The organism is Chryseobacterium sp. Leaf394 (assembly GCF_001424105.1).
Lineage (GTDB): Bacteria > Bacteroidota > Bacteroidia > Flavobacteriales > Weeksellaceae > Chryseobacterium.
This window is the reverse complement of the sequence record NZ_LMQH01000012.1, coordinates 1540-59210: the sequence shown is the minus strand read 5'-3', so window position 1 is coordinate 59210 and position 57671 is coordinate 1540. Positions and strand designations below refer to the sequence as shown.

Annotated in this window: 45 protein-coding genes (1 of these 45 running past the window's edge); 23 read left to right on the top strand and 22 right to left on the bottom strand. The window is 37.1% G+C overall.

Annotation, left to right across the window (positions count from 1 at the left end):
• The 9 genes from serS to ASG21_RS15620 form a co-directional block, all read right to left on the bottom strand.
• Positions 1-1218, bottom strand: partial view of a serine--tRNA ligase gene (gene serS, locus ASG21_RS15665; RefSeq protein WP_056083758.1) — the 5' portion only. Its footprint begins 51 nt before the window's first position; 1218 of the gene's 1269 nt are visible here — the first part of the coding sequence; it begins with the start codon at positions 1216-1218; its stop codon lies off the left edge, out of view.
• Between the two features lie 110 nt (positions 1219-1328).
• Entirely contained in the window at positions 1329-1835 is a 507-nt protein-coding gene (locus ASG21_RS15660) for a hypothetical protein (protein ID WP_056082612.1), read from the bottom strand.
• 14 nt (positions 1836-1849) lie between these two features.
• Entirely contained in the window at positions 1850-3097 is a 1248-nt protein-coding gene (locus ASG21_RS15655) for an oligosaccharide flippase family protein (RefSeq protein WP_056082608.1), read from the bottom strand.
• A 1141-nt stretch (positions 3098-4238) separates the two neighbouring features.
• On the bottom strand, positions 4239-5063 hold the full coding sequence (locus ASG21_RS15645) for an FkbM family methyltransferase (RefSeq protein WP_056082601.1): 825 nt from the start codon (positions 5061-5063) through the stop codon (positions 4239-4241).
• Between the two features lie 4 nt (positions 5064-5067).
• Positions 5068-5556 (bottom strand): hypothetical protein, encoded by a 489-nt coding sequence (locus tag ASG21_RS15640; protein WP_056082599.1) that lies wholly within the window; start codon positions 5554-5556, stop codon positions 5068-5070.
• Positions 5557-5708: 152 nt separating this feature from the next.
• Positions 5709-6494 carry a (Fe-S)-binding protein gene (locus tag ASG21_RS15635; protein ID WP_056082597.1) on the bottom strand — a complete coding sequence of 262 codons (786 nt, stop codon included), beginning with the start codon at positions 6492-6494 and terminating at the stop codon, positions 5709-5711.
• 82 nt (positions 6495-6576) lie between these two features.
• On the bottom strand, positions 6577-7902 hold the full coding sequence (locus ASG21_RS15630; protein WP_056082594.1) for a 4Fe-4S dicluster domain-containing protein: 1326 nt from the start codon (positions 7900-7902) through the stop codon (positions 6577-6579).
• 18 nt (positions 7903-7920) lie between these two features.
• Positions 7921-8874: an MlaD family protein gene (locus tag ASG21_RS15625; protein WP_056082591.1), complete on the bottom strand. Its 954-nt coding sequence runs from the start codon at positions 8872-8874 to the stop codon at positions 7921-7923.
• Between the two features lie 124 nt (positions 8875-8998).
• Positions 8999-11131, bottom strand: coding sequence for a peptidylprolyl isomerase (locus tag ASG21_RS15620; RefSeq protein WP_056082589.1), 2133 nt, complete (start codon positions 11129-11131; stop codon positions 8999-9001).
• Positions 11132-11387: 256 nt separating this feature from the next.
• Between ASG21_RS15620 and lon the strand changes: the two genes are divergently transcribed.
• The 6 genes from lon (at position 11388) to prfA (ending at position 22302) form a co-directional block, all read left to right on the top strand.
• Positions 11388-13793: an endopeptidase La gene (gene lon, locus ASG21_RS15615; protein ID WP_056082586.1), complete on the top strand. Its 2406-nt coding sequence runs from the start codon at positions 11388-11390 to the stop codon at positions 13791-13793.
• Between the two features lie 307 nt (positions 13794-14100).
• Complete coding sequence (locus ASG21_RS15610) at positions 14101-15213, top strand: AI-2E family transporter (RefSeq protein ID WP_056082583.1); 1113 nt, start codon at positions 14101-14103, stop codon at positions 15211-15213.
• Positions 15214-15362: 149 nt separating this feature from the next.
• Positions 15363-17429: a T9SS type A sorting domain-containing protein gene (locus ASG21_RS15605; protein WP_056082579.1), complete on the top strand. Its 2067-nt coding sequence runs from the start codon at positions 15363-15365 to the stop codon at positions 17427-17429.
• Positions 17430-17590: 161 nt separating this feature from the next.
• Positions 17591-20428: an alpha-amylase family glycosyl hydrolase gene (locus ASG21_RS15600; protein WP_056082577.1), complete on the top strand. Its 2838-nt coding sequence runs from the start codon at positions 17591-17593 to the stop codon at positions 20426-20428.
• Between the two features lie 110 nt (positions 20429-20538).
• Entirely contained in the window at positions 20539-21135 is a 597-nt protein-coding gene (locus ASG21_RS15595) for a hypothetical protein (protein WP_128414334.1), read from the top strand.
• 81 nt (positions 21136-21216) lie between these two features.
• The gene (gene prfA, locus ASG21_RS15590) at positions 21217-22302 is read left to right on the top strand and encodes a peptide chain release factor 1 (protein ID WP_056082571.1); all 1086 of its coding nucleotides are present in this window, start codon (positions 21217-21219) and stop codon (positions 22300-22302) included.
• A 67-nt stretch (positions 22303-22369) separates the two neighbouring features.
• Here prfA and ASG21_RS15585 read toward each other — a convergent pair whose 3' ends face one another.
• Complete coding sequence (locus ASG21_RS15585; protein WP_056082568.1) at positions 22370-23140, bottom strand: LexA family transcriptional regulator; 771 nt, start codon at positions 23138-23140, stop codon at positions 22370-22372.
• A 61-nt stretch (positions 23141-23201) separates the two neighbouring features.
• On the opposite strand from ASG21_RS15585, the gene dinB reads away from it, so the two are divergent.
• Together dinB and dnaE are read left to right on the top strand one after the other, a co-directional pair.
• Positions 23202-24350, top strand: coding sequence for a DNA polymerase IV (gene dinB, locus ASG21_RS15580; RefSeq protein ID WP_056082565.1), 1149 nt, complete (start codon positions 23202-23204; stop codon positions 24348-24350).
• A 19-nt stretch (positions 24351-24369) separates the two neighbouring features.
• Positions 24370-27438 carry a DNA polymerase III subunit alpha gene (gene dnaE, locus ASG21_RS15575; RefSeq protein WP_056083755.1) on the top strand — a complete coding sequence of 1023 codons (3069 nt, stop codon included), beginning with the start codon at positions 24370-24372 and terminating at the stop codon, positions 27436-27438.
• A gap of 466 nt (positions 27439-27904) precedes the next feature.
• Here the strand turns inward: dnaE and ASG21_RS15570 are convergent, their stop codons facing one another.
• Together ASG21_RS15570 and ASG21_RS15565 are read right to left on the bottom strand one after the other, a co-directional pair.
• Complete coding sequence (locus ASG21_RS15570) at positions 27905-28516, bottom strand: YdeI/OmpD-associated family protein (RefSeq protein ID WP_056082562.1); 612 nt, start codon at positions 28514-28516, stop codon at positions 27905-27907.
• A gap of 173 nt (positions 28517-28689) precedes the next feature.
• Complete coding sequence (locus ASG21_RS15565; protein WP_056082560.1) at positions 28690-29823, bottom strand: serine hydrolase; 1134 nt, start codon at positions 29821-29823, stop codon at positions 28690-28692.
• Positions 29824-29906: 83 nt separating this feature from the next.
• Here ASG21_RS15565 and ASG21_RS15560 point away from each other — a divergent pair, with 83 nt between their 5' ends.
• Positions 29907-31205 (top strand): M48 family metallopeptidase, encoded by a 1299-nt coding sequence (locus ASG21_RS15560; protein ID WP_056082557.1) that lies wholly within the window; start codon positions 29907-29909, stop codon positions 31203-31205.
• Between the two features lie 94 nt (positions 31206-31299).
• Here ASG21_RS15560 and ASG21_RS15555 read toward each other — a convergent pair whose 3' ends face one another.
• The 3 genes from ASG21_RS15555 to ASG21_RS15545 form a co-directional block, all read right to left on the bottom strand.
• The gene (locus ASG21_RS15555; RefSeq protein ID WP_056082553.1) at positions 31300-32823 is read right to left on the bottom strand and encodes a hypothetical protein; all 1524 of its coding nucleotides are present in this window, start codon (positions 32821-32823) and stop codon (positions 31300-31302) included.
• A 479-nt stretch (positions 32824-33302) separates the two neighbouring features.
• Entirely contained in the window at positions 33303-34844 is a 1542-nt protein-coding gene (locus tag ASG21_RS15550) for a glycine--tRNA ligase (RefSeq protein WP_056082548.1), read from the bottom strand.
• Positions 34845-35238: 394 nt separating this feature from the next.
• Entirely contained in the window at positions 35239-35763 is a 525-nt protein-coding gene (locus tag ASG21_RS15545; RefSeq protein ID WP_128414333.1) for a hypothetical protein, read from the bottom strand.
• A 270-nt stretch (positions 35764-36033) separates the two neighbouring features.
• On the opposite strand from ASG21_RS15545, the gene ASG21_RS15540 reads away from it, so the two are divergent.
• From ASG21_RS15540 to ASG21_RS15505, 8 genes are all read left to right on the top strand, one after another.
• Positions 36034-36228, top strand: a complete 195-nt coding sequence (locus ASG21_RS15540) for a DUF4177 domain-containing protein (protein ID WP_056082543.1) — start codon at positions 36034-36036, stop codon at positions 36226-36228.
• A 26-nt stretch (positions 36229-36254) separates the two neighbouring features.
• On the top strand, positions 36255-36950 hold the full coding sequence (locus tag ASG21_RS15535; protein ID WP_056082540.1) for a pseudouridine synthase: 696 nt from the start codon (positions 36255-36257) through the stop codon (positions 36948-36950).
• Between the two features lie 324 nt (positions 36951-37274).
• Positions 37275-38312: a quinone-dependent dihydroorotate dehydrogenase gene (locus ASG21_RS15530; RefSeq protein WP_056082537.1), complete on the top strand. Its 1038-nt coding sequence runs from the start codon at positions 37275-37277 to the stop codon at positions 38310-38312.
• Between the two features lie 191 nt (positions 38313-38503).
• Positions 38504-39133: a hypothetical protein gene (locus tag ASG21_RS15525; RefSeq protein ID WP_056082534.1), complete on the top strand. Its 630-nt coding sequence runs from the start codon at positions 38504-38506 to the stop codon at positions 39131-39133.
• 85 nt (positions 39134-39218) lie between these two features.
• The gene (locus ASG21_RS15520) at positions 39219-41918 is read left to right on the top strand and encodes a hypothetical protein (protein ID WP_056082531.1); all 2700 of its coding nucleotides are present in this window, start codon (positions 39219-39221) and stop codon (positions 41916-41918) included.
• A 53-nt stretch (positions 41919-41971) separates the two neighbouring features.
• Positions 41972-42520, top strand: coding sequence for a hypothetical protein (locus tag ASG21_RS15515; protein ID WP_056082529.1), 549 nt, complete (start codon positions 41972-41974; stop codon positions 42518-42520).
• A 116-nt stretch (positions 42521-42636) separates the two neighbouring features.
• Complete coding sequence (locus tag ASG21_RS15510; protein ID WP_056082526.1) at positions 42637-43521, top strand: tetratricopeptide repeat protein; 885 nt, start codon at positions 42637-42639, stop codon at positions 43519-43521.
• Positions 43476-44105: a LuxR C-terminal-related transcriptional regulator gene (locus ASG21_RS15505; RefSeq protein WP_056082522.1), complete on the top strand. Its 630-nt coding sequence runs from the start codon at positions 43476-43478 to the stop codon at positions 44103-44105. Before ASG21_RS15510 ends, ASG21_RS15505 begins: the two co-directional genes overlap by 46 nt.
• 7 nt (positions 44106-44112) lie before the next feature.
• Here the strand turns inward: ASG21_RS15505 and ASG21_RS15500 are convergent, their stop codons facing one another.
• Positions 44113-45357 carry a DUF445 domain-containing protein gene (locus tag ASG21_RS15500; protein WP_056082519.1) on the bottom strand — a complete coding sequence of 415 codons (1245 nt, stop codon included), beginning with the start codon at positions 45355-45357 and terminating at the stop codon, positions 44113-44115.
• Between the two features lie 321 nt (positions 45358-45678).
• On the opposite strand from ASG21_RS15500, the gene msrB reads away from it, so the two are divergent.
• A complete protein-coding gene (gene msrB, locus ASG21_RS15495) occupies positions 45679-46128 on the top strand; it encodes a peptide-methionine (R)-S-oxide reductase MsrB (protein WP_082482460.1) in 450 nt (149 codons plus the stop codon).
• Positions 46129-46246: 118 nt separating this feature from the next.
• Positions 46247-47005, top strand: a complete 759-nt coding sequence (locus tag ASG21_RS15490) for a murein L,D-transpeptidase catalytic domain family protein (RefSeq protein WP_056082509.1) — start codon at positions 46247-46249, stop codon at positions 47003-47005.
• 124 nt (positions 47006-47129) lie between these two features.
• Here ASG21_RS15490 and ASG21_RS15485 read toward each other — a convergent pair whose 3' ends face one another.
• Both ASG21_RS15485 and rho read right to left on the bottom strand, forming a co-directional pair.
• Complete coding sequence (locus ASG21_RS15485) at positions 47130-47726, bottom strand: superoxide dismutase (RefSeq protein ID WP_056082506.1); 597 nt, start codon at positions 47724-47726, stop codon at positions 47130-47132.
• A 162-nt stretch (positions 47727-47888) separates the two neighbouring features.
• Positions 47889-49718, bottom strand: coding sequence for a transcription termination factor Rho (gene rho, locus ASG21_RS15480; protein ID WP_056082502.1), 1830 nt, complete (start codon positions 49716-49718; stop codon positions 47889-47891).
• Positions 49719-49862: 144 nt separating this feature from the next.
• Between rho and ASG21_RS15475 the strand changes: the two genes are divergently transcribed.
• From ASG21_RS15475 to ASG21_RS15460, 4 genes are all read left to right on the top strand, one after another.
• Entirely contained in the window at positions 49863-50252 is a 390-nt protein-coding gene (locus tag ASG21_RS15475) for a DUF4293 domain-containing protein (protein WP_056082499.1), read from the top strand.
• Positions 50253-50399: 147 nt separating this feature from the next.
• Positions 50400-51323: a M28 family peptidase gene (locus ASG21_RS15470; RefSeq protein WP_056082497.1), complete on the top strand. Its 924-nt coding sequence runs from the start codon at positions 50400-50402 to the stop codon at positions 51321-51323.
• A 51-nt stretch (positions 51324-51374) separates the two neighbouring features.
• Positions 51375-53204, top strand: a complete 1830-nt coding sequence (locus ASG21_RS15465) for an ABC transporter transmembrane domain-containing protein (RefSeq protein WP_056082494.1) — start codon at positions 51375-51377, stop codon at positions 53202-53204.
• A gap of 137 nt (positions 53205-53341) precedes the next feature.
• A complete protein-coding gene (locus ASG21_RS15460; RefSeq protein ID WP_056083753.1) occupies positions 53342-53689 on the top strand; it encodes a DUF1801 domain-containing protein in 348 nt (115 codons plus the stop codon).
• Between the two features lie 182 nt (positions 53690-53871).
• On the opposite strand, the gene ASG21_RS15455 is transcribed toward ASG21_RS15460, so the two are convergent.
• The 4 genes from ASG21_RS15455 to ASG21_RS15435 all read right to left on the bottom strand — a co-directional run.
• Positions 53872-55299 (bottom strand): serine hydrolase, encoded by a 1428-nt coding sequence (locus ASG21_RS15455; RefSeq protein ID WP_056082491.1) that lies wholly within the window; start codon positions 55297-55299, stop codon positions 53872-53874.
• Between the two features lie 195 nt (positions 55300-55494).
• A complete protein-coding gene (locus ASG21_RS15450) occupies positions 55495-55893 on the bottom strand; it encodes a hypothetical protein (RefSeq protein WP_056082487.1) in 399 nt (132 codons plus the stop codon).
• Positions 55894-56125: 232 nt separating this feature from the next.
• Positions 56126-56533 carry a hypothetical protein gene (locus tag ASG21_RS15445; RefSeq protein WP_056082484.1) on the bottom strand — a complete coding sequence of 136 codons (408 nt, stop codon included), beginning with the start codon at positions 56531-56533 and terminating at the stop codon, positions 56126-56128.
• A gap of 440 nt (positions 56534-56973) precedes the next feature.
• A partial coding sequence (locus ASG21_RS15435; protein ID WP_199767887.1) for a tetratricopeptide repeat protein occupies positions 56974-57671 on the bottom strand: 698 nt, incomplete at its 5' end.

Here is a 57671-nt window from a genome sequence, read left to right as displayed (position 1 = left end):
AATTCCTTCTTCAGTCTGATTATTTTCAAGTAAAGCTGCCATAATTCTTGGCAAAGCCATCGCAGAACCGTTTAAAGTATGCACCAGCTGAGACTTTCCATCTGCTTTGTATCTGCACTTCAATCTGTTCGCCTGAAAAGTTTCAAAATTGGAAACTGAACTTACCTCAAGCCATTTTTCCTGAGCCGCGCTCCAGACTTCAAAATCATAAGTCATCGCAGAAGCAAAACCTGTATCACCGCCACAAAGTCTTAAAACTCTGTACGGAAGCTCAAGATCAGTTAAAATTTCTTTGATATGTTCTACCATTTCTTCCAAAACAGCATAGGAATTTTCCGGCTTTTCGATTCTTACAATCTCCACTTTTTCAAACTGATGAAGACGGTTCAGACCTCTTACGTGAGCACCGTAGCTTCCCGCTTCTCTTCTGTAGCACTGTGAAAACGCTGTATTTTTGATTGGAAGATCTTTTTCCTGAAACAAAACATCACGGTAAAGATTCGTTACCGGAACCTCCGCTGTCGGAATGAGGAACAATTTATCTTCGTTGATATAATACATCTGCCCTTCTTTATCGGGCAACTGACCTGTTCCGAAACCTGAAGCCTCGTTCACAACGTGAGGAGGATTCACTTCCATGTATCCTTTATCTACATTTTTATCTAAAAAGTACTGCACCAAAGCTCTCTGCAGTCTTGCACCTTTTCCAAGATAGACAGGAAAGCCTGCTCCGGCAATTTTTACACCCAGTTCAAAATCAATCAGGTTGTATTTTTTTGCCAGTTCCCAGTGCGGAATTGCACCTTCACCTAAGCCTTCCACATCGTGAGACTGATAAATGATTTCGTTATCATCTGCTGATACACCGGCTTTCACCTTCTCGTTCGGAATATTCGGGATCTGATATAAAATGTTCATTAAATCAGTCTCCAAAACGCTGAGTTTGCTTTCCAGTTCTTTGCTCGATTCCTTGTACTGTGCTGTTTTAGATTTCGACGATTCTGCTTCTTCTTTTTTGCCTTCTTTCATTAAAATCCCGATTTCTTTGGCGATTTTGTTCGATTCGGCAAGTTGAGAATCCAGTTCAAACTGAATTTTTTTTCTTTCTTCATCGGCAGCAATGGCTTCGTCTACCAATTCAGGATTTTTGAACTGTCTCTTTTTAAGACCTTCTAAAACGCGTTCCTTATTGTCGCGCAAAAATTGAACCTGTAACATAAATGAGTTGTTGGGTGTTTGAAAATAATGAATGGTCAATATATTTTTACCGAAAATGATGATCATTTTTCGCTTAAAAACCGTTCATCCTGCAATTTATGAAAATTAAATTATTTCGTAATGGTAAATGTATTTCCGGAGGTAGGAGTTTTATTAAAAACTTCATTTTTATTATACAGAACCTTAGATACCTCAAAAAGAGTAGGCGACCACCGGTACTGAATCTCCATGGTGTCTCTCACTTCTGCAAAAGCGGTGTCATTTATTTTCTGGCTCATTTTAAGAGCAATCTGAGAATGGTAAATCCGGTTGTCATTTGCATCAGAAGACAGCAATCTTCTTGTGGCTCCCGCGGTGTACTGAATGGAGTAGGTAGAATCCGCCTGCATTGCCGGACTGGAAAATGTAACCGGCGAATTGTCTGTCTCCCCAAAAACATCGTTCATGGTAATGTTTGAATAGGATCCAACGGCTGTGGGATTCAGAAGGTCCTGTCCCGCAGCATTTTTCATATAAAAAGTGATGATCTGATCAATGTTCTGCAGGCTTTCCTCATCAGTTCTGCAACTCAGAAGCGCCAGTAAAAACAAAGATAATCCCCAAAGATATTTCTTCATTGTACAAAGGTAATTTATTTTAGTTTTCTATAGTAATTCATAAACGAAAACATCAGTAAAAACCCAGTGAAAGTTAATGTAAGGCTCATAGCAATGCTCATCCCGAGAAGGCCGTCTTTAGGTACCAAAAGAAAGGTGAGAAGTGCAAGCACAAGTAAGGAAAGGAAAGAATACAGCGTATTTTTTTTCATTAAACCTACTGCAGCCAATAGATTTCCATAGAGATTCCGCAGCAGCATACTTCCGCAGAACGCGACCAGCAGCATTGAAAATATGAAAGAATTTCCGATGTATTGTTTACCAAAAAATAAGCTTATGATGGCTTCGCTTGCAAAATAGCCAATCAGGCAGATGAGTACAGATAACGGAATAAAAATTTTGTAGTAATTGAGGATATAGTTTTTAAGATAAAGTTTATTTCTAAAATTTTTGGCAATCAGTGAGTAGTCACTCTGCATAAATGAGATGGCTAAAAATGTAATATTGGAAGGAAGTAAAATTGCAACTCTGTAGTGGGCAACCATATTTTCATCTTTTAAAAAGCTCAGAAGTAAAATATCGGCCGAGAAAAATGCTTCAGACAGCAATGCAGTAGTTGACGCATGCACGGCAAAAGACCAGATTTCTTTTGCTTTAAAATGAGATAAAGGCGCTTTAAAGTTGATTGATTTATTTTTAAACCAAAACAAAGATACAAAAGGAGATAAAGCATTTACAAAGAGATATCCCCAAATTCCATAATAATACGACAGAGGTATGGTCATTACCAAGCCAAAAATATTAATAACGTTATTAATGGCTGCAAATTCTTTATTTTTAAAATGTATCCGCTTTTCAGACTGTACATGAGTGAGAAAATAAATGCCGATAAGCCGTACTGTGAAAAACAGGAATATCACCACGATCTGCGAATATTGCTCTACGTAAAAAAATGCTGTAAAGAAAAAAATCAGACTCAAAATAAGCTGGTTGACAAAACCTTTGAGAAAAAGGTAGGCCGACAGTTCTTTTTTTTCATTTTCATCTTCACACAGTGAGCCAAAACGCATTAAGCTTTGGGTGCTGCCAAAACCGGTGAAAGGAACAAATATTGCGAAAACCGAAGCGACAATACTGAGCACCCCAAACTCACTTTCAGGTAAAATTCTGACCATTATGATAGATCCCGCGAAAGCACAGATCTTAGCAATCAACAGAGATAAAAATACATGCTGTCCGTTATTTTTGAAGAAAGCCTGTATAAAATCTTTTAAATTTTTCATGTAATAAAGACTCGGGAGTATTAAATCTGCTTTTCAATTCTAAATTACACAATTCTTTTGTAAACATCGTCAAACATTTGCGCGATTCGTTTGATTGAAAACTTTTCTGCAACATACTGATGCAGATTTTCCGATGAATCTGCCTGAAACCGGCCTTCCAGCATTTTCTTCATTGCTTCGAAAAGTTCATCTTCAGATTTCTCAATAATGATTCCCTGATTTTTCTGAATCATTTCGGGTATTGCACCGACGTTGGTAGCAATGACGGGGGTTCCTGAGGCCAAAGACTCCAGTAAAACACACGAAAAACTTTCGTAATCACTGAAAAGTATAAAGCAATTGGCGCGTCTCATTTTTTCGGTAACATGCTGATGAGAAATTTCCCCGAAAACAGTAATAAATTCTGTTGCATTATTCTCTTTTACGATTGTTTCCAGTCTTTCAAAATTACCGTCGCCGCCAATGCAGAGCTCAAAATTGCCATAATCTTTTCTAAGTTTTAAAGCTGATTTAATAATAGCGTCCGGATTTTTCAGCGGAATGAGATTCGAAATGTGGAGAAAAACAAAAGGCTGCTGATTTTTATTTTGAGGATAAAAAAGATCTGTGTCTACTACGTTTCCAACTACACTGAATGATTTTCCGATGTTTAGGTTCATCATACTCTCTGCGAGAATGTTGCTCACCGGCATTATATCGGAAGCGTGTTTTGCTATGAAGCGCGCAGTCAGTATGTCGGAAAAAGACAGTTTTGATTGGTTAACACGAAGAAAATAAGACCAGTGCTCTGAAATTACAAACGGAATCTGTCTGCGCAATTTTAAATATACAGCAAACAGCATCGGTTTCTGCAAAACATTGGCATGTAAAAGATCTGGTTTCGAAAGAAGCTGAAAACCATTGGAATAGGCTCTCATTCTCCGCGAAAAATTAATGACTGTATTTTTTGATTTTTTATAATAAACGACAATAGTCCGGATGTTATTAATCTTTCTGTCGTCAACTACAAACTTTGTTTTTTGCGAAAAATCTCCAATAGCGTGAAGGATTTCTACGTTATGCATTACCGACACAGCTTCTGCGTGACGCTGTACAAAATNNNTTTTTTTTTTCAAACCTATACATTTCGCTTAGACAGCGGTTAATTAATTCCAAAGACAGCGTTGTACGAATTTTCGCCTGTGCTGAGTTTTTTAATCATTTGATAATCAAAGCTTTTTAAGAACCTCAGTAACTCTTCCTCACTTGAATTGGAGTTCTTCAAGGTTTCGCTGCTGATTTCAATAATGATTTGGGGCTTAAGATTCCGGAGTGTGTCTGTCATTCCCGATAAAGCCTTGAATTCACCGCCTTCGATATCAATTTTTATCAGATCTACCCGGATAATTTTCCTGTCTGATAGGAATTTGTCAACAGTAGTGCCTTCTACAATTTCTCTGGAGGTAAAGTCCCGCAGAAAAGCTGACGCCGTACCGATATTTTTGTTTTCGTCTCTGTATAAAATTTCTACAGGTGAATTATCATTTGAAATTGCCCGATGCTCAGTTACTATATTTTTCAGATTATTATCTTCAATATTTTTTTTCAGCTTCAGAAAATTGGGTGTAAAAGCTTCGAAAGAAAAGACACTGCCGGTATTTCCTACAATTTTTGAGGCATTTAAAGAAAAAAGTCCGATGTTGGCGCCGATGTCCAGAAATGTGTATCCAGGTTTTAAATATTGATAGAGGTAATCAATTTCAGGCTTTTCATAGTCACCAAGAAAATAAATCTGTTGCTGAATCCAGTCTTCCAGGTCAATATTTATATAGATACAATCTCTGTAAATTATTTTTTTCTTCACTTCTCTAAAAAGTTGATACGGAGTAAAAATATGTTTGTGGAAACCAAAATATTTTTCTCTTAAAAAACCGATTTTAAATAGATTTTTTAAAAAAACGGCAAGCAGACCCCGGATCAATTTCATCAGCTTACTTTATGGTAACTGCCCAGCTCCTGTCAAAAGGCAACAGAAAATTCCCTAAAAATTCGAGATAAGTATTTTTGGAAAAATCAAATACTTCGATGTCTTTAGATAATTCACCGTTTCTGATTTTAGTTTTAAAATCCATCAGCTTTAAAGTTTTTACTTCACCGTTTTCTACAAAACTTGCTTTCATTCTGTCAAATAATCCAAGCTGGTATTCGTCATCAATTTCACGCATGATTTTTCCCAAAGCATCGATGCTGCAGCCCGAAGCCATTTCTTTTTCTTCATCTACACAGATCACAATAAACTGGTTTTTTTCTATTTTAAAAGAAGACGAAAGCGGTTTGCCGTGCGCTGCCCACGTTGCAAGAAAATCGTATAGCTTCTCAGTGATTTTTTTAGCTTCAACTGTTGCCAAAGGTCTTGATGCCGGATATATAATAACTCTGTAGTCGTTTGCTTCTACAATGTCTGATTCTTCAATTTTCATAAGTAGATATTTATTTATAAGCTTAATCGCTGCAGGCAATTTACTTTTTAATCTTTGAACTGTAAAATTACGTAATTTTCCTGATTAACCGTTTTGAATAAAAAAAACTCAGGATCGTAATCTTGAGTTTTTATTGTTGAGAGTTTAAATATTTACAGATCTTCAGCTTCCGCCAAAAGTTCTACAATGTCTTTTACTTCTACTTCTGTATTTTTATTGAAATGCTTCACACCATCTGTCATCATCGTGTTGCAGAACGGGCAGCCTGTTGCAATAACTTTTGGCTCGGTTGAAAGCGCTTCCTCCGTACGTTCGATGTTGACGTCTTTATTCCCTTTTTCCGGCTCTTTAAACATTTGCGCGCCACCGGCACCGCAACAGAGACCGTTGGTTTTGCAACGCTTCATTTCCACCAGTTCGGCATCCAGCTTTTCAAGAAGCATTCTTGGTGCTTCATATTCGCCATTCGCTCTTCCCAGATAGCAAGGATCGTGAAAAGTGATTTTTTTACCTTTGAATTTTCCTCCTTCAATTTTCAGGCGCCCTTCTTCCATGAGGCTTTTCAGAAACTGAGTGTGGTGTATAACCTCGTAATTTCCGCCTAATGCAGGATATTCGTTTTTTAGAGTATTAAAACAGTGCGGACAAGCCGTCACGATTTTTTTTACTTCGTAAGCATTCAGAACTTCAATATTCGTCAAAGCCATCATCTGGAAAACGAATTCATTTCCGGCACGTTTTGCAGGATCACCGGTACAGCTTTCTTCCTGACCGAGAACGGCAAATTCAACGCCGATGTTATTTAAAATTTTGCAGAATGCTCTTGTTATTTTTTTGGCTCTGTCGTCAAAACTTCCGGCACATCCTACCCAGAATAGAACTTCGGGAGATTTGCCTTCCATTGCGTAATCGGCCATTGTTTTTATAGTGAAATCCATATAGTTTTAAATTTACCAATATAACAGTGAAACAATTTACCAATAATTGTTACGTTGCTAGATTTTTACATTGTTAAATTAATTAATCATTTGCCCAATTCAATCTGTCTGCCTGATTGTACTGCCAAGGTGCAGCATTGTTTTCGACATTCGTCATCATCAGATTTAATTCCTGTGGTGCGGCAGACTGTTCCATTACCAAAAATCTTCTCATTTCAAAAATGATGGAAAGTGGATCTAAAAGTACAGGACAGGCCTGTGTGCAAGCGTTGCAGGTTGTACATGCCCAAAGTTCTTCTTTCGTAATATAATCGTTCAGTAATTTTTTACCATCGTCCTCAAACTTGCCGTTTTTATCGATATTTCTGCCTACTTCTTCAAGACGGTCTCTTGTTTTCATTAGGATTAACCTTGGAGACAATTTTTTACCAGTAATATTTGCCGGACAGACAGAAGTACAGCGGCCGCATTCTGTACATGCATAAGCATTAAGAAGCTGAACCTGATTTAAATCAAACACATCTTCTGCACCGAATTTAGAGGGAGCTTCTTCTGCACCTTCAGCCGGAGCTGCGTATGGATCAGCATTGGGATCCATCATCAGTTTGATTTCTTTGGTAACTGAATCTAAATTATTAAATTTTCCATACAAATCAAGATTAGCATACCAGGTGCTTGGGAAGGCTAAAATGATGTGTAAGTGTTTAGAATAATAAAGATAATTGGCGAAGAATAAAATTCCGATGAAGTGAAACCACCATGCAATCCGCTCAGTTATGTGCAAAGCTTCCAGGCTGAAATTTCCAAAGAAAGGAAACAGATATCTCGATATTGGAAAACTGCTGTTAAAATGTTGTGCCCCGGAAACCTGATCAGCATAATAATCTGCTCCGTTCATTGTAAAGAAGGCAACCATCAGAACAAATTCTATAATAAGAATCCAGTTGGCGTCATTTTTTGGCCAGCCGAAAAGTTCTTTCATCGTTAATCTTTTCACACCGTAAAAATTTCTACGGATAAAGAAAATGACTACACCTATCACTACCAAAACAGCAAGAACTTCTAAAGTCGCTGTAAAAATTCCGTAAAATGTAGAACCTAAAAGGGTAGAAAAATATCTGTGAGTTCCGAAGATTCCGTCAATAATAATTTCTAGAACTTCTATATTGATGATCACAAAACCTACATACACAAAAAGGTGAAGTATACCTGCTATGGGTCTTTTCACCATTCTGCTCTGTCCCATTGCAACGCGAGCCATGGTTTCCCATCGCTCGCCTTTTCTGTCGCTTCGGTTGATTTCCTTTCCGAGCAGGATGTTTCTGTAAATTTTTTGCAGACTTTTAGCGAAAAGACCAAATCCCGCAATCATTAAAATCACAAATAGGATATTGTCGATATATTGCATGTCAGAAAAGGTTAATAGTTATTCTTTATTTGCGTTTTTGCCAAATACAGAGAAGTTTACATATCTTTTCGGATTGGCTTTAAAGTCTTCCAAAAGTGCATTAAGATTGGTAGATGCAGAATTCAGGTTGTTATAAAGCTGCTCATCTTTCATGATTTTACCCAAACTTCCTTCTCCGCGGTCTATTCCTGATACTACTTTGTTCAACTGACCTACAGTTGCATCAAGATTGGCAATAGTAGCATTCAGTTTCTGTGTGTCGATGCTCTCTGCAAGATTTCCGTATTTGTCTAAAGTCGTTTTACCGCTCTGCATTGTAAGGCTGGCTTCATCTAAAACTTTCTGCAGTTTAGGATCATTGTTTCCAACTAATTTGTTCACGCTTCCCGCAGTGCTTTCAAGTGCACCTACAGTTCTGTTGAGATTATGTAATAAAACTTTGATTTCTTCTCTGTTTTGAGCATTCATTACCTGATTGGCATTCATCATCAAAGAATCAACTCTGTAAAGTACAGTCTGTAACTGATCTTTTACCGGACCAACCTGAGAAGAAAGACTGTTGAGCATTCCAAGCTTATAAGCACCCTGTAAAGTGTCACCGTCTTTTGCGGTAGCACCACCGTATTTCAGATTAAGTTTCATTTCCTTACCAGACATTAAACCCGGTTCGAAAATTTCAATGCTGGAATTTCTTGAAAATTCAAATTCATCATCAACGGTAATCTTCACGACAAAGGTAATCTGTCCGTCTTTTCCGGTGATGGGAATTATTTTGTCTACCTGTCCTACTTTCAGACCGTTAATTGACACAGGGGCAGATTGCGTTAGGCCTTCTACGTTTTCGTATTTAGCGTAAAAAATATTATCAGTCGTAAAAAGACTTCTGCCTTTCATAAACTGAAATAAAAACACAAAACCACCAATCGCCAGAAGTGCGATAAGACCGGCCTTTAATTCTTTGCTGAACTTCACTTTTTAAATTTTTTCTAATGAGCAAATATAATACATTTTGGGTGTTTTAAACTATTGCTCTGTGTTAAGTACAACGAAAGCGACAAAAACTTTGCCGCTTTCAATATAATGATGAAATTAATTTTTATTGTTGCTGCGATCCCAGCTTGTCCCAGATCTCGATTCTGTAGTCATCGATGTCTGCATTATCCTGCAGACTCTTCATCCATGCCTGCCCAAACATCCCTGCATTTCTCTGGCTGATAGATTCTGTAAACTGTTTTACATCACCTGCCTGCTTATTTACAGTTTCAGATTTTTTCACCAAAACGTAAACTCCGGTTCCACCTTCGATAGGATTTGAAACTTTACCTTTCTGAATACCAAATGCTGCACCTGCTACTTTAGGCTCCATAGCTCCTGCCACTGAAGGTTGAAGAATGTTTACCTGAGCAGACTGTTTTGTAACTGCAAACATTTTAGCTACCTGATCAAGGCTTGAAGCTTTACCGATTTTCTCAGCGATCTTTTTAGCAGCCAATTTATTCTGAACGATAGTTTCAATCTGGCTTCTTACAGATTCCGGATCAGCAAGACCTTTATCCTGTTTTCCGTTCAGATAAACTACAATTTTATCTCCTGTTCCTTCTACCGTAAACAATTCAGTATCTCCTTTTTCTCTTTTCCTGTCGAAAGCCCATGTAAGGATTTCAGGATCTTTATCTGTTCCCAAACCTTGAATCTGCCCGTCAAATCTTTTAGCCTGAGCAGCATTGGTGTACTGGAAACTTCCTTTTTTAGCAATATTTACAAAATCATTGAAAGATTTCCCTTCCACCTGCTGAATAAATCTTCTTGAGTTTTTATCCACTAAGTTTTCAGTAGCTTCAGATGCTTTTACAGCTTTTACAAGGTGAGCAATTTTATAGCCCATTGTCCCTGCTTTTTTATCTTCAACATTGATGATGTGGTAACCAAATTCTGTTTCTGCAAGACCGGTAGAACCTTTCGCATTGCCTGCAAGGAAACTCAGGTATCCCGGAGCAAACTGGCTCTGAGGTGTTGTCCAGCCCACGCTTCCGTTTCTTTCTACTGCATTCGGTTCGTCTGATAACTTCAGACCTTCTGCAAATTTTGCAGGATTACCTTTAATTGCAGCAAGTAAGCTGTCTGCAATTTTCTTCGCAGCTTCTTTAGTTCTCGTTGCTGTAGATCTTTCAGCTCCTTTGTAAGAAATCAAGATATGTTTTGAAAGAGTAGAATCTGAAGGTTTTTTATCTAAAACTTTTGAAACTACATAAAAATCCTGCTCTTTGTAAGGACCGAAAGCCTGTCCGACAGCTGCAGTTTCAATTTTGCCCTGAAGCGCCTGCGGAACCTGATTTGCCTGAACATACTGATTGTTGAAAGGTACATCAGAATTTGCCAAAACAAAAAGTGAATCACTTGCTGTGTTTGTAAAGTTTTCTCCACTTTCAGTTCCTGTATATAATCTGTTGATTTCCTTTAGTGCGGCAGCATCATCAGCAGCACTCGGTTTTGCCGGGAAATATACCACACCAAGATTTCTGCTTGGTTCTGTTTTGAACATTACAGGATGTTGGTCGATATAATTTTTTAAATCTTCAGTAGTAACTTTGATTTTGTTTTTTGCAAGATATGATGTGTAATCTACCTTTACGAAATCAATGTCAGCAAGCTGATCTCTCTGCCTCATCAATTCTTCCGCTTCTTTTTTGCCTGTGGTAATTCCTGTCGAGATATTGGCAAACACCTGTCTTGCCATGATTCTGTACTCGATAGATTTTCTGGTTTTCAACCACTGGCTGAATCCCTGAGGGTTTGTATTCTGAAGAGTCTCAATTTCTTTTTTAAGCTCCTGAAGTTTGAAGTTTCCTTTTTCGTCAAAAAGCTGCTGGTTCTGAGCAAACATCTGATCGTACTGAAGCTGGCTCCAGAATAAATCGTCAGTCATTTCAAAGCCCATTTTTTCAAACTGCTGCTTGATCAGTTTAGACTGCACCAATAATTGCCAAGCCTGCTCCTCAAGACCATTCTGTGGCTGACCCTGGTTTTTCGCCTGTTCCTGCAATACAAATAGCTGGTCGTTAAACTCTTCACGGGTTATCTTCTCACCATTTACCTTTCCTAAAACATCAGGATTTTTACCAAAAACCTTCTCGATACTTTCGGGGTTTACTAAAAATGCTAAAAGTGCAAGTGCAATAATCCCCATCAATAGCCAAGGTTTACTCCTAATCTGTCCTAAAATTGCCATTTTATAATATAGTTTTATATAGTCTGCGAAAATACACATTTTTAAGAAATTAGCACAATGTAAGTTGCTTTTTTAGGTTTTAAAATTTATTTTTTATCTAAAAAGGAAATTTTGACCGCTTTTTTTAATTAAAACTAAATGGCATATCAATTGACAATTTATACTTTCCGGAATCTCAGGCCTTGTGATAAAAGCTTTTCTCAGATTCCTGCAAATAACCAATTAAATAGAATGACAATTTGTCATTGAAAATAGTATGACAGAATTTGAAGATATAGATTTTGACGAAATCTTAGGAGGAGGTTTTGATATTGTGACCGAGGGAATCGATATTTCAGACTTTTCCGAAACAGATAAAAATGCTGAACAGAAAGTTTTTCCAATTCTTCCCGTTAGAAATATGGTAATGTTCCCGCAGGTGGTAATCCCTATTACAGCAGGCAGGAAAACATCCATTCAGCTTTTAGAAGAGGCGCAGGCAAACGGTGAATTCATCGGTGTCGTAAGCCAGAAAAATTCTGAAATAGAAAATCCCGAAGAAAAAGATCTTTATACTACGGGAACTTTAGCAAAAATCATTAAGATCATCAAGCTTCCGGAAGGTAATATCACAGCAATTACAAAAGGTTTTCACCGTTTTAAAATAAAGAAAATTGTTGAGCAGCGACCTTACTTCAAGGGCGAAATAACCAGGCTGAAAGATACCAAACCAAAAAATAAAGAAGAGTACGAGGCACTTCTTGAGAATATTAAGCATCTGGCTTTAAAAATTATTGATCTCGATCCCGGTATTCCGAACGCTGCAAGTTTTGCCATAAAAAATATAAACAGTAACGACGATTTACTGAACTTTATCTGTTCCAACGCCAGTTTTTCTTCCGGCGAAAAGCAAAAGCTTCTGGAGGAGAAAAGCCTTTTGGAGCGAGCAAAAAAATGCTACGAGATGATGCATGAAGACTTCAGAAAGCTGGAGCTCAGAAATCAGATCCATCAGAAAACATCTAAAGATCTCGACAAGCAGCAGAGAGAATATTTTCTGAATCAACAGATCAGAACCATTCAGGATGAATTGGGTGGCGGACCCGAAAGCGATGTTGAAGAGCTTTTAAAAAAGGCGAAAGACAAAAAATGGAATCAGGAAGTTGAGGATCATTTTGATAAAGAAATTTCAAGACTTCAGAGACAGAATCCGAATTCTCCCGACTACAATGTTCAGAGGAACTACCTTGATTTCTTTGTAGATCTGCCGTGGGATAACTACTCTAAAGATGTTTTTGATATTGCAAAGGCTGAGAAAATTTTAGATAAAGCCCATTTCGGTCTTGAAGATATCAAGAAAAGAATTTTAGAACACATGGCTGTTCTGAAACTTAAAAACAATATGAAGTCGCCGATTCTTCTTTTGGTTGGCCCTCCGGGAGTTGGTAAAACTTCTTTAGGGAAGTCGATCGCAGATGCTTTAGGCAGAAAATATGTGCGTCTTTCTTTAGGAGGACTTCACGATGAGAGCGAAATCCGCGGTCACAGAAAAACCTATATCGGTGCGATGGCGGGAAGAATTATTCAGTCAATCAAAAAGGCAGGAACTTCAAATCCGGTAATCGTTTTGGATGAAATGGATAAAATTGCGCAAGGTCTTCATGGTGATCCGAGCTCGGCTTTGCTTGAAGTTTTGGATCCTGAACAGAATAATTCTTTCTACGATAATTTCCTTGAGCTAGGTTATGATTTGTCTAAAGTGATGTTCATCGCAACGGCAAATTCATTGTCAACGATTCAGACGCCCCTTTTAGACAGAACCGAAATCATTCAGATTGCCGGCTATACTTTAGAGGAAAAAATTGAGATTGCCAAAAGACATTTAATTAAAAAGCAGCAGGACGAAAATGGTTTGGATTCAAAATCATTCAAACTCGGAAATGCTGAACTGAAACATATCGTAGAAGCTCACACGTCGGAAAGCGGTGTGCGTTCTCTTGAAAAAAGGATTGCAGGGATTGCCCGTTGGGTTGCTCTGCAGACCGCTCTGGTAAAAGAATATGATCCAAAAATCTCCATTGATAAAGTAGATGAAATTTTAGGAGTTCCACGACCGAAAAATATTTCTGAGATCACAGATTCACCGGGAGTAGTGACTGGTCTGGCATGGACAAGCGTGGGCGGAGACATTCTCTTCATCGAAAGTATTCTCAGCAACGGGAAAGGCGCCTTGACGATGACCGGAAATCTGGGAACGGTGATGAAAGAATCTGCAACCATTGCACTGGAGTATATCAAAGCAAAACATGAAGAACTGGGAATTGATGAAGATTTAATTGAAAAGAAAAACGTTCACGTACACGTACCTGAAGGTGCTACACCGAAAGACGGTCCGTCTGCAGGAATTGCGATGCTTTCGTCTATGATTTCTTCGTTTACCAACAAAAAACTTCGACCTCATCTTGCCATGACCGGAGAAATTACCCTTCGTGGAAAAGTGCTTCCTGTGGGCGGAATTAAAGAAAAACTTCTTGCCGCAACAAGAGCGGGAATTAAGGAGGTCATTCTTTGTGAAGCCAACCGCAAAGATGTGAATGAAATCAAACAGGATTACATCAAAAACATGAAGGTGCATTACGTCAACAGAATGGAGGAGGTCATTGATATTGCATTAGAAAAGTAACCAAAGTTTTTTGTAACAAAATTTTGGGCGTATCCCTTTGCATTGCCACGCTCAACGCTGGCAGGGTTCGAAACCCTGCCAGCGTTCCCCACGCTTCATGCAAACGGGTCGGGCTATCCGCTATATCTTTTGCTCGTCGTTCCTCCTTACAAAAGGATGCCGCTTCTATCCCTTACGCAGAATGCAGGCAGTTGAGTTTGGGTTTCAAAATTAAAAATAGAATTTAAATTACATCAGGCACGCTGAAAGGCGTGTTTTTTGTTTATGCCACTTCAGTGTTTGCTTATTCTTAAACACAGATTTCCAAATGAATATACTTCGACTTCCTTTTCTTCAGAAACTCGCACTTGCTGTCATCTCAATTATTGGGATTGGCTATCTTATGAGTCTTGGGCAGAGTATTCTGGCTCCTTTTTTTCTGGCATTTCTGATGGCGATGCTGTTTTTACCATTTGCCACTTTTCTGGAGAGGAGACTGAGGTTTCCGAGGTCATTTTCTACTTTGGCGTCGGTCTTCGTGCTTATTATTTTTTTAGCTGGACTGATCTACTTTTTTTCAACTCAGATTTCAGGGTTTACCAATGATATTCCAAAATTGAGATCCCAGTTCACCAGTGTTTTCGAAGATTTGCAGCAGTGGGTTTCCAGAACTTTTAATGTGAAAATCAAGGAGCAGTTTGACTATATCGATCAGGGTGTGGGGAAAATACTTTCTTCCTCAGGTCTGATTTTAGGCTTTACATTCGGGATTTTCTCAAGCGGTCTGGGGTTTTTAGCTTTTTTCATTCTGTTTTTCATTTTTATTTTAAATTACAGAAGAATTTTAAACCGGTTTATTATTAATGTTTTTAATGAAAAGCATCAGAACAGCGTAATGGAAGCCGTTTTTGAAGTAAGAGTAATGACGAAGCAGTACATTATTGGTTTATTCATTCAAATCATCATCGTTTCTGTACTCACAACTATTTTGCTGAGTATTTTAGATGTAAAATATGCTATTCTCTTAGGGGTTCTCACCGGACTGCTTAATGTAATTCCATACATCGGAATCTGTATTTCACTTTTGATTTCCTGCTTCATTGCGTTTGCCACGGGCACGGTTTCAGACTGTGTTTATACGGCTATCGGTTATGTGATTATTCATGCCATCGACGGAAATATTGTGCTTCCTTTTGTGGTAGGTTCCAAAGTGAAGATCAATGCTTTGTTTTCTTTCATAGGTATAATTATCGGTGAACATTTGTGGGGGATTTCTGGGATGTTGCTCTGTATTCCTGCGATTGCGATCATTAAAATTGTTTTTGAGAGAGTTGAAGGACTTCAGGCATGGGGCAGACTTCTGGGTGAAGATCAGAAACCTGACAAAAAGAAGAGAAAATATAAAATTTCAAAGAACATTACTTTTGAAGAAAAGGATTAAGTTTTTGATTCCCAATAATTTAATTTTAAAATTGAAAATTCTGCGGGTATGATAACATAAACTTCGGTAATGATAAGTCTTTTTTATTTACATGATATAAATTTGCAGAAAATTTAAATCAATTTAGAATAAATAAAAATAAGATTGTTATGTGTGGAAGTTTATACTCATCGGCAGTGAAATTGGGCTTTGCCGTTTTGGTGCTGTTTGTTGCAGGAAATAATGATGTAAATGCCCAACAGTGGGAAAATGTAGGTTCATCGGCAAATGTCTCAGCGGGTGGAAGCAGTTTTAATAATTTAGTGGTAGACAATACAGGTAATTATTATCTTTCCTATTATGATGTTTCGGTTCAGAAAGGATCTGTTCAGAAATTTAACGGAACTGCATGGTCTTACGTTGGCGGAAGTGCTGGAATTACCAATAGTTTTGCGACATACAACTCACTTTCCATTAATACTGCAGGAACTGATCTTTATTACACCAATCAGGGAAGCGGTTTGGAAGTCCGTCATTTTAACGGAACTTCATGGACTCAACTGGCAAGTGCAGCGACTTCTACAATCAACTATCACGCGTCGGCGGTTGCTCCCTCAGGAGTTTTGTTTACGTACAGTACGCTCGGTTCGGGAACGGTAAAAAGATTGGTCAACGGAATCTGGGAACAGGTGGGGAATGCCGGCTTTTCAAATGGTGCTGCCTTCGCAGAAATGGTGATAGGAACCAACAACAAAGTCTACACATCCAATGTGGCGAGTGGTGTACGTGTTTACGAAAATACAACCACAGCAGTGTCATCAGATCCATGGGCATTGGTTGGCGGAAGCATTGTAGATGCGGCATCTTCCGGCGAGCAGTACACTTCTGATATTGCAATTGATTCTAATAATAATCTGTATGTTGCTTACGTTTCAAACTCAGCAAATTCCAGAAAGGTTAATGTAAAAAAATTTAATGGAACTTCATGGGAACAGGTTGGAAACGCTTATTTTTCCGCAGGCGGCGTACAGCACGTTGCTTTGGCAGTTACTTCATCAGGTAAACCTTACGTGGTGGCAAGCCGTTGGGAGAATGATAATTTTTTAAGAAATACTGCGTATCAGTTAGATTCAGCATCAAATACCTGGTCAACTTTCGGAGGAGATTTTATTTCCGATGGTGAGGCGACTTATAATGATTTGGCAGTTGATAATGTGAATAATTATCTTTTGTTAGCTTACTCACAGGGAAATACAAAAGTGAAGCGTATTACAATTCCGTCTCCGTCATCGAACAGTTCTTGCAACAATACCGATCCTGGAACTAATGTTGGCGATCTGGGATGTGTGACATTTAATTACAAAGGTCAGTCAGTAACGTACACAACCGTAAGAGGTGCCGACGGTAAAATCTGGCTTCAGCAGAACCTGGGAAGCTCGCAGGTGGCGACTTCACTTTCTGACGCTGATTCTTACGGCGATCTTTTCCAGTGGGGAAGATGGGACGACGGCCATCAGGTAAGAAATTCATCAACAGCTAATGCTCCTTCACCAAATTCACCTAATGGATTGAACAGTTCTTCATCTTTTATTCTCGGATCATGGTGGGGCGGAAATGACCTTAATGATCAATGGACAGCAACATCCAATTCAGTCACAGCTGTAAACGGAGCTGATCCCTGTAAAGCCGTTGGTCCCAATTGGCAAATGCCTTCACAGGCCGACTGGACTGCAGTTAAAAATGCAGAAGGAATCAATAATCCTGCAACAGCCTACGAAAGCAAACTCAAACTTCCTGCCGGTGGAAACAGATCTTTCACTGATGGTTCTTTCGGATTTGTAGGTCAGAGAGGGTATTTCTGGAGCTCAACTCCTACAGGTTTAGGAGCAAAATATCTGTACGTAGGAACAACCATTGGAAATCCCTCAGCCGGAGCTCCAAGAGGTCAGGGGTCTTCCGTAAGATGCATAAAACCTGCAAGTGATGCTTTAAGTGTAACTGATTTTTCTAAAAATAATTCAGTTGGCATTCATCCAAACCCAACCAACGGGATTCTGTATATCAAATCAGATTCTCAGGTTCAGAATATTTCTGTAAGCAATTTTGTGGGACAAAAAATGGTTGCGGAATTTAGAAATAATCAAATCGATATGACATTTTTAGTTAAAGGAATCTATATCGTGGAAGTCGAGTTCAAAAACGGACAGAAAGTTTCAAAAAAAATCATTAAAAACTAAACACAAATTTTATAATAAACACCAGTCACACTGTTTTAATCATTAATTTTTACATGAAGCTCATCTCCGGATGGGCTTTTTATTTTCTCTAAATGATAAATTATCAGTAGGAGTGATTTTCGTTTTAATATTTATTGTAGATTCGCTAAAAATAGTACTTTATGAAAAGAATACTTATACCCTTTTTTCTGTTGATTGTCGCTAATATTTTTGGGCAGATTTCTTATACAATTTCTCCCAATCCTTTCAACGAAACACAGCAGATCACACTTACCGTTCCCGGAAATCAGATTGATGAAGCGGCTTGGGGTGTTGTGAATAATGCAGTTTATATCTGGTCATGGTCATTGGATCAGAATTACGCCAACAGTCAGGACTGCCCGACTAACGGAACATGGGGGAATTCAAATGAAACAAACCGTTTGGCTTACAATGCAGGAACAGATTCCTACTCGCTTACATTTACGCCGACAACATTTTACAACAGAACCAACATCGGCAGATTTGGTTTCCTGTTGAAAACAAAAACAGGAAGCAGTCAGACTTCACCTGATATTTATGTGAATGTCGGAACATTAAATTTAAATATGACCAGCCCGGCAGCCAACAGCATTACCAGTGTTGCAGCAGGAAGTTCAATTAATATTTCTGCGACAGCAACCACAGCGGCAACTTATCAGCTGAAAGCCAACGGAGTGGTTGTTCACTCAACTTCAGTGGCTTCAACGTCGTATTCTTACAATTACACAATGGTAGCTGATGCCGATATGGAACTGATTGCAACTGATGCCAACAATACTGTCAAGAACAGAACTTTTGTTCTTCAGACTCCAAGAAATGTAGTTTCAGAAGCAATTCCTACATGGATAAAGCAGGGAATTAACTACCATCCTACAGATCAGACTAAAGTGGGATTGGCTCTGTACGCACCGTTCAAAAATTTCGTTCATGTGATCGGAAGTTTTAATGGATGGGCGGTCAATGATTCTTACTTAATGAAACGGGATACAACAAATCCGGATTTGTACTGGATTGAGCTATCAGGACTTACTGCACAGCAGCTCTATACTTTCCAGTACAGAACCAATGATTTAAAGAAAGTGGCAGATCCTTTTTCTCCACAGATTCTTTCGTCGTATGATGATCAGTATATTTCGGCAACCACTTATCCTAATTTACCAGCTTTCCCTGCAGGACAGGGCTTTGAAGTTTCTATGTTTAAAACGGGTGAAACAGCTTATCCGTGGCAGGTAACCAATTTTACAAGACCCAACAAGGAGAATCTTGTTATTTATGAGTTGCTTTTGAGAGACTTCACGGCAGAAAAAAACTGGCAGTCGTTAATCAATAAAATTTCATATTTAAAAACTTTAAATATCAATGCAATCGAGCTGATGCCGATTATGGAATTTGAAGGAAATATATCATGGGGTTACAACACATCATTCCATTACGCAATTGATAAAGCTTACGGAACTCCGGCGAAATTTAAAGAATTCGTAGATCTTTGTCACCAGCAGGGAATCGCCGTTATTCTCGATGTTGCCTTCAATCATGCGACAGGAAGAAATCCGCTGGCGAGACTTTGGAATGTAGATCCGGATGGTGACGGTTATGGAGATATCGCTGCCAATAATCCTTATTTTAATACAGTTCCGAAACATTCTTATAATGTTTTTAATGATTTCAATCACAGCACAGCTGCAACAAAATACTATGTTGAAAGATGTCTTCAGCAATGGCTTACAGAATATAAAGTTGACGGTTTCCGTTGGGATTTAACCAAAGGTTTTACCCAGAACTGTACTGAAAATGACGAAACCTGCACCAACGCCTATCAGCAGGACAGAGTAGATGTTCTGAAGTATTATGCAGACAAACAGTGGGCTATAGATCCTAATTCTTATATGATATTTGAGCACCTCGGAACTGACGCCGAAGAGCAACAGTGGGCAAACTACAGAGTAGCGGAAGGAAAAGGTGTCATGCTTTGGAACAACCAGAACGGTCCATACAACCAAAATACCATGGGTTACAAAGATAACAGCAGTTTTGACCGTATGGATCACGAACTGCACGGTTTTACCAATAATTATACAGTAGGTTTTGGTGAAAGCCATGACGAGGAAAGATTAATGTTTAAAAATCTGGCTTACGGAGCAAGCAGCGGCGGTTACAATGTAACCACTTTGAATACAGCTTTAAACAGAATGAAAACTTTCGGAGCAACATTCTTTACTGTTCCCGGCCCGAAAATGATCTGGCAGTTTGGAGAATTGGGCTATGAATTCAGCATCAACAGATGTCCGGACGGAAGCATCAACAACGCCTGCCGTACAGATGAAAAGCCTGTAGCTTTCACTTTAGGTTATGACACCAATCCGAACAGAAATTCTATTTACACTACATGGTCGCAGATTATTAATTTAAGAAATATTCACCCTGTTTTTAAAACGAAAACGTACACTGTAGAATCCAACAATCTGACGAATGATGTGGACGGTCTGGTAACAAGGATTTATCTTCAGGACAACACCGTTGCCGGAATGAAAAATGTTTTAGTTTTAGCGAATTACGGACTTACCACAAGAAATATAGTTCCTTATTTCCCATACGCCGGACAGTGGCAGAATCTAATGGATAACTCTTCATACACTGTATCGTCCACCACAGCTCCGATCAGTCTGGAACCGGGGGAATTCAGAATTTACGGAAATGCCGCAGGAACTCTGTCAACATCTGAGCAGAATTTAGAAAACAGACTTTCGCTTCAGATTGCCGATAATCCTGTGAAAAATAAAGTGGCAAAACTGATTTATCATAAAGTTAAAAACGGAGAAATTACCATTTACGACATGACCGGTAAAAAGATGAATTCTTATCAACTCAAAACTGAAAATGGTACTTTAGAAATCAACACCAATTATCCTTCAGGAACTTATCTGGTTCATTTAAAATCTGAAACCGGAGTTTCTATTGAAAAAATGATCGTGAAGTAATATTTAATTGATTAAAAATATCCTAACATCAGCCCTGCCAGCGTTTCAAACGTTGGCAGGGCTTTTTGTTTTAAAAAGAAGTATTTTTAAACACAATAATAAATATTAGAATGAAAATACAATATCTGCTCTTTTTTATTTTGGTAATATCATGCAAATCCCAACATAATCCAAATATTCGTGATAAGGATTTTAAACCAATATTTATAACTTCTGAATTAAAACGGTCAGTTGTTAGTGAGCTTGAGCAACAATTGGAAGCAAATCAGAAACAGCAATATAGAATTTCAGAGCATATTAATTTTATTAAGTCAAAAGACGATTCTTTTTTGGAAAAACAATTTTCAGTTTTAGGTCTTAAAAATAAAACTTTTAATTCTCAAAATGATTTTACTTTAATCATTAATTTTTCTAATACCGAAGGCCCTTATGAATATTTATATTTACTTAACGAAACCAAATGTCATTCTTATTTACTCACTGATGGTAAAAAAACACATTCAAAAAATGTGAAAGAATGTGAGAATAAATTAACTAAAATTAATTCTTTAAAAAATTCTTTAAAAAATAAAGAATTCGCCTTCAATCGAGATTTACTCATCATTTGGCGACTCAACGAAGGAAAATATGAACTACAGGTTTATCATGAAGTTACTGGTAAACAATTAGATTTGATGGAAAATATTTTTTATGATTCTAACAAATGAGAAATAAGATACAAAAGCTTATTAAAATGGTCTTTTGTTCTTCATTGTCAATTCCGTATCTTTGCAAACTAAATTTTTAATATGTCTAAGTCATTAATTCCAAAATTAGAAGCGATAAAACAGAGATATAATGAGGTAGCAGACCTTATTATACAGCCAGACGTAATTTCGGATCAGAAAAAATATTCTTCTTTAAACAAAGAATACAGCGATTTAGGAAAAATAGTACACGTTTACGACCAATATAAAAATGCTTTAGACAACATCGCGGAATCTGAGGAAATCATCGCAGATGGTTCAGACAGAGACCTTGTAGATATGGCTAAAGAAGAAAAAGTAGAGGCTCAGCAAAAACTTCCCGGTCTGGAAGAAGAATTGAAAGTTCTTCTGATTCCTAAGGATCCTACCGATGACAAAAACGTGATCGTGGAACTTCGTGCCGGAACCGGTGGCGATGAAGCGGCGATTTTCGTGGAAGACGTTTACAGAGCGTACACCATGTTTTTCAAAACAAAAGGCTGGAAGCATGAGATCACAGACTCCAGTGAAGCAGCAAAAGGATATAAAGAACTTATTCTGAAGATCGAAGGCGACGGGGTTTACGGAATTATGAAATTTGAATCCGGAGTTCACCGTGTACAGCGTGTTCCGGAGACAGAATCCCAAGGTCGTGTACACACTTCAGCAATCACAGTTGCGGTTTTACCTGAAGCTGAAGAGATCGATTTTGAATTAAATCCTGCAGATATCGAAATGCAGACTTCACGTTCAGGTGGAGCGGGTGGACAAAACGTAAACAAGGTTGAAACCAAAGTACAGTTGACGCACAAACCTTCAGGAATGGTAGTCGTATGTCAGCAGGCGCGTTCTCAGTTGGCCAACCGTGAGCTGGCGATGGAAATGCTCCGTACCAAATTATACGATATTGAAGTTCAGAAATCTGTCGGAGATATTGCGGCACAGCGTAAATCGATGGTTTCTACCGGTGACCGTTCTGCAAAAATCAAAACGTACAATTATCCCCAGGGAAGAGTTACAGATCACAGAATCGGTAAATCAATGTATAATCTTGATGCCTACATGAATGGTGATATTTCTGAAATGATCGACGCCGTAATCATGGCAGAAAATGCTGAAAAAATGAAAGGCGAAGAAGATAATTATTAAAATTTTCTTTCTTTATAAAAATCAAAGCTTCCGAATTTTTTTTGGAAGCTTTTTTGTGACCTGAATTCTATTTCGTAATCTTATTTTCCAGATTTTTAATATCCTTTCTCAATTCCAAAAATAAATCTTTCACATTATAATTCTGAGGATGATCTGCTTCAAATTCTTCAGGGAAAATACCGGATGTATACTGCCAGATTTCAACAATATTTTTCAGATCAATATCGTACGGATCATAAAATTCATTGTCGGCACTTACGGTGATTAAATTTTCTTTTTTAGCCTTAAATCTTTTATAGGTAATTCCATCATCCAGCGTGATGAAAATGTAGCTTTTGTTTGGTTTTAAATCCTCAATATTCTCAACATACTTTCCAATAATGTAGGAACCATCTCTGAACGGTGGCATAGAATCTCCCTGCGCCGGAAACGCCCGGTATTTTCCGTTGGTAAGAAACGGTAATGAAATCCGCTGTAAATTTTCGATATATTCAGGATCGCTGTAGCCGGACAAATAACCCATTGATGCTTTCTGTGGAATAATTTCAATGCTGTTATTTCCCGACTGATCGACGATGATGGGAAGCACGATTCTGTTGTCCGGAAGTTGCAGAATTTCGTCTAAGGGATATTTTTTAATATCAACAGTAAGAAGAAGATCAATACTGATATGAAAGTGTTTGGATATGTTAATCAATACATCATATGAGGGCTCAGAGCGACCATTTTCATATTTTGAATACCGATCACGACTGAGATTAAGCTTATCGGCAAAACCTTGTTGGGATAAATCTTTCTTAACCCTTAAAAACCTGATGTTATCTGAAAAAATTGACATTGGGACAAATTGTATCCACAAATATAATCATTTTGGGACAAATAGTATCTAATTTTGTAAAATGAAACGTGCAATTGTTCATATGGATATGGATACTTTTTTTGTGTCTTGTGAAAGACTACAAAATAGAGAACTCAAAGGAATTCCTCTTATCATCGGTGGAGGAGACCGTGGGGTTGTGGCGTCATGTTCCTATGAAGCACGGAAATTTGGAGTCCGTTCAGCAATGCCGATGAGGATGGCGTTAAGGCTTTGCCCTGATGCAAAAGTAGTTAAGGGAGATTATGAACTGTATTCCAGATTATCACATCTGGTCACCGAAGTTATTCAGGAAAGAGTTCCTGTAGTGGAAAAAGCAAGTATCGATGAATTCTACCTTGATCTCTCCGGGATGGATAAGTTTTTCGGCTGTTATCAGTGGACTAAAGAAATTTCTGCCGCCGTGACCAAAGAAACCGGTTTGCCGATAAGTTTTGCATTGTCGACCAACAAAACCGTTTCAAAAATCGGAACCGGAGAATCCAAGCCTGTCGGGAAGTTAGAAATCAAAGAATCAGAAATTCAACCTTTCCTGAATCCGCTGTCGGTAAAGAAAATTCCAATGGTGGGCGACAAAACATTTCAGCTTTTATCGAGAATCGGCATCAGAACCATTCAGACTCTGTCGGAAGTTCCTGTTTTGGTTTTACAGCAGATGATCGGCGTCAACGGAAAAGAATTGTGGAAAAAAGCCAATGGAATTGATGAAAATCCGGTTGTTCCCTATTCCGAAAGAAAATCGATTTCCACAGAAAGAACGTTCAGCACCGATACGATGGATCTGCTGGAACTGAAAAGACTGATTTCAGGTATGGCAGAAAAATTAGCCTATCAGTTAAGACAGGAAAAATGGCTGACTTCCACCATTGTTATTAAGATCCGCTATGCCAATTTCGATACCGAAACCAAACAGCATAGAGTAGCTTACACTTCTGCCGATCACACGTTGTCGAGAATTGCGCTGGAACTTTTTAATAAAGTATATACAAGAAGAATGCGCCTCAGACTCGTGGGTTTGCGCTTTACAGATCTCGTTCACGGAAATCATCAGATGAATCTGTTTGAAGATACCGAAGAGCAGATGAACCTTTACCAAACCATGGATTATCTTAAAAACCGCTTCGGGGCAGATGCTGTCGGCAGAGCTTCAGGATTTGATTTCGGAAAATAATTTTAAAAATTTTTATACAATGTTTCTCAATTGCCATTCTTTTCACAGTCTTCGCTACGGCACTTTATCGGTCATAGAACTGGTGAGGCAGGCTGAGGAATTGGGAATTAAAGAATTGGTTTTAACGGATATCAATACAGTAACTGCTATTTATGAATTTAAAAAAGAATGTGATAATGTCGGGATAAAACCCATTGCCGGAATTGAGGTAAGGAAAGAAAATAAACTTTTGTATATCGCCATTGCTAAAGAATTCAGTGGAATTGGTGAAGTCAATAAAATACTCACCGCTCACAATTGCTATGGCGTTGAACTTTCTGAAACGGCTCCCGAATTCGAGCGGGTTTTTGTCATTTATCCTTTAAGCAATATTCCGGAAAATTTAAAAGAAAATGAATTTATAGGCATCAGAGAAGAAGAATTGAATTTATTGATTCGCCCTGAATTTAAAGATAGAAGTCATAAAATGGTGGTGTTGCATCCGGTAACATTCAGCACCAAAAAAGAGTACAATCTGCACAGGATTTTAAGAGCCATCGATAACAATACGATTCTTTCAAAACTTAGTGAAGATGATGTCTGCCGAAAATCTGAGTATTTTACTTCTGAATTAAATTTAATAAAATCATTCGTACACTATCCGGAAATCATCAATAACACCACAGAAATTCTCGCGAAATGTGGTTTTGATTTCACCTATAAAGAACGCGGAAGTACAGAAAATAAGAATAAGAAATACTATTTAGAATCCCGGGAAGAAGATATAGCGCTTTTAAATACGCTCGCTTATGAAGGATTAGAAAAACGATATGGCTTAGAAGATGAGGTTGCCAGAAAAAGAGTTGAAAAAGAACTGAAAGTTATCGGTGATCTCAATTTCTCAGCCTATTTTCTCATCACCTGGGATATTGTGCAGCACAGCAACAAAATGGGCTTTATGCACGTTGGAAGAGGAAGTGGCGCCAACTCTATTGTAAGTTATTGCCTCGGGATTACAGATATTTGTCCGCTCGAGTTGGATTTATATTTTGAACGTTTTTTAAATCTTAACCGTACCGCACCTCCCGATTTCGACCTCGACTGGAGTTGGCAGGATCGTGATGCAATGCTCGAATATATTTTTACAAAGTATGATAAAGAACACGTAGCTTTCTGCGGAACCAATGTAGAGTTTAAATACAAGTCAATTTTTCGCGAGGTTGGAAAAGCTTTTGGCCTACCGAAAGAAGAACTGGATATTCTCGCCACAAAATCAGTGAATGAGCATCATTCGGATAAAATTGTAAAACAGGTATATGAATACGGAAAGTTATTGGAAAAATATCCCAATCAGCGAAGCATGCATGCCTGTGGAATTTTGATTTCTGAAGAGCCCATTACTAATTACACGGCTCTCGAGATGCCACCAAAAGGATTCCCAATCGTTCAGTTTGATATGTATGTGGCGGAAGATATTGGTTTGGAAAAATTTGATATTCTTTCCCAAAGAGGCCTCGGAACCATTAACGACACGGTAAAACTCATTAAAGAAACACAAGGGATTGATGTTGATATTCGGGATACGACACTTTCAAAAAACGAATCGGTTTGCAACGAATATTTGGCAGTCGGGAAAACGATTGGCTGTTTTTACATAGAATCTCCCGCCATGCGCGGACTTTTGCGGAGATTAAAATGCGAAGATTATATTACACTGGTTGCGGCTTCATCTATTATCCGTCCTGGTGTTGCACAAAGCGGAATGATGCGGGAGTATATTTTCCGGCACAATCATCCCGATCAGTTTGAATATTTCCATCCTATTTTTGAAGAACACCTCAAAGATACATATGGCATTATGGTATATCAGGAGGATGTTCTCAAAATCGCACAGTATTTTGGAGGCTTGAGCTTAGGTGATGGCGATATTCTGCGAAGAGCGATGAGTGGGAAAGGGAGATCTCTGTCTGCACTTCAGAAAGTGAAAACACATTTCTTTAAATCGTGCATCGCAAAAGGGCATTCTATTGAGCTTACGACCGAAGCTTACCGGCAAATTGAATCTTTCGCAGGATATTCTTTCTGTAAAGCGCACTCAGCTTCTTATGCCGTGGAAAGTTATCAGAGCTTGTATTTAAAAGTGTATTACCCTTTGGAATTCATGGTTTCGGTAATCAATAATCAGGGCGGGTTTTACCGTACCGAAGTTTATATTCACGAAGCGAGAATGTCGGGAGCGATCGTGCAGAATCCCTGTGTGAATACAAGCGAATTTCAGACGGTTTTAAAAGGAAAAGAAATTTATCTGGGCTTTATGGTTTTGCAGTCACTCGAAACTAAAGTTGCTCAAATGATTTCTGAAGAGCGTGAGAACAACGGCTGTTATAAATCTTTGGAAGACTTTATCAGACGCATTTCTATTGGTATCGAAACCATTCAGATCCTTATTTTTATTGGTGCTTTCAGATTTACCGGAAAGCAGAAAAATGAACTGTTGATCGAGGCGAGATTGCTGCTGATCAATTTCAAACCTGAAAACCGAAATTTAATGCTCATCGAAGAACCTGCGCAGGATTATAAACTTCCGGAACTTAAAAGGGAACGCTTCGAGGATGCCTTTGATGAACTGGAAATTATAGGATTTCCCGTTTCCTGCAGTCCGTTTGATTTGCTGGAAACAAAATACCGCGGGGCTGTTTTTGTAAAAGATCTGTTGAAATTTCACAAAAGACAGGTGAAAATGCTGGCATATTTGATTTCGAGAAAACACGTCCCTACAAAAAAAGGATCGATGTTTTTCGGAACATGGATCGATGTAAACGGAGATTATTTTGATACCGCACATTTTCCGGACAGTTTGAAAGAATATGATTTTCAGGGTGGCGGATGTTATCTTTTGCTCGGAACAGTGGAAGTAGATTATCATTTTCCGACCATTACCATTCACAAGATGGCAAAAATGCCGATGATTCCAGATCCGCGATATGCTTACGACGAACAGAAAAAATATGATGCGCATCGGTTGGTTCGTGAAGACGTCAGCATGACCTCAAGAAAACCTTATCCGCAGGCGCATGAAATCAACTTGCCGAGACAGAAATTCAATTAATATTTATAGCTTGTCTAAAAGTTATATCAACCACAAAAGTCACAAAAGTTTAAGGCTGAATTTAAAGTTTAATATAGGTTGCAGAGGAGTTCAAATAAGCTTTGGATTTCAGCTTTGTGAATTTTTTCTTTTAAAACAATAACTTAAAGAAACTTTTGGATTTTTTTACTTTGTCGAAAAAGCATTCATCAACTTTGAGGAAATTATTGATTTGCTGTGATGGATTTGTTGTTTAAATAAATGTTCGTTTCATCATAAACAAAGTCAACAGTCATTTTGTCATTCCGGAGGAATCTCAACACACTGAAAATAAAAGAGTTTAAATTCCTCAGGAATGACAATCATATTTGTAAAAACTATGTTATTACTGACAGCAATATCCGATAATGTTTAAAAAAGTTTTCAGGTTAAAAAATATTTTCAAGCCGGTCAGCTTCCAACTTCCATCACCCAGCTTCCGGCTCCATTACTTTTTCTCATACTTCCAGTTTCTCCCTTTTCCTTCAGAAATCCATTCCAAAGCCTGATCCATTCTTTTGTCTCGGGTTGTTTCGGTCTTGGCATCGATAATCCAGTTGATGTATTCTTTTCTGAATGAGGGTGATGCTTTTCCGAAAACTTCAAGAGCTTTTTTGTTTTGGCTTAAAGCATTTTGAAAATATTCAGGAACTTCAATTTCGGTTTTTGAAGGTGCGGATTTTTTCAGTTTAACGCCCATGTCGGTCAGTTCCATAGCTTCGAGAATAATTTTCTTGAGCTGAGGCCGCTTAGGAAGTTCTTCCATTTTGGTAATCTTGCCAAGGCTGAACATGTTGGTTTGTTCGGCATTAGTTTCAAGATTTTTTATAGTCTGCATTTCACCGTGAAGCCAAAATCCCATGCTGCAATACTGTTTAAACGAAACCATCGAGCAGAGAATTTTTCCTTTGTACATAAATGTCGGAAATTTCCACTTGATGGCTTCTTCAATTTCCGGAGAACATTCGTGTACGACTTCTCTGATGAGGTTTAAAATCGGTTGTGCAAAATCAGGTGCTTTTTCAATATACTCATCAACTTTCGGATTGTATTTTTCCATGATTTTAATTTTAAAAAGTTGAAATAGTAAGGACTTTTAGTTTTTAAGTTTTTTAGGATCAGATACATTTTAATTTAGCGAGCTGCTTAAAATGTCTTTAAATATTTCCTTAATTTTTTATTTAAACTTCGTGCTTAACATTTTTAACTTCAACCTCAACCTTAACCTCAACCTTAACTTAAAAACTTCACAGTTTCATTAACTAAAAACCTCACCTGATCCGGCCTTCCTCTGTCTGTTTTAGGCAAATTATTATAGCTTCCGGTTCTTACAATCACCATATTATGTTCAGGAACCATGATGATGTATTGCCCCTGAAGTCCGAGGAAATAATAATGTTTAATTGGATTGTCATTATTGATCCAGAATCCCATTCCGTAAATTTCACTGGATTTTTTGGTCGGGCTTTTCATTTCACTGATGAATTGGCGATTAAGTAATTGCTGCCCATCAAATTCCCCATCATTCAAAAATAACTGTCCAAGCTTGGCAAAATCTCTGGAAGTCGCGTGAATACAGCAATAGGTCTTTTCCATACCGCTTTGATCAGTGCTCCAGATGGCATTCTGCTCCATTCCCAGTGGAATCCAGAATTTTTCAGATAAATAACTTGAAAGCGTTTGTCCAACAGCTTTTTTTACTGCAAATCCTAAAAGTTGCGTCGAACCACTTTGGTACTCAAATCGTTCACCAGATTTTTCTTTAAATTTTCTTTTAAACGTAGCATCAATAAGGCTTTTTCCATAATAAGCCTTGGCATTGGGACGGAAAGGATTTTTATAATCTTCATCCCAGTCTAAGCCGGATTCCATCTGAGCCAGATTTTTTAAAGTTAAATTTTCAGCTGAAGTTTTGGTTTTAAATTCATCAAAATAATCTGAAAATTTACCGTTAATGTTTTTTATTTTTCCTTCTTCCAGAGCTTTACCCAAAAGCATCACCGTAACAGCTTTTGCCATCGAAAAAGAATTAGTCAGAGAAATTTTGTTATAGCCTTTCCAATACTGTTCGTGCACCAGTTTTCCATCTTTAATTACTAAAAATGAGGCAGTGTTTCCAATATTTAAATCATCAACTATATTTTTCGGTAGATCTGTTTTGTTGTAATTATCAGCTTTTACCCAGGGTTTCGGAGATTTAGTTTCAATAACATTTTTACTGAAGAATTTACCATCGTCAATGTGAGCACTGGCTTTGCCTTTCAGATAAGTTTTAGATATTCCGTTGATGAGGTAGCCGTAATCTAAAATGTAAACAATTGCCGTCAGCAGGACGAGAAATACAATGAAATAAATGAAAACTGCCATAAAAAATGTTCCTGAAACAAATTTAAACTAATTTTAAAATATTGACTGAAAATGATTTATTTTTGTGAATATGTGATGATTTTATGATTAAAAAATTGATGTTCCTGCTGTCTGTTTTTTACGTTGTAACGTGTTTTGGACAGACCTATAAAGCAATCGATACTGCAGATTATCTGCAGCGGAAAGAATTTCTGAAAATATTTTCTCTAAATAATGAAAGTCTTATTAAGAAAAGCAAAGCCGATTATCCCGGAAAAAAAGGCAGCGAGCTGGCGAAAGTTTATAAAAATTTTGAGAAAGATTTTACTCAAAAAGTAAAAGATAAAAATTTTGTTTTCAATTCTGTTTTTGATGAAAAAGTAAAAAGTCTCATTAACGGTTTAAGGAAAAACAACAGTCAGATTCCACAAGATCTGAAAATTCTGATTGCGAGAGACAATACGCCGAATGCCTACTGTTTTGCAGACGGCACTTTTGTAATCAACTTGGGACTTTTCAACTGGCTGAATAACGACGACCAGGTGGCAGCAGTAATTGCACATGAGTTGGGACACAAAATTTCAGATCACAGTTTAAAGGATTTTATCAGTTTAATTGACCATAATCAAACCGACAGGCTGCTGGTTCAGAATATCAAATACGATAAAGATAACAGCAACAAACGGGCTTTCGATATCTTAAAAAACAGAATCTATAAAAATAGAATTGAAAACCGGAAGCAGGAAATGCAGGCAGATTCTCTGGGATATGCTATTTTTAAAAAGAGTAGTTTCAGACCGGCAGAATTTGTTAATACGTTAAAGAGACTGGAGGATTTTGATACGATTTCGCCGCGAACGCTAAAGCTGGACACTTACAAGAAATATTTCAGTCTGCCCAATCAGGAATTTAAAGAAAAATGGCTTAAAAAGGAAGATTTTTCACTGTATAATTACAACCATTACAAAGAAAAACTCAATAAAGATTCTGTGCGCTCTCATCCTGAAATTTCATTGCGGGTTGATAACCTGAGAAAGATTTTTCCTGAACTGAAAACAGAGGAGAAAGATGGGAAGGCATCAGATTCTTTTGCAGCACTCGAAAAAATCGCCAGAATGGAAACATTGCCTAATTTTTATAATTCTGAAGATTACGGCGTCGGCATTTATAAAAGTTTGCAGTTTTTGCAGGACGGCGAAGAAGAAAAGTATTACAGAAGCTGGCTCGGGAAATGTTTTTCTAAAATTTATGAGGCTAGAAAAAATTACAATTTAAACCGTTATTTAGACAGAGTAGACCCAAAAAATCAAAGTGAGAGCTATCAGCAGTTTTTGAATTTCATGTGGAATTTAAGTCTGGATGAAATAAAAAATATCGCGGATTTTTATAAAAAAGAATCCTAAGTATATAGTTTTAAGCTTCCAACAGATTTCTAAGTAAAAAAGCCTGACAAATTTTCAAAAATGTCAGGCTTTTTACTTTAAATTTTATACTTGATCAATAATTCAACCGCTCCAGCCGCACTTTATTGTATTTATCCTTTTCATTATATTCACGAAGCAAAATAAAGCCTTCCTTTGCCACAAACGGCGTTACCACAAAATTATCTTTCTCAGAAATAGGAATCACCTCCTGCTTGAAACTTCCTCCGATCAGTGTATTGATAAAGAGTTGCCAGTTTTTTTCTTTGGTTTCCTTATTTTTCTGAAAATCTCTGTAAAAGAATACAACATCATTTCCATCATTCAGATATTGCGAGAAAAGATAGTCATTGTCATATAATGATTTTTCTTTGCTGAAAACTTTTACCCCTTTTATCTTAAAATTCTTGTCTGTAAAAAGATAAACCAAATCTGTGGTCTTACCAACGCCCAGATTAAAATCAATCTTGTATTTTTCTAAGAGAATCCCCATACTGCCGTCTTTCAGAAAAAATACGTCGCGGGGCTGGAGATGATAGCCTTTTTCTACATAACCAAACTCATCAATTTTCGGAAGAAATGCAGCCATATCTGTATAATAGATCATTCTTTTGGTGTCTACCTCAAATGTTTTTTTATCTACAATCATTCTGGCAAAGCCGGTTCCCATTTTGTTCTCAAAATTTCTTCCTACCACAACTATTTTATCATCAAAAGTTTTATCGTTATCTAAATTTCTTGTGGTAGAAGAGAACGAAGTAATGTTTTCTAAAGTATCATCAGAAAGACCTGTAACAGGTTTTGAGGCAACTTCGTTTCCTGTTTTGATATCTAATACCAGCAGACTGAAAGTTTTTTTATCCTGAATTTTCTTTTCAGCAAGAAAGTAAATATGCTGATCATCCTTATCCAGAAGCCTCAGTCTTTCATTGTTTTTTTTGTCACCGCTTGTATTATATTTATACCTCCAGATTTCTTTTTTATTCTCATCAAATTTAATGAGTGCATTGTCAGTCGTGTACTTGCCAAAATCTTTAAGTTCAATCGCGATAAAACCACCTTCTTTAATTTCTACCACAGTAGATTCGTAGTTGTAACCCTTCTCTTTCTTCTCTTCTCTGTTTTCTTTTCGGGCTTCCTTCCAGTTTTTTGGCTGGTCGATTTCTTTGAAAGCACCACTCTCATAATTATAATAGGTTTTTCTCTGAATGGTGTTGGAGCCGAGATCAATTTCCATAGACCGTGGAGTAAAAATCTCACTCATTTTTATTTTGGTATAGTCCAAAGAATTGGGGCGGAGGATAACTTTTTTTCTAAAATCGATGTATCCGGAATAGCCGCCTGCAGTGATGTCGCCTTCAAATTCTTTATTGGCAATAGGATTTAGGTTTTTATCTAAAATTACGTATTCAAATTTTTTTGTCTTGTCACCAGATTTACCGTAAGAATATAAAGAAACATATCCGTATAGATTATCATCGACGTCAAACAGGGCATTCATCCCTAAATAGTCACCCGATGCCAAAGATGCCAAATCCTGAGTCTGGGAATAGCACAGGGCATTTGCCAATCCAAAAAAGTATAGAAAGATTTTCTTCATATTTAAAAATTGAAATCCAAAAGTAGTGAATTCAAGGATATTTCAAACAGGTTGATGAAAATATTTTTATGTTAAATTATTGTTGATTAATTTTCAGTAATATGACACATAAGTCGCAATAGATTTAATTTAAATTAAGAGCTTTTTTAAATTTTTTTCAAATAAATAACTATGGTTCAAAACTCTTCGACGGGCTCAGAGTGACACCGTTAAATTGAGCGGTTAGTATTAGATTTGTCAGTCTGAGCCTGTCGAAGACTCAATTAATCAAACCATCTAAAATCAGTATAATCAAACTATTTTAATAATTTTAAATAGGCTCTAAAAATATTTCAGACCATATCAGAAGAAAATCAAATATTTTCGAAATCTAATATGTTCTTTTCATCTGTAGAAAGTGAAAAAATACTTCGTGACTTATGTGTAAAAATTTTATTGTAACTCCAACAAAAAAGCCCTGATTTCTCAAGGCTTTCAATTTATATTTTAGAAAGTAAATTTCTGAAATTCGTTTTCTCATCAATAATTCTTCTCAGTTCAGAAACCGGAACTCTTTCCTGCTGCATTGTGTCTCTGTCTCTGATGGTCACCGTATGATCGGTTAACGAATCGTGATCAATCGTGATACAGTAAGGCGTTCCAATAGCATCCTGTCTTCTGTAACGTTTTCCGATGGCATCTTTTTCTTCGTAGAATAAATTGAAATCATATTTCAGATCATTGAAGATATTCTCAGCATATTCTGCCAAACCATCTTTTTTCATCAAAGGAAGAATCGCTGCTTTTACCGGAGCCAATGCCGGAGGTAAAGATAAAACTGTTCTTTCCGAACCATCTTCCAACACTTCATCTTTTAAGCAATGAGAGAATATTGAAAGGAATAATCTGTCTAAACCAACTGAAGTTTCCACCACATATGGAACATAGTTTTCATTTCTTTCAGGATCAAAAAACTGTAATTTTCTACCAGAATGCTTCTCATGCGCCTTCAAATCGAAATCAGTTCTGGAGTGAATACCCTCAAGTTCCTTAAATCCAAACGGGAAATTAAATTCAATATCCGCTGCAGCATTCGCATAATGTGCCAGTTTCTCATGATCATGGAATCTGTAGTTGTCATTTCCTAAACCAAGTGCCAGATGCCAGTTCAGACGTTTTGTTTTCCACTGTTCGTAGAATTCCAGTTCAGTTCCCGGAGCAACGAAAAACTGCATTTCCATCTGTTCAAATTCACGCATTCTGAAAATAAACTGTCTCGCAACAATCTCATTTCTAAATGCTTTACCAATTTGTGCAATACCAAACGGAAGTCTGTGACGGGAAGTCTTCTGCACATTTAAAAAGTTTACGAAAATACCCTGAGCAGTTTCCGGTCTTAAATAAAGATCCATCGCAGAATCTGCTGACGCACCCAGTTTGGTTCCGAACATCAGGTTGAACTGTCTTACCTCAGTCCAGTTTTTTGAACCGGTATCAGGATCAGCAATTTCCAGTTCTTCAATCAAAGATTTTACATCAGCCAAATCTTCATTTTCTAAAGATTTTGCCAATCGGGATAAAATTTGTTCTCTTTTCGCACGGTATTCCAAAATTTTAGGATTCGTCGCAACAAACTGAGCTTTATCGAAAGACTCACCGAATCTTTTGGCAGCTTTTTCAATTTCTTTATTTTCTTTATCCTCGATTTTTGCGCAGTAATCTTCCACCAAAACATCCGCTCTGAAACGTTTTTTAGAATCCTTATTGTCAATCAGAGGATCATTAAAAGCATCAACGTGGCCCGAAGCTTTCCAGGTAGTCGGGTGCATTAAAATCGCTGAATCAATACCCACAATATTTTCGTTCAGCTGTACCATCGCTTTCCACCAGTATTGTTTGATATTATTCTTCAGTTCTGCACCATTCTGTCCATAGTCATAAACAGCTGATAAACCGTCGTAGATCTCACTAGAAGGGAAAATAAACCCATATTCTTTAGCGTGAGAAATCACTTTCTTGAAAACATCGTCTTGCTTTGCCATAAATTTTTCGTCTTACCTGCAAAAATAGTGAAAATGTAGGAAGTTAAAAGCGGGATGACAGAAGTTTTTAATCCTGAAATTATTATGAGCCGGGAACCTGCTGTCCACTATATCTTTTTTGTGGCGGTCTCCTCTCCGTTCCGTCCGCCACAAAAAAGGATGCCGTTTCCATCAGGGCTATTGACAAAATTACGTTTAAACAACTGAAATTAATAGGAAAAACCTCATAGGTTTTAGAAACCTATGAGGTTTAGCGACAGCTCAAAAATTAAAATCCCAATTTACACCAGCATACTTCCAAACCTAACGGGTTTCGAAAACCCGTTAGGTTTAGACCATGCAATATTTAATCAGAAATAAAAAAAGCAGTTTTAAAAAACCGCTTGATATTATTTTAGAAATTATAGCTGAGCCCAACTCCGTTTCCGCCAATCTCGAGTTTGTAAAAACGGCTTGCATGAGTATTTTCAGCTTCTGTGTCATTTTTGTCTGCGTTATTCTGAGTTTTAACCGCATTTTTCAGATTTTTGGATGATCCGACGGCAAAAGGAATGGCGATACCAATCAATCCTACACCGGCACCAACTAGACCCCAGCCGCCTTTTGCCTGCTCTTTAATAACCATACCATTTTGCACTGTTTTTTTTCCGCTGATCGCAGTAGCCAGTCCCCATCCGACCAATCCGCCACCCATTGCCCCAAAAACTTGAGAAACCGCATTGTTGGTACGTGATTTTTTCATGTAAGCCAACGCTTCTTGGTTTGTAAAAACACTTTTGTATTCTGAAGCCTTATATTTTTGGTTTCCCTTGATGAAAAATTCTCTGCCCGTTTTGCCTAAACTCAAAGTGTCAGTCGTTTGCGAAAAAAGATTCGATGACAACAGCAATGCGAATAATAGTAAGCTGAAGTTTTTCATGATTTTTATTTTTTTACAATGATAATTAAATTAATCAATTATCAGTAAAGATAAAATGTTAATTTTTTTCATCTTAGGGAGATTTGTAATTCTTCTTTTTTTTTAGGCATGAAAAAGCGTTTAAAGATAGGAGGACCCGACTAAACAAGTAGTTACACTCTTAAACTTATGAATAAAAATACAAAACCTAACGGGTTTCAAAAACTCGTTAGGTTTATGTCTAAACTTCAAAAAATATTTTTAAATTTAGATTAAAAATAGAAATGTATTATGAAAAAAAGATTCGAGTATAAAACCGTTATTATTGAACCAACAGGATTTTGGGGAACTAAATATGATCCTGCTGAAATCGATAAAATTTTAAATCAACACGGAAGTGAAGGCTGGGAATTGGTTGTCGCAGAAAGCAGGGATTACGGAGGAACTTTTTACGGTGTTATTTATACTTTCAAAAGAGAGTTGTAGAACTAATTTATTCTTAGTTTTGCGACATGTTAGAAATTCTGTATCGCGACGAACATCTTATTGCCATCAATAAACCCAGCGGACTGTTGGTTCACAAATCTTTCTATTCCGGAGAGGCAGACACGTATGCGATTCAGGAGCTGAGAAAACAGATTGGGCAAAAGGTCTATCCTGTTCACCGTTTAGACAGAAAAACTTCGGGCGTTTTGCTGTTTACTTTAGATAAAGAAACGTTGAGAAACATGAGCGAACAGTTTGCATCGCGGGAAGTCCAAAAGAAATACATTGCCATTCTCCGTGGATGGACAAAAGAAGAAGAGACAATCGATTACGACTTAGTCAATGAAAATGAAGTCAAACAAAATGCTGTCACATATTATAAACGTTTACAAACATCTGAAATAGATCTGCCATTTTTAAAGCATCAGACTTCAAGATACTGTCTGGTGGAAGCTATTCCTGAAACGGGACGGTTTCATCAGTTGAGAAAACATTTTAAACATATTCTGCATCCAATTTTAGGCTGTAGAAAACATGGCTGTAACAAGCAAAATAAATTGTGGCTAGAAACTTTTGGCATTAGCAAAATGACACTTCATGCCCATCAGTTAATCTTTAATCATCCTGTTTCCACCGAAAAAATCACCTTAAACGCAACAATTGACGAAGAGTTCAAAAGGATAGGTGATATTTTGAAACTCGATTTGAGTGCATATCTGTAATTGTCACAAAAGTTTCGTCAGTTCGAGTGTTTTTCGTAATGAAATGAAGAAAAATGTATCGAGAACTTCGCGCAAACTTCTCGATACACTTCGCTTTGCTGCGTTACTCGAAGTGACGAAATTTTGCTAATAGATTATAAGATCAACTTGTCGACTATTATCATGACTTTGAGTTTTTTTAATTGCAAAGTCCTACGATAAAAAGATATTACTGACAGTGCAGATTGTGAAATTTGCGAAAGAATTCGTGAAATTTGTAATTAAATAACACACATCAACAAAACATTAATTTTAAAATGATTATTTTTGTAAAACTTTTTTTCAATGTACAAATCGCTTATTCGCCCCATCCTTTTCAAATTTGATCCTGAAGAAGTTCATCACTTTACTTTTTCGATGCTCAAAAATTTCGGATTTTTAACCAAATTATTCCTTCCAAAACCTATCGTAGACAAACGTCTTGAAAGAGAAGTTTTCGGACTGAAATTTAAAAATCCCGTTGGATTGGCGGCTGGTTTCGATAAAAATGCGGTTTTATTCAACGAATTAGGCGATTTAGGATTCGGATTTGTAGAAATCGGGACGGTAACTCCAAAAGCACAAGCTGGAAATCCCAAGAAAAGACTCTTCCGTTTGATTGAAGATGGAGGAATTATTAACAGAATGGGTTTTAACAACGACGGTCTGGAAGCAGCTATTGAAAAACTGAAAAGTAACAAAGGGAAAATCATCATCGGCGGAAACATCGGAAAAAATACCAACACAACCCCTGAAAATTACACTCAGGATTATCTCGACTGTTTCGAAGGTCTTCATCCTTACGTGGATTATTTTGTTTTAAATGTAAGCTGTCCAAACGTCGGAAGCCACGCCAAACTGGAAGATGTTGAATATCTGAGAGAGCTGATTACTGCGGTTAAAGAAATTAATCAAACTAAACCGACCCAAAAACCAATTCTTTTAAAAATCGCTCCGGACTTAAACAACCAGCAACTGGACGAAATTATCGAACTGATTGCCGAAACAAAAATCGACGGTATCGTCGTTTCAAATACATCAGTTAATAGAGAAGGTTTAAAAACTTCTCCTGAAGTTTTAGCAGAAATCGGGAACGGTGGTTTAAGTGGAAAACCGATTCGTGAGCGAAGCACAAAAATGATCAAATATCTTTCTGATAAAAGCAACAGAGCTTTCCCAATCATCGGAGTTGGTGGCATTCACTCTGCAAAAGATGCGATTGAAAAGTTGAATGCGGGTGCAAGTTTGGTTCAGTTATACACGGGATTTATTTATGAAGGACCACAACTCATCAATGATATTAATAAGGAAATTTTAAAGAGAGCGGGTAGAATTTCGAGGTAAAACTTCCATTTATCTTACAACTTATTGCAAAAAATAATGAGAACACTTCAGTGATTGAGGTGTTCTCTCTTTTTTCTGTATGGTTTTGTTTTTCAATATTTTACAATTGCTGCGTATCTGTGTAGTAGCTGTTTTTTTTGTTGTTTTTAATGTTTTTTATTCATTTGCATGATAAAACACACCTCAGATTAATGAACCAAAAAAGATTGGATAAAAATTATCTCAGCAGTTTACTTTTAGTAAGTAAGCTTGCTTTGGTTTTTTTATTTTTTTTCGTTCAGAATTATCGTTCTCAAATACTTATATCAGGGGGAGCCTCAATCTACACTGAAAATGAGGCGGTCATCATTTCATCTGATTCTTCATTTACAAATCATTCAAAAAGCAGAATTTACATTTCTTCAGGAGTTGTCATTTCTGGAGATGATTTTGAGAAAAATTTTGAGATTGAACAGGTCATTTCTTCTGAAAAGATAGAGATTGCTCCAACAAAACATTTGGCACTAAAAACAGCTGAAAAAGAGCCCGAAAATTCAGTAAATGATACAGGTGTATCTGAGAAAAGGAAACCTGTCGTAGTGAAAGCTGCATTTTCTAACCACGAATTTGAGTTTCTGTATGCTTTTTCAAATGGTTCAGCTAAAATTATTGTTCCCGCTTCGCAATTTCATGTAAAGCAATTGTTACAATCACAAAACTGTACAAATTCTTTAGTCTTTAAGGACTGCAGGCTGAAATTGTTTCTTTTTAAAACGAGCGAAGTTTTTAGTTCTCAGAAAAAATCTGCCTTTTCGGTTCGGCCGCCACCTTTCCTGGTTTAAATATCTGCTATTTACAAATTTCCCCTGTCTTTCTCTGTCCTGAAAATGGATGGAGCGGAGATTCATTTATTAAAATTTAAAACAAATGAAAAATAAATTATTAATTGCATTACTGCTACTTTTCGTAGGATTTTGGGGTAATGCGCAAACGCCGAATTTGATTTACTCTCAAAGATTTAGTGCTGTTGGTTCAGGATTTTCCGGCGTACCGACCGTAAATGTTAACATTCCATCTGGTGAGAATAGAATGATGGTGGTGTATGTTTTAATGGAACGTGTTCATGTACCTGTAAATAGTAATTATCCCTGCAGTCCTGATGGATCACTGAACAATATATGCGACCTTAATATTTATGTAGGATCTAATCTGATGAATATTGCAGCAAGTAATAATCATTATTATTCTATGCCCGCAAAGGAATTTTCTTTAAGTCGCGTTGTACATTTTATTGGTGATGCTGATGGATTACCAACCGGAAATACCAGCATCACTATACCTAACCTCAATTTACCGGAGTCGAATGCTGATGAGATGGCTGTAATAGTTTCTGTTTTTGAGAATGTAAAGGCTTTTTCATCTCAATTAGCGCATGAAATAATTGATGATCCTACAGGTTCGACTGTTGTAACTGCTTCGGGAAGCCATATTACGGTACCGGTCGGTCGGTCAATTTCTGATGTTGTTTATTTAGGAATTGGGGGTATTACTCAGCAATCCACACTTTCTTTTTCATCAGGATGGACAAGTCCTAACACACCCAATACAATTCCTCCAAGAGCAATGTCTGTTGTCGTTTCAAATAATTCTGGTCCAGTTACTTCAACATATAGTTCTGACAGAGGCGAGCCAGATGGTGCTGCTGCAAGAATGGCATATAGAACATATACTGATACTTCCAGTCCTCCTAGTTTTACCTTATCCAGAAGCGCAACAAATATAATTCATCACGGTCATGGCTATTTGTTTGCATTTATTCCTTTCGCTAAACCAGGCATCAGTGGTACGGTTTATCGTGATAATAACGGTCTTCCTGTGAATGCGGGCGGAACAGGTGGCGCAGTTTATAATTCTTCGGCCAATGGGATCTTGTACGTTAATGTTTTAGATGCGACAGGAAGTACTGTGATTGCAACCGCACAGGTTAACAATTCGGGAGTATACAATATTCCGGAAGGCGGAGATCTGATGGAGGGAACAACCTATGTTCTACAGCTAAGCAGAAACCAAGGTGTTGTTGGGCAACCAGCTCCTGCAAAACAACTTCATACCAGTTGGTTAACCGTAGGAGAAAGTCTTTTTACATCGGGTACATCGGATGGAAGTCCAAACGGATTACTCACCATCACTTTAGGTGATACCAACAGTACAACCACCCGTTTCGGTGTTAATATCTGTACTCCACCGGCAATCACTTCCCAACCTTCGGGTGCAAATTATTGCCAAAACACAACAGCAACTGCAGTAAGTGTTACTGCAACAGGAGCTACCTCTTATCAATGGTATAGAAATACAGTAAACAGCACATCGGGCGGAACAGCAGTAGGAACAAACTCTGCTAGTTATACTCCCGTTACAACCGCGACAGGAACATTCTATTATTATGTAGTTGTTGGAAATGGCACTTGCTCTGTAACTTCAAATACGGCAACTGTAAATGTAGTCTCAGGAATTTCAATCAGCAGCCAACCTACGGGCGCAAATTATTGCCAAAATGCAACCGCAACTGCATTAAGTGTCACTGCAACAGGAGCTACTTCTTACCAATGGTATAGAAATACACTAAACAGCACATCTGGCGGAACACCTGTAGGAACAAACTCTGCTAATTATACTCCGGTTACAACCGCAACAGGAACATTCTATTACTATGTGGTCGTTGGAAATGGTACTTGTTCCGTAACTTCAAATACTGCAGTTGTAAATGTAGTCTCAGGAATTTCAATCAGCAGCCAACCTTCGGGTGCAAATTATTGCCAAAATGCAACAGCAACTGCATTAAGTGTCAGTGCAATAGGAGCAACTTCTTACCAGTGGTATAGAAATACAGTAAACAGCACATCTGGCGGTATGGCAGTAGGAACCAATTCTTCTGCTTATACTCCGGTTACAACTGCAGCGGGAACATTGTATTATTATGTGGTTGTTGGAAATGGTACTTGCTCTGTAACTTCAAATATTGCGGCGGTCAGCGTAACAGCAACACCTGCAACACCCGTTCCCGGTTCTTCCATAATAACTAATGTGTGTCCTGATACCACAGCAAATTTAACTGCCATTCAACCGGCGGCGGTAAGTGGGCAAACTTATGAGTGGCATACGGCAGCAACCAATCCCAACGGCGGAACTTTAGTCGCAAATCCGGGAGCGGTAAGTAACGGAACCTATTATTTATATTCAAAAACAATTTACGGAAATTGTTACAGCAACACATCCAATGCGGTTACCGTAACAATCAATGCGTGCGGAACGTGTACAGAACCGGGAGATTTCAGCCAGAATGGAACTCCGACAAAAGTAGGAATCACAGTACAGCCAAAACAGGATGGTTGGCCTACAAATATTCCGAACGGATTCATTGCTTTACAGTCAAAATCAAAAGGAATGGTCATTACCAGAGTTGCACGAGTAGGTGGCGGAACGAATGGCGCACCAGACTTGACTACTGATTCTGTGAAAGATCCGAAAGAAGGAATGTTGGTTTATGATCTCAATTCAGAGTGTGTAAAATTATTTAACGGAACGGTTTGGAACTGTATTTCAAACATTTGTGATCCTACCAATTAATGGCATTTATTGTTTTACTCAGTTTGATGAATTGATAATTAAATTTAAAAAAAATGAAAAAATATATATTCAGCGCAGTAATGGTTTCCATGGCAACATTTGCCAGTGCACAAGTTTCGTTTGGCGGAAAACAAACGGTAGAAGGAACGTCAACTTTAGTAGATTTTAACAGTCCGCTTACAGCAGATACCAACTCGACGACGAATAACAATACCAGTGGAATTATTCTTCCCGCAGTAGAAAAAGAATCTTCGGTTACCGCACCAAGCAACGGCACTTTCATCTATGATCATGAGGCGAAAATGGTGAAAATGTTTCAGCAAAACAGTTGGATACAATTAAGCGATGCGGGAAACAACAGCCAAATTGTGGTGAACAGTGCTACCGATCTCAATGCCAGTCATGGTGCCATCATCGGCTCACCTACGAGTGCTGCAAATGGAATTTTGGTATTAGAATCTGATGATAAAGCCATGATTCTGCCAAGAATTCAAAATCCACATCAAAACGTAAAAAGCCCTTATCCCGGCATGATGTGTTATGATACGGTAAAAAAAGCCCTCGCGGTTTTCGATGGTACACTTTGGAATTACTGGAAATAATTTTTTGCAAATCCCGATGCAGAGCTGTTTTCACGAAAGTGGGAACAGCTCTTTTATTCTCAGAAATAAAATTCTTATTTTTGATTACCTATTTAACCATAGAAAACTAAGATCCAATGATTTCATCACTCTCCAGAATTATTAATACAAATTTATTGTTGCTGTGCCTGATAACCTCTTGTTTTTCTTTTGCTCAAGATAACGAAGAGAAAATTAAAGAAATAAAGGCGCTGTCAGACAAATCCTACAAAAGCTATCTCGAATACAAAAGCGAAGAGTCTTTAGAATATGCCAAACAAGGCAATAAAATTGCGTTGGAAATAGGAGATTCTAAATCGATTGCTAAAACGTATAATCAGATTGCAAGAGCGTATACTATAATGGGAAAAGAAAAGGAAGCGCTGGAATATATTGAAAAAGCGTTGGCAGAGAAATTTACTCTCGGAGAACCACTTTTACATGCGAAACTAATTATTCTGAAAGCCGATAACCATGCAAGACTAGGTCTGGATGAGATAGCAAATAAAGAAACATTTGAGGCTCTTGATCTTTTGAAAAATGAAACTGAACCCGCAGCACTTTTAGAAAAAGCATCTATCTACTATTTTATCAGCAAAGATTTTTATGATAAAAAGGATTACAATTCTGTAATAAAATATGAAAATTTAAATGGTGAAATCCTGAAAACCATGGATGAAAAAAAAGTGTATCCTCAAATGAATTCGATGTACTCTCTAAAAGGCTCGGCTTTTTTGGAAACCAAAAAGTTTGATTCTGCATATCACTATTTTACCAAAGCATATGAATTGCAAAAGAAATACGACGAATCAAATTTGTATCAGGTATATATTTTACTCGGAAATTACTATTACAAGATGGATGATGATAAAAAAGCACTGGAATTCTATCTGAAAAGCGTCGAAAACTATAAGAGTCTGCAAATTAATGACCCTCTATGCTACAAGTTTACAAAAACATTTCTGAAATCTATGGTACGATAGGCGAGAAAGAAAAAGAAAGCGACTACTTGAAAAAACACGCAGAAACCAGCATCGAAATGCAGCAGTCAAAAACAGCAAATACCAATGCAGCAGTCAAAATGATCCTTAAAGAAGAGGAAAAAAAATTAAGTGCTTATGAAAACAAAAGCTTCCTCACCATCGGAGGTATTGTTGCGGGCACAGCGGCATTGATATTCGGATTGTTTGTCTGGTACAGAAAATCATCTAAAAAAACAGAAGAAATAATATCTCAGAAGGAAGAGGAAAATCAGGATCTGAAGCAAAAAGTAAATGAATCATTTGAAGAGACTGTACATTTAGCCAAAACCAACAGTCCGGAATTTCTCGCCCGTTTTCAGGAAGTGTACCCGGAATTTATTGAAAAACTAAAAAAACTCTATCCCGAGATCAGCAGTGAAGATCTTCGTTTTTGTGCCCTGCTGAAATTAAATTTTTCTACAAAAGATATTTCAGAATATACTTTTGTGACTGTGCGTACCGTACAGACCCGAAAAAGCAGATTGAGAAAGAAATTTAATATTCCTTCTGATCAGGATATTTACCTGTGGATTAATGAATTGTAGTTTCAGTTCAAAGAAAAAAATGCGAAATCGTATAAATAATCAATCCCACCATACCTCCAACCAAGGTTCCGTTTACACGGATGAATTGTAAGTCTTTACCAACCTCTAATTCAAGCTTCTCGCTCAATTCTTTGCCCTGCCAGTTTCCGACGGTGGAGCTGATGAGGTTTCCGGCCTGGTGTGTGTTTTTCAGAATATATTTGTAGGCGGTAACTCTTACCCAATTATCAATTTTATTCTGAAGTTTTTCATCGGTTTTTAAGTTTTCAGAAAACTCGTTGAGGTTTTTGGTAATGTATTTTTTTAATGAAGATTCTTCTTCCTGAAGTTCTGTAGTCAATGTTTTTTTGATGGAAACCCAGATGTCATTCGAGTATTCATCCAGCTTTTGATTATTTAGAAAGTCGTTTTTCATGCTTTTAAACTCATCAATCCATTTCGGGTCTTCCTTTAAATCATTTGAAAAATCATAAATTTTTTCTGTAATTAAAGTTCTGATTTCGTGATTGGTATCTTCTTCTATTTCACGGAAGAAATCAGAAAGTCCGCTTGCAATTTTCTCAGCGATCTTTTTGTCTACAAACGATGGAATAAAAGAATAACTTCCTTTTTTCACCCTTTCTTTAATCATTTCATCATTTTCGATGAGATATTCTTTGATTTGTTTTGAAAGATTGGTTACTATTTTCTGATGATCATTTTTATCCAGAAGATAAATAATTCCGTTGCCTAAAATTTTATTTAACTGAATATCATCCGTCATCTCGCTCACTTTTTTGCTTATAAAACGGCTGACTTCAGCATCATCGAGTTTATTTAAAATATCCAATATTATATCAGAAATATTTTTAATTAAAGCTTCCTGATTTCTTTCTTTCGTAAGCCATTCTCCGACAAAATTGGAGATTTTAATTTTTTGTATGTATGGACGGATCGTCTGAGGTGATAAGAAATTTGATACAACAAAACTTCCGAGATTATCACCGAGTTTCTCTTTACTGTTTTCAATCAAATTAGTGTGCGGAATCGGAAGTCCGAGTGGATGACGGAAAAGTGCAGTAACGGCAAACCAGTCAGCCAAAGCTCCGACCATTGCAGCCTCAGAAAAAGCACGGACGTAGCCAATCCAATGCGATTCGTGAGTTTTCTGCAGGATCGTTGTAATGACAAAGATCACAGCCATCAGAACAAAAAGTCCTGTGGCAAAAGCCTTGTATTTATTGAGTTGTTTTCGTTTCAGTTCATCGTTCATAGTCTCAAATTTAGTAAATTTGGTTTTGTATTACCACAAAAGTTATAAAAGGTTATTTGAATTTAAAGTTAAAATGCTGACGCTGAATAGAGCGGACAATTCATCTGTATTTTAAGTGTATAAAATTTTTTGATATTCCGTTTCTTAGCTTTTATATTAAAAGTTGGTCAGAATCAGACTGTTTTAAATTTTATGTTTTGTAGATATTATATTACGTTATCACAACATTTACAGAAAACTTTTGTGCCTTTTAACTTCGTCGAATCTTCGAATTGTGGTTAAATATTTGCTTTACAAAAATCAATTTTTAAAATAAATCTTATGCAAGACCAAGCAAAAAACAATCCATATTATTCAAGAACCGATACTGCAAAACTGAATGTTTCCAATGACGAATGGAGAAAAATTCTCGCACCGGATCTTTATGCCGTTTCACGTGAAGCCGCAACAGAAAGACCTTTCACAGGGAAATACAATGAGTTTGATGAGCTCGGAGAATATTACTGTGCCGTTTGTGGAAATCATCTTTTCCGCTCAAACCAGAAATTTATGAGCAGCTGCGGATGGCCAAGTTTTTTTGAAGCCGACAAAAACGGAGTAAAATATAATCGAGATTCGTCTCACGGTATGGAAAGAATAGAAGTTGTTTGCAAACGTTGTGATTCTCATTTGGGTCATGTTTTCAATGACGGACCGGCTCCTACCGGCACGCGATACTGCATGAATTCGGTAAGTCTGGAGTTTGTAGGCGATTCGGAATCAGCAAAATAACTCACTTTTTCCAGTTGTTAATGTTTCTTAAATTGAGTTAAACTATTCCAATGTTAAGTGTTTGATAATTATGTTTTTATAAATTTGTCTCCGCAATTTTAATTTAACATAATATTGAATGAAGTTATTGTATAGTGTATTAAGTGTAGTGTATGTAGTGACGACCTCGTTTTATCTTTCTCCAGCAGATAAAAAAGAAAATTTTAAAATGAGTGAAGAAAAAAAGTCTGAAAAGATTATTAATTTAAAATCAACAGAAAAATCTGAAACTTCAACTTCCGAAGAACTTTACAAATCTATTGCTTTCGCGCCAGAACATGAATTGAATTTTGAAGTGTTCTCTAAAGCGCTGACCGGTTTTGAAAATATGAAAAAAGCGGGTCTGCTTGACGAAAATTCACATTTGCTTACTGTTTGCGATTTTTCTATGTCATCCAATACCAAAAGACTTTGGGTGATTGATCTGAACGATAAGAAAGTGCTGTTTAATTCTCTTGTAGCACACGGAAAAAACACAGGCGAGGAATTTGCCACCAATTTTTCAAACACCGACAGTTCTTTACAAAGCAGCATGGGATTTTTTATCACGGATGCCACCTATAATGGCGGAAACGGATATTCTCTGAAACTTTTAGGAATGGATAAAGGCTTTAATGATGCAGCGTACAGAAGAGCCATCGTGATGCACGGAGCAGATTATGTAAGTGAATCATTTGCAGCTGCTCACAAAAGAATAGGAAGAAGCTGGGGTTGCCCTGCGGTACCGAGAGATCTTACGCAACCGATCATCAATACCATTAAAGGCAGAAATGTTCTTTTTATTTATTATCCGGATCAGAATTATCTTTCAAAATCAGAGTGGCTGAATAAGGCTTAAGGCTTTTAGCTTAAAACAAAATCTTATTTAATTGTTGAACTTCGTTTAATCATTAAATGAAAATTCTAAAATAAAAAAGGTTCAGAAAATTAATTCTGAACCTTTTTTTATGAGTTGTTGAAAATTATCTGTTGAATAATTCTTCTACTTTATCCCAGTTTACAACAGAGAAGAATGCTGCAACGTAATCAGGTCTTCTGTTCTGGTAGTTTAAGTAATATGCGTGTTCCCAAACATCCAATCCTAAAACCGGAGTTCCTTTGATATCTGCAACAGGCATCAATGGGTTGTCCTGGTTAGGAGTTGAAGTTACAGAAACAGAACCGTCTTCGTTTTTTACCAACCAAGCCCATCCTGATCCGAATCTTGTTTTGGCAGCCTCAGAAAAGTCAGTTTTGAATTTTTCTAATCCACCATAGTTTTCGATAGCGTTTCTAACCAATCCTACAGGCTCATTGCTTCCGCCAGGTGTAAGGATCTCCCAGAATAATGAGTGGTTGAAATGTCCACCTCCGTTGTTTCTTACAGCAGGTTTGTCAGTTCCTGTTTTGCAGATTTCCTCGATTGATTTGTCTGCTAATTCAGTTCCTTCAATTGCTTTATTTAAATTGTCGATATATGCCTGATGGTGCTTAGAGTGGTGAATCTCCATTGTTTTTGCATCAATAGTTGGCTCTAAAGCATCGTAAGCATAACCTAATTGTGGTAATTCAAATGACATAATTATATTTTTTAATGTTATTACCCAAATTTAGCCAATATTTAAGCCATTATCAAAAATTACGGATTATTTTAATAAATCTTTAACATTGATGATCTGAGTTGATTCAATAAAAAAGCACAAACCTTAGGAGTCTGTGCTTTGAATATTTTAAACGGAAATTTATCTGTTCATCGACATCAAAAACTCTTCATTGCTGATCGTTCCTTTGATGTTTTTATTCACAAATTCCATTGCTTCCACAGGGTTCATCTCAGAAAGATATTTTCTGAAAATCCACATTCTCTGCGATGTATTTTCATCTAAAAGAAGGTCGTCACGACGTGTGCTTGATGCAACCAAATCGATTGCCGGATAAATTCTTCTGTTGGCAATTTTTCTGTCAAGCTGAAGTTCCATGTTTCCGGTACCTTTAAATTCTTCAAAGATTACTTCATCCATTTTAGAACCAGTGTCAATCAAAGCTGTAGCGATGATGGTTAACGATCCGCCGCCTTCAATTTTCCTTGCTGCTCCGAAGAATCTTTTTGGTTTATGAAGTGCGTTTGCATCCACACCACCTGAGAGTACTTTTCCTGAAGCCGGTGTTACTGTATTGTAAGCTCTTGCAAGTCTTGTGATAGAATCTAAAAGAATCACAACATCATGACCGCATTCTACCATTCTTTGAGCTTTTGCTAAAACCAGATTCGCAACTTTAACGTGTTTGTCTGCAGCTTCGTCAAATGTAGAAGCAATAACTTCTGCATTTACACTTCTTTCCATATCGGTAACTTCCTCCGGACGTTCGTCAATTAAAAGAACCATCATGTATACTTCAGGGTGATTGCTTGCGATAGAGTTCGCAATATCTTTGAGAAGCATTGTTTTACCCGTTTTTGGCTGGGCAACAATCATTGCTCTCTGACCTTTCCCAATTGGCGCAAAAAGATCGACAATTCTTGTAGAAATTGTTGCTCCTTTTCCGGCAAGATTAAATTTTTCTTCAGGGAAAAGCGGAGTAAGGTACTCAAAAGCAACACGGTCTTTGATGAATGCCAAATCACGTCCGTTAACTTCTGTAGGTTTTAATAAAGAGAAATATTTTTCACCTTCTTTAGGCAGTCTCACGATACCTTTCACATTATCACCGGTTTTAAGACCGAAATTTCTGATCTGTGCCGTCGAAACATACACGTCATCAGGTGAAGAAATATAAGAGAAATCTGCTGAACGCAGGAATCCGTAATTATCAGGTAAAATCTCAAGAACACCTTCGATGCTCACTAATCCGTCAAAACTAAACTCTTTTTTCTGCTCCACTTCCTCAGGTCTGTCCTGATTTCTGTTGTGTTGCTGATTTTGATTTTGCTGTTGATTCTGATTCGGATTTTGATTCCGCTGTTGGTTTTGCCCTTTGGAATGTTGAGGATGAACAGGTTTTCTCGGTCTTTCCTCCTGAGAAGTATTTTGTTGAGGGGCGTTATGTTGAGAAGTGTTTTGCTGAGGAGCTTTTGTTTCAGAAGTTTCTGCAGGTTGTTCTGTCGTTTTCTCTTCGTTTTGAGGTTGAGAATCTGATTCCTGAGGTGTTACTCTTCTTCTTTTTTTCTTAGACTGAGTGTTGTTGTTGCTTTCAGAAGTATTTTCACTTTCTGAAACTACTTCAGTCTCGGTTTTCGAAGCAGGCTCAGCAACAGGCTCTTCCTGTTTTACTTCCTGAGCTTCGGTTGTCTGTGTGGGAGCAGCTTTAGGTTTTGCAGGTGCTTTTCTTGGTGCTGCTTTTTTTACAGGAGTTTTTGCAGATTGTTCTGCGGTTGGTTCTTCTGTATTGGTGGGGGTTTCTGTGGTGTTGAAATAATCTTTAGCCACTTTAGGATTAGAAGCCTGAAAGTCAAGTACTGCAAAGATTTTATCATTATCAGTGCTGTTTCTTGCAACTTTAACGCCCAAATCCTTTAAGATTTTAGTCAACTCCGTTACGGATTTTGACCTTAACGTTTCTATGTTAAACATATTTAATGTAAAAAATGTAATTTATTGTAAGTAAGAAAAGTAAGTCCGGTGACTTTTGTTTTCAAGGGTAAATGTATATGCAAATCTACACTTATTTTTGAATTGTGCAAAATTTATGCTATTTTTGTCCTGATTTTAAAGTTTATGCTACAGAGAATACAGACCATCTGGATATTGCTTGCTACTTTAGCACCTGTTTTCTTATTTATCACAGGTCAGGATGTAGAAGTTTCCGGAACATTTCCGTTAATAAAAATTGTATCTGCAGTTTTGGTGATTGTGGGTGCACTGAGCATTTTCAGCTTTAAAAACAGAAAAAGACAAATTATGCTGAACAATATCAGCATTATTATAAACGCTTTGTTGATTGGCGTTTTGCTGTACTGGCTGCTAAAATTATCCGGAGGAATCGATTTTCCTGAGAAGGGTATTGAGCCGATTTTCCCGTTGCTTGCTGTAATCTGTCTGGCCATCGCCAACATTTACATCAAAAAAGACGAGAGGCTCGTGAAATCTGTAGACAGACTGCGATAACCAGACAATGATTTTTTGAGTAAGAACAGCTTTCCTTTTTGGAAGGCTGTTTTTTTTATGCTAAAATTTTGGTTAAAATGTAGAAAGATTATTAATATTGAAACAAAACATTTTATCTTGCGTCTAATATTCCAAAAAAACAGTATTATGAAAAAATTATCAGTTTTAGCATTTGCGTTACTTTCTTTTTTAAGCTTTGCACAGGAAGTTTCTCAGGAAACTGTGAAAACAGTCATTACGATGTTGGCTTCAGACGAAATGAAGGGCCGTCTCATAGGAACGCCTGAAAACCAGAAGTCTGCAGAGTATATTGCAAAACTTTTTAAAGAAAACAATCTTGAATACTGTACAGGGAATTCTTATCTTGTTCCTTTTCAGTACAAAGGACAAGCAGTTTACAATGTCTGTGGAATTAAAAAAGGCGTTTCTGAAAAAATGCTCGGCTTCTCGGGTCATTTTGACCACATTGGAACCAATGATGATAAAGGTGATAATATTTATAACGGAGCTGATGACGATGCCAGCGGAATCACAGCTTTAGCAGGAATTTCTCAGTATTTTAAAAATAAAAAACCTCAATTCTCCATGGTTTTCATGGCCTTCAATGGTGAGGAGGCCGGATTGCTTGGGTCTAAAGCAATTTCTGAAGACAAAGGACTGGACAAAATCTACAGTAATCTTACAGCACTGTTCAATTTTGAAATGATTGCTACTGAATCTGAATTCGGTAAAAATGCCATGTTTATGACCGGAAATGATTTTTCTGATCTCGACGAATTATTTAACGAACATTCAAAAGGCACGATCAAAATTCATCCTGATCCTTATGCTGCAGAGCAACTTTTTTACAGAAGCGACAACGTAAGTTTTGCCAGAAAGAAAATTGTAGCACATTCTTTTTCTACTGCAGATATGTCTAAAATAAAGCATTACCATGAGGTGAATGATGATTTTACAATCGTTGATGTGGAAAATATGACGCAGATGATTAACGATTTCGCCAAAACAGTTGAGAAATTGTCGCCTAAAAATTTCAATCCAAAATACAACAGTAAAGTAAAACTGAACTGAAAACGTCTTTCTTTTTAAATTCCTTATTTTTGCAGGATTAATTTACATTTAATGAATTATTATAAACGGGCAATAGACAATATACTTCCGTATAAAAAATCTATTGCAGCAGGTATTTTCTTCAACATTCTGTACGCTCTTTTCAATATTGTCGCCATGCTGTTCTTCATGCCGGTGCTTAATATCCTTTTCGATAAAAAAGCAGAAAAAGTAGCGTCAGAACCAGTTTACAAAGGAATAGAATCTGCCGGATCTTATCTTAAAGACAGTTTCAATTTTTACATTCAGCAGATGGAGGCTGAGAAAGGTGCTGAGCACATTCTTCTGATTACCTGCATTATGTTTATCACGATGTTTTTCCTGAGAAATATTTTCAGTTATTTTTCTGAATTTTACCTAACGTTTTCCAGAACCGGTGTTTCCAGAGACTTCAGAATTCAGCTGCATGATAAGATTTTAGACCTTCCGGTTTCATTTTTTACCAACTCCAGAAAAGGGGATGTTTTCGCAAGAATCACTTCAGACGTTGGCGAAGTAGAGTCTAATATTCTGAACAGTTTAATAGACCTTATCCGTTCACCAATTGTGATTATCATCACGATGGGTTATCTGCTTTATTCCAATTTTCAGCTTACTATTTTTACTTTAATCGTTTTTCCTATCATGGGAACGTTGATTTCCATCATTGGTAAAAGTCTTAAAAAAGATACCGGGGAGGCACAGAATGAGTTGGGTAAGATGTACTCTTTTGTTGACGAAACTTTAGTTGGTTTAAAGATTATTAAGATATTTGATGCAGCACCACAAATAAAAAAACGGTTTGATGAAGTGCTCAACAGAATTCGTTTTCTTTCTTTAAGATTATTCAAGAAAAAAGCACTGGCATCTCCGGTAAGTGAGCTTTTGGGAGCAATCACGATCGGGATGATTGTTTATTTCGGAGGTCGTCTTGCGATAAAGGGAGAAGGACTTTCAGGAAGTGAATTTATTACATATATCGCTTTATTTTATACTATTCTGCAACCGCTGAAGTCGCTTTCTTCAGCAATATCAAATATGCAGAAGGGGGAAGTTTCTGCCAAAAGGATATTCGATGTTCTTGATGCTGAATATGTGATTAAAGAAGAAAAAGATGCAAAAGAAATTAAGGATTTTTCTTCAAGTGTAGAATTCAGAAACATCACGTTCGGATATGAAGACAGAGACGTTCTCAAGGATTTTTCTCTCTCTATTCCAAAGGGAAAAACTGTCGCTCTGGTTGGGCAGAGTGGTAGCGGAAAAAGTACGCTTGCCAATTTGATCACCAGGTTTTACGACGTAGATAACGGTGAAGTTCTTCTGGACGGCGAAAATATTAAAAACATTAAACTTTCCACTTACAGAAAACTTTTCGGATTGGTTACACAGGATAATATTCTGTTTAACGACTCCATCAGAAATAATATTTCTTTAGGAAAACCAAACGCAAGTCTTGAAGAAATCCAGGAGGCTGCAAAAATTGCAAATGCCCATGACTTCATTATGGATCTTCCGAAGCAGTATGAAACAAGCATCGGGGAAGCGGGAGGAAAACTTTCGGGCGGACAGAAGCAGAGAATTTCAATCGCAAGGGCAGTTCTTAAAAATCCGCCGATTATGATATTGGATGAAGCAACTTCTGCTTTAGATACAGAATCAGAAAGATTTGTGCAGATTGCCCTCGACAACATGATGCAGAACCGAACTTCACTGGTAATCGCCCACCGTCTGTCAACCATCCAGAAAGCCGACTGGATCGTAGTTATGGAGAAAGGAAAGATCGTAGAACAGGGAACGCATCACGAGCTTATTGCAAAAAAAGGAATGTACAACAAGCTTGTTGAGCTTCAGAATTTCGAGTAAATAATTGAACCATTAAGGTTTATTAAGTTGTTAAGTTTAATGAAGAAAAATATCTGAAGATATTTATTCAGTAAATTTTTCGTTCTAAAAATAGAAGTAAAAAGCCAATAGCTAACAGCCAAATGCCAACAGCGGTTATGAATCCATTAGAAGAATACTATTTCAGAATTAACGAGCCTGAAAGAAGTGCTCTTCTTTTTTTGCGTCAGAAAATTCTCGCCTCTGATACAGAAAACATCACCGAAACCCTCAGTTTTGGTTTGCCTTTCTTTAAGTTTAAAAAGAAAATGCTCTGCTATTTCTATTTCAGCAAAAAGCATCGGCAACATTACGTAAGCTTCTACCACGGCGACCGCTTGGATCATCCTTTACTTTTGAGTGAAGGCAGAAAGAAGTTTAAAATTCTTTTGATTGATATGGAGGAAGATCTTCCTGTGGATTTGATTTTGGAATTGATTGATGAGGTGAAGAAGTTTGTGAGGTAAATGATCTACGATAATATAAAAGAAATTTGCATGATTGTGCGTATTTTCTTGCGCGAGAACTGCAGTCGTCACCACTAATTTTTCGAGTGGACATAAAAAAATCTTATGCCTGGCTAAGGAGCCGTCGTTGAACTATGCAGAGTAGCCTACCTGTCCCGAAGCCCATGCATTGAAAGGCATTTTCAGTCAATTTTAAATGTCAAATTACCGTTTTCTGTATTCAATGCGTTTTTGGGAGTTGTTGTCCAGCCAACTTTGTTGATCACAAATTTAAATTCATTTGTATTTCCCTTTTCAAATTGCGATTTTGGTAATTTAAGCTCATAAGTACCACTTCCTTTTGCAACCATTTGATAGGCATTATTCTGGGGATTCCAATCATTGAAAGAACCAGCAACGGAAACACTTTTTATCAATTTGGCATCCAGTTTTTTATTGTGGGTGTAACTGAAAATTATATTATCTTTTGTCATTCGATACCCATAAATTGTTTTTTCAGTTTGTTTCTCACGCAAATCTTCTGCGATGTCCCAAACGGTAGTGAGCACTTCCCATCCGGTTTCTTTATCCGAAATATTGACCACAATGGAAATTCCCAGATTGAGTTCCGGATAAACTGTAAAATAGGTATTTGTTCCGAATGCCCCACCGTGTTTGTGACAAAACTTTCCGTTCTCTGTCGCTAAAATTCCGTCCCAAAAGTAACCATACCAATGTTGGTCGCTGTTTGAAATATTTCTCTGAGTTTCCTGAACTATTTTGTTTTTTAAATCTAATTCAAAAGATAAAAGCCTGGTCAAATCTGCCATTGTAGATTTTAAATATCCTTCCGAACCCCAAAGATTATTGGAAAGATGTGGCATCAGAACATGATTCCCGTTATACCCGTTTGCCAAAACCTCTTTTTCTCCTAAATTCATTTTGGTGGATGTCATTTTTGCAGGAATAAAAATATTTTCTTTAAGAAGTGTTTCATAACTTTTGTGATACACATTTTCTAAAATGACAGCCGATAATTCGAGGCTCAAATTGCTGTATTTAAACTTTATACCTGGCACAGTGTCTAATTTTACAGTTTTCAAGTCTTCAAAAAATTGTTGCTTGCTATAATTTTCATCCATTTTTTTCAAACGAAAGCAGATACTGTCGTCATGAACTTTTTTTATTTCACTATTGTCTGGAAGTTCCCGGTCAAGGGCAGATGTAAAAGAAACTAAATCTTTAATTCTTACCGGAATATTTTGATATTCTAAATTTGGGTACGGGTCATTAAGATATTTTCTGATATCATCTTCCGAATGTATTTTCTTTTCTAAAACGGCTTTTGCCATTAGATAGCCTGTCATAATTTTTGTAACAGAAGCTATTTCAAAATAAGTGTTGTTGTTGGCTTTATTGGCTTTTCCTTTATCAATTTCGCCATAATGCTTAGTGTAAACTCTCCCGTCTTTTACAATACCGATGGAAACCGAATATGCTTTTGATTTTTTAAGCAGCTTATCGGCATTGTTGTCTAAAATGGTGTAAATATTCTTGTCTAAATTGTTTTTTTGTTGAGCAAATATTGCCGTGCTTATAATGCTGAATAAAAAAAGAAATGTCTTACTCATTTTTTTGCTGTATTGTTTTTTTGGAGTGTTTGTAAATGTTGGTTCTGGCCTTTTTGTATGGGCAGGAAACCGACGTAATAAAACTGATTTTATTAAAGTTCAATTGAAAAATATGGTGACCTCTGCAGATCTTGTTCCGACCTTTCGGGACTCGCCTTACTATTGCAAAATCCTTTGTTATAATCTATACTTTCTTTAGGTATGAGGAAATGTCCCATTATGATAAGTGTTTTTATGTCGCTTCAATATGAATTCTCTCACTTCATTTTTCCCCGTTACCAAATCTTTAAGATATACCGTAATTTTTAATCTTTTATTAGATTCTATGATTTCATCCAGTTTTTTTGAAGTGTAAAAATAGTCTCTCCCTTTCTGTATCTCATGCAGGGTAACGGTGTCAGCGGTGTCAATAAATAAAAGGTTAAGTGATGTAATTTTCAACCTTCTATCCGTCTTTTTCCCGTGTAAATAACCGTAATAAAAATCTTCTCCCCATGAGTTAGGAGTATAAGTTCCAACTGTTACAAACCTTCCATCTATTCTACAATCTATCATAAATCCATCACCTCTGCAATATCTGTCGTCCTTGTCCATACGATAAGAAATTTCCGTATTGAAAGAACAAGAGGTTAAGATTAGGAGAAAGATAGTTGTAAGGTATTTCATTAGGATAGCTTAAAACGGTTTTGGGCTTTTCGTACGCGCGGGTTTCGAAGCACAAAGTTTCAATTTATTGCTAGAGTTTATTAGAAGCACAAAGCTCTAAGTTTGTACTTCAACCCGCCTGACGCAAAACCCATGTTATGTGCAGGCTTTTTGAGAGTTATTAATCGTAACTCCATCCCTTGTCAATATAAATAATCTTGTTAGACTTGTCAACTTCCAATGTCGAACGATACCATGCAAAATCGTCATAGCCATTTTGTCCACTGTCTTTAGATGAATTCAATAGTTTTCCGTCACCTGTGTAATAGTAATTTGTATTTAGAGTGTCATTATAACCTTGTCCTTTGTACAAGGGTTCACCAATTATCTTTATTGCTTCGTCAATTGTCATTCCTATTTTTATTTTATCAAATTTTTCAGGGCTATAGTCCTCAGCAAATTCAGTGTCAATATATGGTTTTAGCAAATGCTTGCCCTCTATCAAAGGAACTTGTCCAATTAAAAAAGTAAATACACCTAAAATAGCTGTACAAATAGTCGATAAGACTTTAAATGTAATATTTTTCATAACATTACTCTTAAGGTGTCATAAAAGTATCCAAGAATAAAAATTACTGCGGTCATAGGAAATGTAATTTTTGCAGCTCTGAAAAAATTGTCCTTAAAATTCCCTTTAAACCAAATTGAAACAGCCAAAGTCCCTAGTAAAGCTATTAAGAATAAAATTCCTAAAACCAGTCCCGAGTCTAATCCACTTGAGTATATTGTCAAGTAGCTTGCCCCTCCAAATAAGATTATTGATAGTATTATTGTCTTCACGTTGCTTGTTTGTTTTAAGTTTGCATATAAAGTTTCGGGGCTTTGCGATGGTGGGGTGATCGAAGCACAAATCTTCAATTTTGCACAAAAGTTGAACCTAAGCACAACTGTTGAACTTCGCAGATCTTGTCCCGACCCTTCGGGATTCGCCCCACAATTGCAAAACCCTAGTTATGTGATGTGCTTTTTTTAGAGTGAATTTTTATAGAGTTTGTCAATGTTATTTAATTTTCTGCCTAATAATTTCTCTGCATCTGTCGATGCATTTTTTATTTGTTTCTTAGATAAACTTTTTTCAAGTAATTTAATTTCCGTAATAACTTCTTCTTGTTTCAAAATACTGAAATCGACTTTATATTCATTGTAGATTAAATACCACAGATAACTTTGATAATTGTCTTTTTCAAAATATTCTCCGGCTTTGTAAAAATTAGCTAATTCTAATCTCGCAGAAGTTATATTTCCACTGAGTGCTAAGTTTTCTGGATTAGGAAGTTTTGCAAGTTTTAAAATCCATTCTTTGAATTTCGAAATATCCGCGTTTACTCCATTACCTGTCAAGTAGCAGTTTACAACATTCCACATACAAGTAGCATCATTGTTATTGGCACATTTTAATGCGTATTCAAAAGCTTTTTCAGGATTTTGTTCAATTCCTTGTCCGTTACCATAAGCCAGCATCATAGCGTAATGCCCATCGTTAAATCCGTTATCAGACGATTTTTTATACCAGTCAACGGCTTCTTTATCATTTTTAATTCCAGCAGTTCCCATCTGCAAAAAATTTCCATAGTTGTATTGAGCTTCGGCGTTACCAAGTTCTGCTGATTTCTTCAAAACAGGGAAGGCCTCACTAAATTTTTGTTGTTGTATAAGTTCTTTTGATT

What these genes read in the sequence shown, in the direction of transcription:
- ASG21_RS15660 (WP_056082612.1), bottom strand. Translation starts at nt 1,835, where the DNA reads ATGAAGAAATATCTTTGGGGATTATCTTTGTTTTTACTGGCGCTTCTG.
- ASG21_RS15655 (WP_056082608.1), bottom strand. Translation starts at nt 3,097, where the DNA reads ATGAAAAATTTAAAAGATTTTATACAGGCTTTCTTCAAAAATAACGGA.
- ASG21_RS15645 (WP_056082601.1), bottom strand. Translation starts at nt 5,063, where the DNA reads ATGAAATTGATCCGGGGTCTGCTTGCCGTTTTTTTAAAAAATCTATTT.
- ASG21_RS15640 (WP_056082599.1), bottom strand. Translation starts at nt 5,556, where the DNA reads ATGAAAATTGAAGAATCAGACATTGTAGAAGCAAACGACTACAGAGTT.
- ASG21_RS15635 (WP_056082597.1), bottom strand. Translation starts at nt 6,494, where the DNA reads ATGGATTTCACTATAAAAACAATGGCCGATTACGCAATGGAAGGCAAA.
- ASG21_RS15630 (WP_056082594.1), bottom strand. Translation starts at nt 7,902, where the DNA reads ATGCAATATATCGACAATATCCTATTTGTGATTTTAATGATTGCGGGA.
- ASG21_RS15620 (WP_056082589.1), bottom strand. Translation starts at nt 11,131, where the DNA reads ATGGCAATTTTAGGACAGATTAGGAGTAAACCTTGGCTATTGATGGGG.
- lon (WP_056082586.1), top strand. Translation starts at nt 11,388, where the DNA reads ATGACAGAATTTGAAGATATAGATTTTGACGAAATCTTAGGAGGAGGT.
- ASG21_RS15610 (WP_056082583.1), top strand. Translation starts at nt 14,101, where the DNA reads ATGAATATACTTCGACTTCCTTTTCTTCAGAAACTCGCACTTGCTGTC.
- ASG21_RS15605 (WP_056082579.1), top strand. Translation starts at nt 15,363, where the DNA reads ATGTGTGGAAGTTTATACTCATCGGCAGTGAAATTGGGCTTTGCCGTT.
- ASG21_RS15600 (WP_056082577.1), top strand. Translation starts at nt 17,591, where the DNA reads ATGAAAAGAATACTTATACCCTTTTTTCTGTTGATTGTCGCTAATATT.
- ASG21_RS15595 (WP_128414334.1), top strand. Translation starts at nt 20,539, where the DNA reads ATGAAAATACAATATCTGCTCTTTTTTATTTTGGTAATATCATGCAAA.
- prfA (WP_056082571.1), top strand. Translation starts at nt 21,217, where the DNA reads ATGTCTAAGTCATTAATTCCAAAATTAGAAGCGATAAAACAGAGATAT.
- ASG21_RS15585 (WP_056082568.1), bottom strand. Translation starts at nt 23,140, where the DNA reads ATGTCAATTTTTTCAGATAACATCAGGTTTTTAAGGGTTAAGAAAGAT.
- dinB (WP_056082565.1), top strand. Translation starts at nt 23,202, where the DNA reads ATGAAACGTGCAATTGTTCATATGGATATGGATACTTTTTTTGTGTCT.
- dnaE (WP_056083755.1), top strand. Translation starts at nt 24,370, where the DNA reads ATGTTTCTCAATTGCCATTCTTTTCACAGTCTTCGCTACGGCACTTTA.
- ASG21_RS15570 (WP_056082562.1), bottom strand. Translation starts at nt 28,516, where the DNA reads ATGGAAAAATACAATCCGAAAGTTGATGAGTATATTGAAAAAGCACCT.
- ASG21_RS15565 (WP_056082560.1), bottom strand. Translation starts at nt 29,823, where the DNA reads ATGGCAGTTTTCATTTATTTCATTGTATTTCTCGTCCTGCTGACGGCA.
- ASG21_RS15560 (WP_056082557.1), top strand. Translation starts at nt 29,907, where the DNA reads ATGATTAAAAAATTGATGTTCCTGCTGTCTGTTTTTTACGTTGTAACG.
- ASG21_RS15555 (WP_056082553.1), bottom strand. Translation starts at nt 32,823, where the DNA reads ATGAAGAAAATCTTTCTATACTTTTTTGGATTGGCAAATGCCCTGTGC.
- ASG21_RS15550 (WP_056082548.1), bottom strand. Translation starts at nt 34,844, where the DNA reads ATGGCAAAGCAAGACGATGTTTTCAAGAAAGTGATTTCTCACGCTAAA.
- ASG21_RS15545 (WP_128414333.1), bottom strand. Translation starts at nt 35,763, where the DNA reads ATGAAAAACTTCAGCTTACTATTATTCGCATTGCTGTTGTCATCGAAT.
- ASG21_RS15540 (WP_056082543.1), top strand. Translation starts at nt 36,034, where the DNA reads ATGAAAAAAAGATTCGAGTATAAAACCGTTATTATTGAACCAACAGGA.
- ASG21_RS15535 (WP_056082540.1), top strand. Translation starts at nt 36,255, where the DNA reads ATGTTAGAAATTCTGTATCGCGACGAACATCTTATTGCCATCAATAAA.
- ASG21_RS15530 (WP_056082537.1), top strand. Translation starts at nt 37,275, where the DNA reads ATGTACAAATCGCTTATTCGCCCCATCCTTTTCAAATTTGATCCTGAA.
- ASG21_RS15525 (WP_056082534.1), top strand. Translation starts at nt 38,504, where the DNA reads ATGAACCAAAAAAGATTGGATAAAAATTATCTCAGCAGTTTACTTTTA.
- ASG21_RS15520 (WP_056082531.1), top strand. Translation starts at nt 39,219, where the DNA reads ATGAAAAATAAATTATTAATTGCATTACTGCTACTTTTCGTAGGATTT.
- ASG21_RS15515 (WP_056082529.1), top strand. Translation starts at nt 41,972, where the DNA reads ATGAAAAAATATATATTCAGCGCAGTAATGGTTTCCATGGCAACATTT.
- ASG21_RS15510 (WP_056082526.1), top strand. Translation starts at nt 42,637, where the DNA reads ATGATTTCATCACTCTCCAGAATTATTAATACAAATTTATTGTTGCTG.
- ASG21_RS15505 (WP_056082522.1), top strand. Translation starts at nt 43,476, where the DNA reads ATGCTACAAGTTTACAAAAACATTTCTGAAATCTATGGTACGATAGGC.
- ASG21_RS15500 (WP_056082519.1), bottom strand. Translation starts at nt 45,357, where the DNA reads ATGAACGATGAACTGAAACGAAAACAACTCAATAAATACAAGGCTTTT.
- msrB (WP_082482460.1), top strand. Translation starts at nt 45,679, where the DNA reads ATGCAAGACCAAGCAAAAAACAATCCATATTATTCAAGAACCGATACT.
- ASG21_RS15490 (WP_056082509.1), top strand. Translation starts at nt 46,247, where the DNA reads ATGAAGTTATTGTATAGTGTATTAAGTGTAGTGTATGTAGTGACGACC.
- ASG21_RS15485 (WP_056082506.1), bottom strand. Translation starts at nt 47,726, where the DNA reads ATGTCATTTGAATTACCACAATTAGGTTATGCTTACGATGCTTTAGAG.
- rho (WP_056082502.1), bottom strand. Translation starts at nt 49,718, where the DNA reads ATGTTTAACATAGAAACGTTAAGGTCAAAATCCGTAACGGAGTTGACT.
- ASG21_RS15475 (WP_056082499.1), top strand. Translation starts at nt 49,863, where the DNA reads ATGCTACAGAGAATACAGACCATCTGGATATTGCTTGCTACTTTAGCA.
- ASG21_RS15470 (WP_056082497.1), top strand. Translation starts at nt 50,400, where the DNA reads ATGAAAAAATTATCAGTTTTAGCATTTGCGTTACTTTCTTTTTTAAGC.
- ASG21_RS15465 (WP_056082494.1), top strand. Translation starts at nt 51,375, where the DNA reads ATGAATTATTATAAACGGGCAATAGACAATATACTTCCGTATAAAAAA.
- ASG21_RS15460 (WP_056083753.1), top strand. Translation starts at nt 53,342, where the DNA reads ATGAATCCATTAGAAGAATACTATTTCAGAATTAACGAGCCTGAAAGA.
- ASG21_RS15455 (WP_056082491.1), bottom strand. Translation starts at nt 55,299, where the DNA reads ATGAGTAAGACATTTCTTTTTTTATTCAGCATTATAAGCACGGCAATA.
- ASG21_RS15450 (WP_056082487.1), bottom strand. Translation starts at nt 55,893, where the DNA reads ATGGACAAGGACGACAGATATTGCAGAGGTGATGGATTTATGATAGAT.
- ASG21_RS15445 (WP_056082484.1), bottom strand. Translation starts at nt 56,533, where the DNA reads ATGAAAAATATTACATTTAAAGTCTTATCGACTATTTGTACAGCTATT.